This window comes from Rhodopirellula sp. MGV, from assembly GCF_002251265.1.
In the GTDB taxonomy this organism is placed as follows: domain Bacteria; phylum Planctomycetota; class Planctomycetia; order Pirellulales; family Pirellulaceae; genus Stieleria; species Stieleria baltica_A.
This window is the reverse complement of record NZ_NPDI01000028.1, coordinates 1-57,671: the sequence shown is the minus strand read 5'-3', so window position 1 is coordinate 57,671 and position 57,671 is coordinate 1. Positions and strand designations below refer to the sequence as shown.

Annotated in this window: 47 protein-coding genes (1 of these 47 running past the window's edge); 23 read left to right on the top strand and 24 right to left on the bottom strand. The window is 55.5% G+C overall.

Features of this window, described 5'->3' with window-relative positions:
* The 6 genes from CGZ80_RS09350 to CGZ80_RS09330 form a co-directional block, all read right to left on the bottom strand.
* Positions 1-1,163: the 5' end (the start) of an RHS repeat-associated core domain-containing protein gene (locus tag CGZ80_RS09350; protein WP_094413642.1), read on the bottom strand. The gene continues 4,639 nt to the left of window position 1, outside the view; only the first 1,163 of its 5,802 coding nucleotides appear in the window; the start codon lies at positions 1,161-1,163; its stop codon lies off the left edge, out of view.
* 504 nt (positions 1,164-1,667) lie between these two features.
* On the bottom strand, positions 1,668-1,886 hold the full coding sequence (locus CGZ80_RS27580) for a transposase (RefSeq protein WP_255407704.1): 219 nt from the start codon (positions 1,884-1,886) through the stop codon (positions 1,668-1,670).
* A gap of 316 nt (positions 1,887-2,202) precedes the next feature.
* Complete coding sequence (locus CGZ80_RS09345) at positions 2,203-2,742, bottom strand: RDD family protein (protein ID WP_158222630.1); 540 nt, start codon at positions 2,740-2,742, stop codon at positions 2,203-2,205.
* Positions 2,743-2,957: 215 nt separating this feature from the next.
* Positions 2,958-3,164: a hypothetical protein gene (locus tag CGZ80_RS27575; RefSeq protein WP_143543826.1), complete on the bottom strand. Its 207-nt coding sequence runs from the start codon at positions 3,162-3,164 to the stop codon at positions 2,958-2,960.
* Positions 3,165-3,288: 124 nt separating this feature from the next.
* On the bottom strand, positions 3,289-4,581 hold the full coding sequence (locus tag CGZ80_RS09335; protein ID WP_094413636.1) for a glucose-1-phosphate adenylyltransferase: 1,293 nt from the start codon (positions 4,579-4,581) through the stop codon (positions 3,289-3,291).
* Positions 4,582-4,628: 47 nt separating this feature from the next.
* Positions 4,629-5,582, bottom strand: a complete 954-nt coding sequence (locus tag CGZ80_RS09330; protein WP_094413634.1) for a ferredoxin--NADP reductase — start codon at positions 5,580-5,582, stop codon at positions 4,629-4,631.
* A gap of 322 nt (positions 5,583-5,904) precedes the next feature.
* Between CGZ80_RS09330 and CGZ80_RS09325 the strand changes: the two genes are divergently transcribed.
* The 5 genes from CGZ80_RS09325 to CGZ80_RS09305 are packed head-to-tail and all read left to right on the top strand — an operon-like array spanning position 5,905 to position 13,980.
* On the top strand, positions 5,905-7,260 hold the full coding sequence (locus CGZ80_RS09325) for a hypothetical protein (RefSeq protein WP_143543825.1): 1,356 nt from the start codon (positions 5,905-5,907) through the stop codon (positions 7,258-7,260).
* 12 nt (positions 7,261-7,272) lie between these two features.
* A complete protein-coding gene (hemG, locus tag CGZ80_RS09320) occupies positions 7,273-8,736 on the top strand; it encodes a protoporphyrinogen oxidase (protein ID WP_094413630.1) in 1,464 nt (487 codons plus the stop codon).
* Positions 8,737-8,772: 36 nt separating this feature from the next.
* Complete coding sequence (locus CGZ80_RS09315; RefSeq protein ID WP_094413628.1) at positions 8,773-9,816, top strand: ligase-associated DNA damage response exonuclease; 1,044 nt, start codon at positions 8,773-8,775, stop codon at positions 9,814-9,816.
* On the top strand, positions 9,813-11,465 hold the full coding sequence (locus CGZ80_RS09310; RefSeq protein WP_094413626.1) for an ATP-dependent DNA ligase: 1,653 nt from the start codon (positions 9,813-9,815) through the stop codon (positions 11,463-11,465). Before CGZ80_RS09315 ends, CGZ80_RS09310 begins: the two co-directional genes overlap by 4 nt.
* Positions 11,458-13,980 (top strand): ligase-associated DNA damage response DEXH box helicase, encoded by a 2,523-nt coding sequence (locus CGZ80_RS09305; RefSeq protein ID WP_233148329.1) that lies wholly within the window; start codon positions 11,458-11,460, stop codon positions 13,978-13,980. Before CGZ80_RS09310 ends, CGZ80_RS09305 begins: the two co-directional genes overlap by 8 nt.
* 89 nt (positions 13,981-14,069) lie before the next feature.
* Here the strand turns inward: CGZ80_RS09305 and CGZ80_RS09300 are convergent, their stop codons facing one another.
* Positions 14,070-14,303 (bottom strand): hypothetical protein, encoded by a 234-nt coding sequence (locus tag CGZ80_RS09300; RefSeq protein ID WP_233148328.1) that lies wholly within the window; start codon positions 14,301-14,303, stop codon positions 14,070-14,072.
* A gap of 567 nt (positions 14,304-14,870) precedes the next feature.
* On the opposite strand from CGZ80_RS09300, the gene CGZ80_RS09295 reads away from it, so the two are divergent.
* The 6 genes from CGZ80_RS09295 to CGZ80_RS09275 all read left to right on the top strand — a co-directional run bounded on the left by CGZ80_RS09295 (position 14,871) and on the right by CGZ80_RS09275 (position 19,011).
* Positions 14,871-15,287 (top strand): secondary thiamine-phosphate synthase enzyme YjbQ, encoded by a 417-nt coding sequence (locus CGZ80_RS09295; protein WP_094413982.1) that lies wholly within the window; start codon positions 14,871-14,873, stop codon positions 15,285-15,287.
* A gap of 51 nt (positions 15,288-15,338) precedes the next feature.
* Positions 15,339-15,662 (top strand): LysR family transcriptional regulator, encoded by a 324-nt coding sequence (locus CGZ80_RS28570; protein WP_233148327.1) that lies wholly within the window; start codon positions 15,339-15,341, stop codon positions 15,660-15,662.
* Positions 15,647-16,228, top strand: coding sequence for a LysR family transcriptional regulator substrate-binding protein (locus tag CGZ80_RS09290; protein WP_233148326.1), 582 nt, complete (start codon positions 15,647-15,649; stop codon positions 16,226-16,228). Before CGZ80_RS28570 ends, CGZ80_RS09290 begins: the two co-directional genes overlap by 16 nt.
* Before the next feature lie 200 nt (positions 16,229-16,428).
* Positions 16,429-16,662, top strand: coding sequence for a DUF4032 domain-containing protein (locus CGZ80_RS09285; RefSeq protein WP_094413624.1), 234 nt, complete (start codon positions 16,429-16,431; stop codon positions 16,660-16,662).
* 59 nt (positions 16,663-16,721) lie between these two features.
* Positions 16,722-17,936 (top strand): hypothetical protein, encoded by a 1,215-nt coding sequence (locus tag CGZ80_RS09280; protein ID WP_233148325.1) that lies wholly within the window; start codon positions 16,722-16,724, stop codon positions 17,934-17,936.
* 25 nt (positions 17,937-17,961) lie between these two features.
* The gene (locus CGZ80_RS09275) at positions 17,962-19,011 is read left to right on the top strand and encodes a potassium channel family protein (protein ID WP_158222629.1); all 1,050 of its coding nucleotides are present in this window, start codon (positions 17,962-17,964) and stop codon (positions 19,009-19,011) included.
* On the opposite strand, the gene CGZ80_RS09270 is transcribed toward CGZ80_RS09275, so the two are convergent.
* Positions 19,008-19,496, bottom strand: coding sequence for a response regulator (locus CGZ80_RS09270; protein WP_094413620.1), 489 nt, complete (start codon positions 19,494-19,496; stop codon positions 19,008-19,010). The genes CGZ80_RS09275 and CGZ80_RS09270 overlap by 4 nt on opposite strands.
* A 311-nt stretch (positions 19,497-19,807) precedes the next feature.
* Between CGZ80_RS09270 and CGZ80_RS09265 the strand changes: the two genes are divergently transcribed.
* Positions 19,808-21,028, top strand: a complete 1,221-nt coding sequence (locus tag CGZ80_RS09265) for an OmpP1/FadL family transporter (protein WP_158222628.1) — start codon at positions 19,808-19,810, stop codon at positions 21,026-21,028.
* 232 nt (positions 21,029-21,260) lie between these two features.
* A complete protein-coding gene (locus CGZ80_RS09260) occupies positions 21,261-22,061 on the top strand; it encodes a flagellar motor protein MotB (protein ID WP_094413616.1) in 801 nt (266 codons plus the stop codon).
* Between the two features lie 36 nt (positions 22,062-22,097).
* Here the strand turns inward: CGZ80_RS09260 and CGZ80_RS09255 are convergent, their stop codons facing one another.
* From CGZ80_RS09255 to CGZ80_RS09240, 4 genes are all read right to left on the bottom strand, one after another.
* Positions 22,098-23,771, bottom strand: a complete 1,674-nt coding sequence (locus tag CGZ80_RS09255) for a hypothetical protein (protein ID WP_094413614.1) — start codon at positions 23,769-23,771, stop codon at positions 22,098-22,100.
* Positions 23,768-24,502: an ABC transporter ATP-binding protein gene (locus CGZ80_RS09250; protein WP_094413978.1), complete on the bottom strand. Its 735-nt coding sequence runs from the start codon at positions 24,500-24,502 to the stop codon at positions 23,768-23,770. Before CGZ80_RS09250 ends, CGZ80_RS09255 begins: the two co-directional genes overlap by 4 nt.
* A 146-nt stretch (positions 24,503-24,648) precedes the next feature.
* Positions 24,649-28,524 (bottom strand): protein kinase domain-containing protein, encoded by a 3,876-nt coding sequence (locus tag CGZ80_RS09245; protein WP_094413612.1) that lies wholly within the window; start codon positions 28,522-28,524, stop codon positions 24,649-24,651.
* A 175-nt stretch (positions 28,525-28,699) separates the two neighbouring features.
* Entirely contained in the window at positions 28,700-30,502 is a 1,803-nt protein-coding gene (locus tag CGZ80_RS09240) for a PQQ-binding-like beta-propeller repeat protein (protein WP_143543823.1), read from the bottom strand.
* 212 nt (positions 30,503-30,714) lie between these two features.
* Here CGZ80_RS09240 and CGZ80_RS09235 point away from each other — a divergent pair, with 212 nt between their 5' ends.
* Positions 30,715-32,346, top strand: a complete 1,632-nt coding sequence (locus CGZ80_RS09235) for a protein adenylyltransferase SelO (protein ID WP_094413609.1) — start codon at positions 30,715-30,717, stop codon at positions 32,344-32,346.
* A gap of 21 nt (positions 32,347-32,367) precedes the next feature.
* Here CGZ80_RS09235 and CGZ80_RS09230 read toward each other — a convergent pair whose 3' ends face one another.
* The gene (locus CGZ80_RS09230) at positions 32,368-33,246 is read right to left on the bottom strand and encodes a DUF2092 domain-containing protein (protein ID WP_094413607.1); all 879 of its coding nucleotides are present in this window, start codon (positions 33,244-33,246) and stop codon (positions 32,368-32,370) included.
* Between the two features lie 159 nt (positions 33,247-33,405).
* Here CGZ80_RS09230 and lnt point away from each other — a divergent pair, with 159 nt between their 5' ends.
* Positions 33,406-35,154 (top strand): apolipoprotein N-acyltransferase, encoded by a 1,749-nt coding sequence (gene lnt, locus CGZ80_RS09225; protein WP_158222627.1) that lies wholly within the window; start codon positions 33,406-33,408, stop codon positions 35,152-35,154.
* 107 nt (positions 35,155-35,261) lie between these two features.
* A complete protein-coding gene (locus CGZ80_RS09220; RefSeq protein WP_094413976.1) occupies positions 35,262-36,689 on the top strand; it encodes a nicotinate-nucleotide adenylyltransferase in 1,428 nt (475 codons plus the stop codon).
* Here CGZ80_RS09220 and CGZ80_RS09215 read toward each other — a convergent pair.
* The 6 genes from CGZ80_RS09215 to CGZ80_RS09185 all read right to left on the bottom strand — a co-directional run bounded on the left by CGZ80_RS09215 (position 36,686) and on the right by CGZ80_RS09185 (position 44,701).
* A complete protein-coding gene (locus CGZ80_RS09215) occupies positions 36,686-38,677 on the bottom strand; it encodes a MutS-related protein (RefSeq protein ID WP_233148324.1) in 1,992 nt (663 codons plus the stop codon). The two genes, CGZ80_RS09220 and CGZ80_RS09215, sit on opposite strands and share 4 nt — an antisense overlap.
* A gap of 31 nt (positions 38,678-38,708) precedes the next feature.
* A complete protein-coding gene (locus CGZ80_RS09210) occupies positions 38,709-40,337 on the bottom strand; it encodes a DUF2029 domain-containing protein (protein WP_094413603.1) in 1,629 nt (542 codons plus the stop codon).
* A 270-nt stretch (positions 40,338-40,607) separates the two neighbouring features.
* Positions 40,608-41,579 (bottom strand): EamA family transporter, encoded by a 972-nt coding sequence (locus tag CGZ80_RS09200; RefSeq protein WP_233148323.1) that lies wholly within the window; start codon positions 41,577-41,579, stop codon positions 40,608-40,610.
* A gap of 144 nt (positions 41,580-41,723) precedes the next feature.
* Positions 41,724-42,287 (bottom strand): hypothetical protein, encoded by a 564-nt coding sequence (locus CGZ80_RS09195; RefSeq protein ID WP_094413599.1) that lies wholly within the window; start codon positions 42,285-42,287, stop codon positions 41,724-41,726.
* Positions 42,288-42,464: 177 nt separating this feature from the next.
* Complete coding sequence (locus CGZ80_RS09190; RefSeq protein ID WP_094413597.1) at positions 42,465-43,373, bottom strand: dockerin type I domain-containing protein; 909 nt, start codon at positions 43,371-43,373, stop codon at positions 42,465-42,467.
* 29 nt (positions 43,374-43,402) lie between these two features.
* The gene (locus CGZ80_RS09185; RefSeq protein WP_094413595.1) at positions 43,403-44,701 is read right to left on the bottom strand and encodes a hypothetical protein; all 1,299 of its coding nucleotides are present in this window, start codon (positions 44,699-44,701) and stop codon (positions 43,403-43,405) included.
* Positions 44,702-45,407: 706 nt separating this feature from the next.
* On the opposite strand from CGZ80_RS09185, the gene CGZ80_RS09175 reads away from it, so the two are divergent.
* The 3 genes from CGZ80_RS09175 to CGZ80_RS09165 all read left to right on the top strand — a co-directional run bounded on the left by CGZ80_RS09175 (position 45,408) and on the right by CGZ80_RS09165 (position 47,710).
* Positions 45,408-46,592 carry a peptidylprolyl isomerase gene (locus CGZ80_RS09175; RefSeq protein ID WP_158222626.1) on the top strand — a complete coding sequence of 395 codons (1,185 nt, stop codon included), beginning with the start codon at positions 45,408-45,410 and terminating at the stop codon, positions 46,590-46,592.
* Between the two features lie 15 nt (positions 46,593-46,607).
* Complete coding sequence (locus tag CGZ80_RS09170; RefSeq protein ID WP_233148322.1) at positions 46,608-47,279, top strand: hypothetical protein; 672 nt, start codon at positions 46,608-46,610, stop codon at positions 47,277-47,279.
* Positions 47,280-47,416: 137 nt separating this feature from the next.
* Positions 47,417-47,710 (top strand): hypothetical protein, encoded by a 294-nt coding sequence (locus CGZ80_RS09165; RefSeq protein ID WP_094413589.1) that lies wholly within the window; start codon positions 47,417-47,419, stop codon positions 47,708-47,710.
* Here the strand turns inward: CGZ80_RS09165 and tsaB are convergent.
* Entirely contained in the window at positions 47,676-48,458 is a 783-nt protein-coding gene (tsaB, locus tag CGZ80_RS09160; RefSeq protein WP_094413587.1) for a tRNA (adenosine(37)-N6)-threonylcarbamoyltransferase complex dimerization subunit type 1 TsaB, read from the bottom strand. The two genes, CGZ80_RS09165 and tsaB, sit on opposite strands and share 35 nt — an antisense overlap.
* Before the next feature lie 120 nt (positions 48,459-48,578).
* Here tsaB and CGZ80_RS09155 point away from each other — a divergent pair, with 120 nt between their 5' ends.
* Together CGZ80_RS09155 and CGZ80_RS09150 are read left to right on the top strand one after the other, a co-directional pair.
* Positions 48,579-49,346, top strand: a complete 768-nt coding sequence (locus tag CGZ80_RS09155) for a metallophosphoesterase family protein (RefSeq protein ID WP_094413585.1) — start codon at positions 48,579-48,581, stop codon at positions 49,344-49,346.
* 6 nt (positions 49,347-49,352) lie between these two features.
* The gene (locus tag CGZ80_RS09150; RefSeq protein WP_094413583.1) at positions 49,353-50,132 is read left to right on the top strand and encodes a metallophosphoesterase family protein; all 780 of its coding nucleotides are present in this window, start codon (positions 49,353-49,355) and stop codon (positions 50,130-50,132) included.
* Positions 50,133-50,315: 183 nt separating this feature from the next.
* Here the strand turns inward: CGZ80_RS09150 and gap are convergent, their stop codons facing one another.
* Positions 50,316-51,338, bottom strand: coding sequence for a type I glyceraldehyde-3-phosphate dehydrogenase (gap, locus tag CGZ80_RS09145; RefSeq protein WP_094413968.1), 1,023 nt, complete (start codon positions 51,336-51,338; stop codon positions 50,316-50,318).
* 388 nt (positions 51,339-51,726) lie between these two features.
* Here gap and CGZ80_RS09140 point away from each other — a divergent pair, with 388 nt between their 5' ends.
* On the top strand, positions 51,727-52,461 hold the full coding sequence (locus CGZ80_RS09140) for a class I SAM-dependent methyltransferase (protein ID WP_158222625.1): 735 nt from the start codon (positions 51,727-51,729) through the stop codon (positions 52,459-52,461).
* A gap of 29 nt (positions 52,462-52,490) precedes the next feature.
* Here CGZ80_RS09140 and CGZ80_RS09135 read toward each other — a convergent pair whose 3' ends face one another.
* The 3 genes from CGZ80_RS09135 to CGZ80_RS09125 form a co-directional block, all read right to left on the bottom strand.
* Positions 52,491-53,735, bottom strand: coding sequence for a DUF1559 domain-containing protein (locus CGZ80_RS09135; protein WP_094413579.1), 1,245 nt, complete (start codon positions 53,733-53,735; stop codon positions 52,491-52,493).
* A gap of 78 nt (positions 53,736-53,813) precedes the next feature.
* A complete protein-coding gene (locus tag CGZ80_RS09130) occupies positions 53,814-55,742 on the bottom strand; it encodes a helicase-related protein (protein WP_094413577.1) in 1,929 nt (642 codons plus the stop codon).
* A gap of 277 nt (positions 55,743-56,019) precedes the next feature.
* Positions 56,020-56,775: a DUF1080 domain-containing protein gene (locus CGZ80_RS09125; RefSeq protein ID WP_094413575.1), complete on the bottom strand. Its 756-nt coding sequence runs from the start codon at positions 56,773-56,775 to the stop codon at positions 56,020-56,022.
* Between the two features lie 239 nt (positions 56,776-57,014).
* On the opposite strand from CGZ80_RS09125, the gene CGZ80_RS09120 reads away from it, so the two are divergent.
* Positions 57,015-57,398, top strand: coding sequence for a DUF3127 domain-containing protein (locus tag CGZ80_RS09120; protein ID WP_094413573.1), 384 nt, complete (start codon positions 57,015-57,017; stop codon positions 57,396-57,398).
* Positions 57,399-57,671: the final 273 nt, after the last annotated feature.

The following is a 57,671-nucleotide window of genomic DNA, read 5'->3' as shown; positions in this document are numbered from 1 at the left end:
TCAAAAGTCAGCTGAGTCTTATCTCGCTGCACCCAGAGAAAGCTACCATCTGTATATTCCTGAAAGCCACCAAGCAAAGGCACGTACGTCTCTTCGCCAGTCGGTGACGGAGGCCCTGGCAGTGGTTCAATGGGGCCACCGCCTGATTCCCGGGGGAATCGTGATGTTGCCCCGTTTGATAGCAAAACCGTCGCCCAATTATCGGTTACGGCCAAACGATCGAGACCACCAATCTGCCAACCATCGCCGACGAAGCCACCACGTCTGTTGTAGTGGTCAAACACGCCATCCAGGATTCGCACACTCTCATTTAGCCCTATCGTTTCGGTGATTACTAGCTGCCAAGGGTATGTGCCACTCGCCAACGTCGAATCGCTGAAATCAAAGACAAACCGTTGGTCGTCACCTAGAGCGAGCCCCGCTGTGTCATAATAGATCGTTCGATCAATTGCCCCGTCGATATATAGATCAGCTTTGATTTGGGATGGGACGACACTGTCGGATGGCTGCTCAGTCCGAATGTCAAGTATTTCAGCACCATACGTTAGTGTACTGTATTCAAGCGACAGCCCGCTTGGCAACTCATACGAAAGACTGGCGGCGCCGCTATGCAAGACGTCGCCAGCACTACTAATAAAATTGTCCAGATCTCTCGTACGGCCAGCTGAATCGTTATCAACGATAACGATGCGTCCAGTGTCGTCTCCTATGGAATTTCCCGATGCGTTTGAAATAGTAACGTAGAAGGTCTCTCCGCTTTCCCTTAAGGTGTCTTCACTTATAGGAATTGACACGGTCAGAGAAACCGCCGTGCCACCACCACTCCCTGAGGGCGGACCTCCCATCCCGATTCCAGAAATACTCAACGTTCCCGAACTAGCGGTGTAGTCACTTCCAGAGCCTGCAGTTCCATCGCTGGTCACCCAGTCGATGCTCCCAGAGTTGAGAGTGCCAGTGTAAGAAAGGGAGACTTCGGCGGTACCCGCGTCTTCGTCGACATAAAGATCGTCAACGGATATGACAGCAAGCATTCTCCTTGATTCCAACTGCTCGGAAATCGCATTCCGACGACGAAATGTGCGATTGCGGCGTGACGAATTCGGACAGCGACGCTTTTTACGAAACCAAATTCCCTTACCCATTTCCGGCGATTCTTCCTTCAACGTCGTTCGTCACACTAAGCCAATCTCTCACGCACACTGCTTAGCTATCTCAACAGTGGCATAGATACTTGAGCTACCTTCTTCATCCCCGATGCTGGCGAGAGTTCGCAACTCATGTTCCAAAGTTCAGTTGAATCATGTCCAGACTGAAACTAATCGCACGCAAGTTGTTCACCAACCAAGCATTAGCGAAATCAACAAAAACGCGATTTACCAAAAACGGCTCAATTTCCCAAATGAGCATGCACACTGCGCGAGGATTGATGCCCAGAAGCTGCGCCTATATGGATTGGGCAACAGCGAAGCCTCAGTCAAACTGTTGCTGATCTGCAGATGCCCCTGAAGACCAAATTTCGCCGCGTCAATCTCTAGTTTTTGGCGAACAATAAAACAGGATTTGTGTTTGCTGGCGGCCTCGCAGACGGAAATGCAGGCCCCATACCCCAAATCGCTATCACCATGGCGAAAACTTCGACGGAATAGCATTGCGGCGCACGTCGGCTTTCATGCACCAATCAACGAGCGCACGATGAGACCTAAACGATGAGCCATTGGTACTGACATGTATCGTTTGCGTACCTTGCCAGTGCTGCTGAGCCGAGTCCGCCTCACTCCGCAAGTATCGCAGAGGTGGGCGAACGCTCGTTCAACACGTTCACTTCTCAATCGATGCAGTCGCCGACCGCGACGTTCTTTTGCATTTCTTCGGTTGCGGTGATACAGCGCGTCACATTGACGGCTTTTGCTCTTCCATGTCCGGTTCAGTTAGCGTTCAGGTTCTTCAATACAGGTTCGAACACCTAACTCGCTTTATAGTGAACAAAAGAGGGCCGTGGTCACGCGTTTTTTCCCTAGGACCATTCACCAGACATCGAGCGAGTGAATAACGATAGGGTGGCTAAACCCAATCACTAACGCACAAAGGCGGCTAAAACAACACAGACAGCCCGACACCCCAACCATCTACTACTGAGCAACAGAATCCACAGGTCGATCGCCACGGTTCCGCTACCCTAAAAATCCGAGACTCGCCACACCGTCATTCCGGCCGGATCACTCTTGGATAACCCAGTGTCATACCGCAAGCGTTGTATCGTGTTAGGTGAACTGGCCCTTGCCCTAACGGGACAGCTGACCGCTTCACCACATAGGTACTGAGATAGCAATCTCGCAGCGATTGCCGTTCTGAATCCGCCGCAAGCCAAACTAAATCGAGCAACACGTTGAAGGGGCCGAAAATCCATAGCATCATTCGCGCCGTCATCGCTAACAGAGTTGGCCGCCCGCCCTTTGCTCGCACGATTTTGAGGCCCAAAAGTCGATACCCCAGCGTACCGACGGAACGCTTCACCTGCCCCAGATAAACCCAAATCACGAAAAGCTGAACCACCCAAAACACTTCGGACGGATCAGTGCGAATGAGCCCCATCTGCATCGACAACAGAAACAGCAACCAAAGACCAATCGCAAGTCCGATCAACACACAAACGTCAATCAACTGAACAGCGATCCGTTGGCCAATCCCGGCGTAGTCATCCAACTGATAGTAATCGGCATAGCCAAGTGAGTTGTCATTCACCAATTCACAGTGCCTCAATGAGTTATCAGCCAAACGCGACCATCGCGCCGAGGATCGAAAGCAAGCACCATCACTCAATCAATGTCATCGACTTTCATTTCCACCGGCACGCTTGGTGCTTTCCAATACCATACCTAAAATCGAGCAACACGCTGAGCCGAGTCACCCAAGCTTTGGTAACGCAAAACTGGCATCCACTTTGTCTACAATGGTGGCTAATACGAAAACACTCCCAACGCCTTTCGCAATCGTTCCTGGGCGGTATGACATTGTTCTTGCTGAAGGACGCTGTATCCATTGTTCATCAGAGCCTGCATTCTCAGTAGAAGAGCATCAGGCGTGAAATGCCCATCGAGTGCGACACCGCTTTTCTGACGAGTCCATTTGAATTCCTTTTCTCCGTTTCCCGCCTTGCCGGTCATCTTGATCCCCCGCGACGTGAGGCAAATGGTGACCACATCGAACGATCGCGTTTGATCAACAAAAAAACCGCAGCCTCTTTTGCGGGAGACTGCGGCAAAGCCTGATTGGTTTAGCAGTGATTGACTAGAAGCTGAAGTCGTTGGGGATGCTTCCGTTCTTGATCACGATGCAGACGCCGTCACGAACTTGCAGGTCGTCGTCTTCGCCGTGGTGCACGACGTCTTTTTTGTTGACGATCGTTACGTTGGTTCCGACGCGGCTATTCTTATCCAGGATCGCGCCACTGATCGTGCTGCCAGCACCGATGCCCGTTGGCACTTGACCGGCGTCCAACTCACGTCCGTCGTCCGTGTAGTCAGCTCCCATCACAACGCTGTCTTTGATGGTGACGTTGTCGCCGATGACGGTTCGCAATCCGATCACGCTGTTTTCGATCGTCACGTTGCTGCCGATGTGGCAACCGTCCGCGATCAAGCTGCCGCGGATGGTGACGTTGTCACCCATTACCGTTGGTGGCAAAAATCGGGGGCGACTGTAGATCGGTGCCGATGCGCAGCCCAGCTTGAACGGCGGGGTCTTGCTGGCGAGCGATAGGTTGGCTTCGTAGAACGCGCGGATCGTTCCGATGTCTTCCCAATAGCCGTCGAACAGGTGCACATTGACTTTTCGCGAGTCGATCGCACCGGGGAAAACTTCTTTGCCGAAGTCTTCGTGGCTGTTCCCTTCGAGCAAGTCGACCATGACTTCTTTATTAAAGATATACAGGCCCATGCTGGCGATGCAGTCACGACCGTTGCTGGGGATGCCGCGGGCGTCGATCCAAGCGGGATCCATGCGGACTTTGGCGAGGTCTTCCTCGGTCTGTGGCTTTTCGACAAAACCGGTAACGCGGCCATCGTCGTTGATCTGCATGATGCCGAGCGCTTTGGCGTCTTTGCGGTCGACGGGGATCCCGGCGATGGTGGCGTCGGCGCCAGTGTCGATGTGAGTTTGCATCATGTCGCGGAAGTCCATCCGATAAAGCTGGTCACCGGACAGGATCAACACGTACTTGATGTCGGGCTGATCGATGTAACGCAAGTTTTTGCGGACAGCGTCGGCGGTTCCCTGGTACCAGTCTTCGGTCCCGGCGTCGACGGTTTGCTGTGCCGCCAACAGTTCGACAAAGCCGCCGGTGAAGTGGTCAAAGCGATACGTTTGACGGAGGTGGCGGTGAAGGCTGACCGAAAGAAACTGCGTGAGCACGAACACACGACGCAAGCCACTGTTGATGCAGTTGGAAATCGGGATATCGATCAGGCGATACTTCCCGGCCAATGGCACTGCGGGTTTTGCACGAATCTTGGTCAGTGGGAAGAGGCGTGTTCCACGACCGCCGCCAAGAATGAGAGCGATCGTGTTGTTTGAGAGATCCATGGTGTTTGCAGTTACGTGGTGAAAGGTCAAGAGAAGCCGGTGGTAGGCTACCAATATTTCTCGAACCGGATCCGTCCCGCACCTGATTCGTGATCATGGTCGACGGGCAAAAAACCGGCAGATTCCAATAGCGGCAGCATCCCAGGGGTTGGTGGTGGTTCGCTGCCCGGTGGGACATACCCGATCATGTCGGGGTTGCCGCACAAAAACACGTGCGTGTTATCGGGGCTCAGTGGATCATCGGCAGCAACGGCAAGTTTGCCGCTGGTAAACAAGTCTTGCAAGTATTGTTTGCCAACGTAGCCGGGCAGCGATGTGTTAATGTTGAACGGTTCACGAGTGGTGCAAGGCAAGTACCGATAATTAGAAAACTGGTTCATCACGGCAAAATGCCTGGCGTGATACCCCAAGTCGCCTAGGTACCGTACGCAGCAAGCATTCACAATTCGACCACGATGCCCCTTGGCCAGCAGCGATGCGGTCATCGCATTGTGCGGAGCTTCGCCAGTTCCGGTGCCGAGCATCAGCACGGTGTGATCGGGATCGATGTCACCGATGGTGTATTTGCCAACGATGCGTTTGCCGATTTCGACGCGGTCGCCGGCTTTCAACTCGAACAAACGCGGGGTCAAAGCTGGCGGCGGTTGGTCAGCCGAAGACGCGGCGCGGACAAGCGTGATGTAAAACTCTAGGTAATCGAGCGAATCAACCGGCGCGATGCGACCGTCTTGGTCCAGCAACGGGCACGAGATCGAGTACGCGCGTCGCACCAGCTTGGTCAGTTTCTTTTCGGGAACCGTTTCGACCTGAGTTCCATCGAGCCGCTTTTCCCAGTTTCCCAGCCCGAGAGTGACATACTGTCCCGCGTCGAAGTGGGGCACGCCGTTATCAGGACGAACCCGAAAGCGCGCCAAGTTCTCGTGGCAATCGATTCGCTCAATCACCGTGGCGTTATAGAACTTGTCCCGAAGCGGTTGAAATTCCGTATCCGATTGGCTCATGTGGGGGCTGTCCGAACTGAGCACGATTCACTCCGATCTAGCGGTTTAGGACTCGTCACAAGCGATGGGTCACGCTGAACAAACGATTTGGCCGAACGAATCTTTCCGCGTTCTATACATCGGGGCAGCGACGCTGCGACGACACCTATCGTGCGATTAAAAGGCCGAAAAGTCCGCATTCGCAGATCGGAACGCAAACTTCCCCGAAAAAGCGGCGGTAATTTTTGCGTCCACGCAATATACTGGACTCCGAAGCCTCCCGTTGGGACGAGCCCATGTGGCGCTGAAGAAATCCCCAGAACATTTGCCAGCCGAAATCGACATGACTTTTGGAACTCGTCGAATTGCGATCATTTCCCGAAACGCGATTTGCTTCGCTGTCGCCTGTGCGTCCTTGATGGGGCTGTGGTCTGATACCGCACAGGCTGGCGAGCGATGGACCGATCTGTACGGTAAGCACACCATCGAAGCCGACTTCATCGGTTTATGGGGGAACACCGTGGTCCTGCAAATGAACGATGGTCGGCGAGTGTCCGTCTCGATGGACAAGTTGATTGCCGAAAGCCGCATTCGCGCCCGACAGCTGGAAGAAACACAGAAGAAGCGTCGTGGCGAAATGCGTTCGCTGATCGAAAATGACGCGAAAGAGGCTTCTGCCCCCGCCCCCACGCCACTGCCCGAACCACCCAGCGTCGCGCCCTACCAACCATATTCAGGTGGTGGCGACGTTTTGTCGATGTTGGAATGGCAAAACACACAAACGCGTAATGGACATGTCTTGCTGGCCAGCTACGACATGATGCCTGCGTCGTATCAAGCTGATTTCGAGCGACTCACCAAAGCCTCGATCGAGAAACTTGACCCCGCCGGTTTGGACCAAGTTCTCAAGTCGGTTCACTCGATCGGCGAATTGATCGTGACCCGCCAGCGTTGGCTGTTCTCGTACCCGCGACTGTCGAACATCGATGAAGTGAATAAAGAAACGCTCAAGAAAGCGACTTTGGCCATCGGCGGAATCATTCGTGACGGACTCGATCCCGAAAAACTCGCCCTCACAGAGATCCCAAATCGCCCGCTACGTGACTGGGTCAAGGACCTTGATTCGCGAGTCGCTCCTTACATTGCCAACTTGGGAGACCTGAGCGAATCACTGGGGATGCCCGAAATCACCTACGACGTCACAAACGAAGCAGACGGCAAGGCAACCGTCGAAACCAAAATCGGTTCCACCGCAATTCCCGTCGATTATGTACAAGTCGAAGGCAAATGGATGCCCGCAGATAAAACCAAAGAGGGTTGGGCCGAACTCACGAAGTCCTGGGAAAACGGATTGACCAATACGCCTTCGGGATCGTTACTGGGTGCCGGACAAGCGACGATGGTGACGTTGATGATCGACGGCTTTGTACAATCGGCACTCAACGCCGCGTCACCGCGTGAACTGCACGCACAGATGGACACCATCGTCGAAGGCATGAAACCACTCCTCTCGCAGATCGCCGATGCACGCGCGGCTGGCCAACGAATGCGCGGCAACGGAAACAGTTCAAGCTCGAGTAATTACGATTACGGAAGCGGCTACGGTACCGACTATGGTTCCGGAATGGATTCGAGCTCCAGCAGTTCGAGCGCATACGAAGAAGCCATGCGACAACAATCAAGCGGATACGAGCCCTAAGTCGACCCTAGAATGCCGAAACGGATTGCAATTATCGGCGGCGGAATTTCCGGACTGACCGCCGCGTTCTACCTTCGTCAACAGACCCCCGAAACGGAAGTCCGACTGTTCGAAGCCTCGCCCCGCTTGGGAGGTGTCATCGGAACCGAAATCGTCGAAGCTCCGGAAGGTCGCTTTGTGATCGATTGCGGTGCTGACATGTTCGCCACCGATCCTCCTGCGGCGATGCAGCTGTGCAGTGACCTGGGTGTCGACGACAAGCTGATTACCCCCGACGCCACCCGCGCCGGGGCACTCGTCGTGCATCAAGGGAAAGCCATGCCGATTCCGGAAGGATTCGTGTTGATGCGAGCGACAAAGCCGTGGCAGATGTTGCTGACGCCAATCCTGACCCCCACGGCTAAACTGCGATTCCTGGCCGAACGATTCATCAAGCGTCAGCCGGAGCTCACCCCCGGATGCGACGATGACTTGAGCGTTGCCCAGTTCGTTCGGCAACGCCTGGGCAAGCAGACGCTCGACCGCCTCGTCGAACCGCTCGTCGCTGGCATTTACACCGCAGATGTGGAAAAGCTCAGCCTGAAAGCAACGATGGCCCCGATCGCATCCATGGTCCAGCAACACGGCTCCTTGGCCAAGGCAACTCTGTCGCGTCGACGTGACAATCAAGACACCACCGAACGAAACAGCGCCGGCGCGCGGTACCAGCGTTTTCGTGGGTTCCCCGGTGGCATGGGCGAGCTGATCGAAACCCTGGCCGATCGCGTCGGCCCCGAATCAATCTCGCTGAACACACCAGTCCAGCAGTTGCGATACGACGGCCAACATTGGCAGCTCACGATTGACGATCACGAGCAAGCGTTTGACGAAGTTGTCTTGGCGACACCCGCCGCAGTCGCGGCAAAGCTGCTGGGTGATGCCAGTACCGACTCGACTGCAGAGACGGCCATCGCGAACGCTTGCCAAGCGGCATCTGATGGCTTAGCCGAAATCGAATCGGCCTCGGCAGCAATCGTGGTGCTGTGTCTTGCCAAAAAACACTTGCGACGCCTGCCGAATAAGTTTGGCATCGTGGTACCGTCGATCGAAAATCGTCATGTGCTGGCGGTCAGCTTCGCCAGTCACAAGTACTCCAACCGTTGCCCCGATGATCACGTCATCGCTCGGGCATTCTTTGGCGGTGCGATGCGGTCGCAAGACCTGGCAAAATCGGATGACGAATTGATCGCGCTCGCACGCCAGGAACTGCGTGACTTGATCGGCTTGGAGGGCACCGAGACATTGGCTCGGGTGGTGCGTTGGAACAACGCGATGCCGCAATATCATGTTGGCCATGTGAAGCGAGCCGATGCGATCGAAGCCGCAATCGATGTGATCCCTCAGTTGCATCTGGCCACCAACGCCTTGCGCGGGGTCGGGATCGCGCCACTTGTCGGCACGGCAAAAAAGGCTGCTCTGGCGGCACTCGAAAATTGATTCGCGGTTGGTCTGGACGGATGAGTATGCTTCATCATGTCGATCATCCAGCACAGCAACCTTTTGCAAAACACCGAACGCGGGCTGTATTGCCCTGCGGGTGATTTTTATGTCGATCCCAAGCGGCCTGTGAAACGGGCCGTGATCACCCACGCCCACTCCGATCACGCGCGCTGGGGCTGTGAGCATTATTTGTCATCGACGGCAGGCGAACATCTGGTTCGGATGCGACTGTCGCCGGATGCCGAGTTCGACTTCTTGCGATACGGCGAAACGATCACGCACCATGGGGTGAAGGTCACGCTTTTTCCCGCAGGTCATATACTGGGATCGGCACAGGTGCGTCTGGAACACAACGGCCGAGTTGCCGTGGTGGCAGGGGATTACAAGCTGGGCCCGGATTCGACCTGCGCCAGCTGGGAACCGGTGCCTTGCGACCTGTTTGTCACCGAGTCGACGTTTGCGCTGCCAGTGTATCGCTGGCGTGACCAGACGGAGATTTTTGCGGAGGTCAACGCGTGGTGGAAAGCGAGTGCGGAAGAGGACAAGTGTTGTTTGCTTTACGGATATGCGGTTGGTAAAAGTCAGCGGCTGCTTGCCGGTTTGGACGCATCGATCGGTCCAATCTACACACACGGCGCGGTTGAAAAAGGCGTCGCGGCCTATCGCGCATCAGGCGTCGAGTTGCCTGAGACGATCTACGTTGGTGAAGTCGAACGCAAAGCAGACTTTCGCGGCGCGATGGTCGTTGCGGTTCCCAGCGCACACGGAACACCCTGGATGCGGCGGTTCGGTAAAGTCAGCGCTGCGATGGCAAGCGGATGGATGATGGTCCGCGGGACACGGCGCCGCCGTGCCGCCGACCGAGGCTTCGTACTGAGCGATCATGTGGATTGGGCGACGACACTGAAGGCAATCGAGCTTTGTGATCCCGAACAGGTTTGGGTGCACCATGGATACTCGGCAATCTTGGCACGTTACCTGCAATCGATCGGCCGCGATGCGGTGGCGCTGGATCAAGCCGAACGTCGCGACGAAAATGAGGATGATGAAATCGATCAGGCGGAGGCAAATGCATGAAACGATTTGCCGACATGTATTGGCGACTTGATTCGACAACGAAGACCAACGAAAAAGTCGCCGCGATGTGCGATTACTTCACACAAGCGCCGCCCCACGATGCCGCATGGGCGATTTCGATTTTATCCGGTCGCAAGATTCGGCAGCTTGTCCCGTCACGATTGCTGCGGCAATGGGCGGCCGAAGAAGCCGGCATTCCCGATTGGCTGTTCGAAGAATCGTATTCTTCAGTCGGTGATTTGGCGGAAACAATTTCACTGGTCGTGCCGCCCGGCGAAAGCGTTTCCGACACCAGCTTGGTGGGCTGGATTGAAAACAAATTGTTGCCGCTACGTCCTCTGACGCCCGAGCAACAGCATGACGCCGTGGTCGAGATCTGGCAGCAGACCGATCCGGCGATGCGGTTCGTCGTGATGAAGTTGATCACCGGTGGTTTGCGCGTCGGTGTCAGCAAAGCGCTCGTCACACGGGCACTCGCACAAGCATCCGGGATCAGCTCCGAAACGATCGCACACCGATTGATGGGCGACTGGGAACCCAATGCCGAGTTCTTTCATCGCGTTGTCGATCCGAACGAAGGTGACACTCAAATCAGTCGACCTTACCCGTTTTGCTTGGCGCATCCGATCGAGCAAGCGACATCGCCTGATCGCGATGGGGGTGCAAAACAAGCCGCCGAGATCGCAGCCGTCCTGGGGGAGACAACCGACTTCGCGGCCGAATGGAAGTGGGATGGAATCCGTGGACAGATCATTCGCCGCGAAGGTGAAACGTTTCTATGGTCGCGGGGCGAAGACCTGATGGAGAATCGCTGGCCAGAGATCGAAGACGCGGCAAGCTTGCTGCCGAACGGGACGGTGATCGACGGAGAAATCCTGGCCTGTGCGATCGACCAGGACGGAAACACAGCCGAGGTGCTGCCGTTTTCACAGTTGCAGCGTCGTATCGGTCGCAAACGCGTCGGCAAGAAACTGCTAAAAGAAGTCCCGGTGGTGTTCCACGCATTCGATTTAATGGAAGTCTCCGGAAATGACATCCGGCAGCAGCCATTCCGCGAACGACGACGGCAACTACAGCAAGTTCTCAACCCTATCCGCCACCCCAACCTCTGCGTGACCGAACTGATCGACGGAAACGACTGGTTGCAATGGGCGACCGTCCGTGAAACCAGTCGCGAGCGTCATAGCGAAGGTCTGATGCTCAAACGTTGGGACAGCGTGTACGACGTCGGCCGCGTCCGTGGGACGTGGTGGAAATGGAAGGTCCAACCCTACACGATCGACGCAGTGCTGATTTATGCCCAGCGGGGACATGGCAAACGGGCCAGCCTTTACACCGACTACACGTTTGCATTGTGGGACGAAGGAAACTTGGTACCTGTCGCGAAAGCGTATAGCGGTTTGGATGACGCAGAGATTCGCAAAGTCGATCGCTTCGTCCGGCAGAACACCAGCGAGTCATTCGGCCCGGTACGAAGCGTCACGCCGGAACTGGTCTTCGAAATCGCCTTCGAAGGGATCAGCCAAAGCACACGCCACAAGAGTGGCGTCGCAACGCGATTCCCACGGATCTTGCGATGGCGTCATGATAAGCGAGCTGAAGACGCCAATCAGCTAAGCGATTTGAAGGCGTTGCTGCCCGATGGCTAAGAAGCGTTCAACGGATTCCAAGTCGCCAAGCATGCCCGACCGAATCGCACCACGCAAAGCGGTCGATCAATTCTTTGACGTGCTCGGCTGGAAACCTTTTCGATTCCAAGCGAGTGTCTGGAACGCGTATGCCAAAGGACACAGTGGCTTGGTCCATTCGGCAACCGGGACTGGTAAAACGCTTGCCGTGTGGATGGCACCGATCCTGCAATGGCTAAAGGCCAATCGAGATCGTGCGCAGTGGAATCCAAAACAACCGCTACCGCTGAAAGTCATCTGGATCACTCCGCTTCGCGCGCTCGCTGGCGACACCGAAGCCGCACTTCGCCAGCCGATCGATGCGATGGGTTTGCCATGGACACTGGAAAGTCGCACCGGTGACACAAAGGCAAGTGTGAAAGCAAGGCTTCTAAAACGTTTGCCGACTGCGCTCGTGACAACGCCAGAAAGCCTGTCGTTGATGCTGACTCATGAAAAGCTGCTTGAACAACTCCGTCACTGTGAAGCGGTGATCGTCGATGAGTGGCACGAATTGCTGGGCAGCAAACGTGGAATCCAAACCGAGCTCGCGTTGGCCAGAATGCGATGCCTTTGTCCGCAGCTGCGCACTTGGGGATTAAGTGCGACACTGGGGAATCTGGACGAGGCATTAATGGCGCTGACCGGAGTTTCGGCCAGCCAGCCCGCAAAGATTGTCGAGGGCTATCGCCGCAAGAAGATGCAACTGCGTTCGATCATCCCTCGCAAGATCGAACGCTTCCCCTGGTCCGGCCACATCGGCACGCGGATGATTCCGCAGGTTGCTGAGGAACTTGAGCACACCGAGTCGGCGCTCGTGTTTGCCAACACGCGAAGCCAAACGGAGATCTGGTATCAGAATCTGCTTGCCAAACGCCCCGATTGGGCCGGCCAAATCGCGCTCCATCACGGATCGCTGGACGCCTCGGTCCGCCGATGGGTGGAAGCAGGACTAAAGGAAGGACGCCTGAAAGCCGTGGTGTGCACCAGCAGTTTGGACCTGGGTGTCGACTTCACCGCGGTCGATAGTGTTGTGCAGATCGGAAGCCCCAAAGGTGCCGCACGGTTGCTTCAACGAGCCGGCCGTAGTGGGCACCAACCAGACGCAGTCAGCCGGATGTCGTTTGTGCCAACGCATGCGATCGAGTTGATTGAGTTGGCTGCGGCAAAGGATGCGATCGCACGGGGCGAGCTTGAATCGAAGCAGACACACCATCAGCCGCTGGACGTGTTGGCGCAGCACTTGGTTACGATCGCGATCGGTGGCGGTTTTACATCCCAGGCCATGCTAGAAGAAGTCCGTGACTGTTACGCCTACCGCGAGCTGAGCGATCAAGAGTGGGACTGGGTGATTGACTTTGTCGTCCGTGGTGGCAGTTCACTGGAGCAGTATCCCGAGTTCAAACGGGTCGTCCAGGAATCCGGACAAGAAATCGATCGGTACATCGTTCATGACAAACGTACGATTCGAACGCATCGGATGAGTATCGGAACCATTGTCAGCGATGCGGCGATGAAGGTGAAGTATCTCAAAGGCACCACGCTGGGAACCGCGGAAGAGTATTTCTTGGCGAGGTTGAATCCGGGCGACAAGTTTCTGTTCGCGGGTCGGTTGGTCAGCTTGGTACGGATCCGCGACAACGCGGCCTACGTCAAGCGGGCGACGGGAACACCCGATGCGGTCCCGCGCTGGATGGGCGGTCGCTTGCCTTTGTCGTCGGAGCTCAGTGAAGCACTGCGGCGAAAACTGGAAGAGGCCGCCGATGGACAATTGGTTGGCCCCGAAATGAAAGCACTGAAGGAGCTGTTCGAGATCCAAAAACGCTGGAGCATCTTGCCGGCACGCGACGAGTTCCTGATCGAGAAGATCAAAACGCGTGGCGGTCACCAGGTGTTTCTCTTCCCTTTCGAAGGACGACTCGCGCACGAAGGCTTGGCGGCGGTGCTCGCCTACCGAATCAGCCAGCATCGCAAGCTGTCTCTATCGATGGCATGCAACGATTATGGGATCGTCTTGCAATCGCCGAGTGAGATACCGATTGAGTCAACGATCGCGAGCGGACTGCTGTCAGCAGAGAACCTGGACCGCGACATTGTTGCCAGCATGAATTCGACGGAGATGGCAAAGCGTCAGTTCCGCGAGATCGCCCGTGTAGCTGGTTTGGTACATAGCGGGTTTCCTGGGAAGGGGCAAACGAATCGCAATCTGCAAGCGAGCAGCAACCTGTTCTTTGACGTGTTTGAGAAGTACGACCCGAACAACTTGCTGCTCGTTCAGGCGCGCCGCGAAGTGTTGCAGTTTCAACTCGAAGCGGGCCGGATGCGAGCCGCGCTGGACCGTATCGGCGACTGCCGGGTGATGATCACCGAGCCGCCGAAAGTCACGCCGTTAGCATTCCCATTATTGGTCGACAAGTTGCGTGAGCGGGTCAGCAGCGAGACGCTGGCGGACCGTGTGGCGAGGCTACAGGCAAGCCTGGAGAAGGCTGCGGGCTAGGCAGCGATCTGGAGAGGGTGAGCGCAATAGAAAACCCCGCCGGCAGAACCGACGGGGTTTTCTGGGTCACTCATCTGCGTCGCGGATGTTTATTCGCGAGGGCGAATCGCTCCGGTCAATCCGGTGTAATCCACGCGGTCGGTGTTGTGCCACAAGGGCTGACCACGCTCGACGCGTTTACGCAATACTTCAATCTTCTCGGGGCTGCCTGCCGGCGCATCGGTGGGGTTGAAGTTGTCGTCTTCGTGTGGGACGAAATCTTCATCGTGTCCGTAACGAAGGATGGCTTCGAAAACGTTCTTGCAACGGCTCATTTCTTTCATTGACGTGAATCTACCTCTGGGAGTGCCAGGACCGAATTCTTCCAGTCGACTTGGCGTATTTGTGACTGCTTTCCTCATGGAAAGCCGCAATTGAGTTGGTTCATCGCTGTGCGGATCACCTACACGTCTCGGGATATAAAAAAGAGAGAGACGTCTCCGCAACAACAACTGTTGACGAGGGGATTATTGACGTCTAAATGCGTGAGTCAAGAAAAATTGTGGGTGGCTTGATGACCGTCAGATTGCAAGCCCCTGACTTGGCCCCAGAATCGTGGGCCCGAAGCTGCCAAATTGGGCACACAAGCAACGTGATCTGACAACCCCAAGGAACGGTCGTCTTGGCTGTCAAGGGGGCGAATACCAACGTTGCACCACACCGTTGGCGGATCATATCGCCTCGAGTTCGTCAAGCGGGGGTGATTATCGCATGTCACATTTCTTTTCCTGCCCTGTGCGGATTGCAGGCGAAACGCTAGGTTTCGGGTAAGACTGGGGGTGGAATTTTTTTTCATTTTTTTTGAAAACCTTCTCCGTTTGTTTGGGTCGTTTCGTCATTTTGGAGGGGTCATGTGGATCCAGAAAACAATTACGCTCCCGGCCCAGCGTCGTGGCTTTCACCTCATCACCTCCGCGGTGACTCGCGCACTGCCTGAAATCGACTCCATTTCGGTTGGCTTGTTGCACGTCTTTATCCTGCATACGAGCGCATCGTTAACCATTAACGAAAATGCCGATCCCGATGTTCGCGTTGACTTTGAGACCGCGATGAATCACGCCGTACCGGAGTCGTTGCCATACGTTCATACCCTTGAAGGCCCCGACGACATGCCCGCGCACGTGAAAGCCAGCATGATGGGCGCGAGCGTGCAAATCCCGGTAGGCGGTGGCGACCTGAAGCTAGGTACTTGGCAGGGGATTTACCTTTGTGAGCACCGTGACCATGCGGGACCACGGCGGTTGGTTTTGACATTGATGGGTGAATGACGCTCGCGAGATTGCGACGAGTCAGCAAACAAGGCGAGTGAGGCAGATCGCATGGAACTGGACCAACTACGCTATTTTTTGAAACTGGCCGAGATGGGAAACTTTACCCGTGCGGCCGAAGAACTGCTGATCTCGCAACCCGCACTCAGTCGCTCGATTCAAAAGCTTGAAGAAGAACTCGGTGTGCCGCTGCTGGTGCGAAAGAGCAAAGCGACAGACTTGACCGACGCCGGCGTGCTGATGAAATCACGTGCCGAACAGATCATGGCGATCATCGATGACACAAAAGCAGGATCACCGACGATGGAAAATCGGGGCGAATCCGACTGGGAGCGATCCCGACAATCGCGCCGTACTTTTTGCCCACCTTTTTGAAACGCTTTGCAAAACGCTTTCCCAAAGCCAACGTCGAACTGCACGAAGACACGACACAGAATTTGCTAGCCGGATGCTCACAAGGTGAAATCGATTTGCTCGTGGTCGCGCTGCCAATCGTCGGCAAACACCTCGCAGCGGAAACGCTGTTCGAAGAAGAACTGCTGCTGGTGCTAGCCGCCAATCATCCGCTGGGCAACAAAAAGCAAATCCGTGCATCAGACATCGAATCGCTTCCCTTCGTCGTCCTGAACGAAGCACACTGTTTGTCGGATACGATCTCGACGTACTGCCGCGGACGGTCGTTCCAGCCAGTAACCGTTGGCAGGACCAACCAGTTATCAATGGTACAGGAACTGGTGGCGATCTCAGACAGCGTGTCCTTTGTTCCAGAAATGGCGGCCAAGCTGGACAAGTCGAGAGCGCGAGTCTATCGCTCGATCGCTGGTTCCAAACCGACGCGTACCGTGGCGATGATCTGGGATCCCTATCGCTTCCAAAGCCGGTTGGTACAGTCGATGCGTGAGATGTTGCTTGATGAAGCAGAGGCCTTTTCCAAAGGCTAATTGCCATCATTACCTGCACCCATTGGGGGCATTGGATGTAAGAACTTGCCCCACAGATTCGGTGAGCGAACGGAACTCCGTTTTCTCGATTGACGAACATTTGGTCGCCCGAATAATCCCGATGACCGATGGGCCATCGTCACGGACGAGGCAACGATGTCAGCGACCAACACGCCAATTCATGATGGGATGCCTTCGCCATGCAAGATTTCGCTAACGAATTGTCCGAGCAGCAAATCGAAGAGATCGATCGCCATAAATACTTTCTCAGTGAACGTGCCGGGCATGATGTCGGTTGGGAATTTGCCCTGCAGGATTGGCGACAGAATGTTGCCGAACCGGAATTAGAAGGCGAAGATCAGACCTTGCAAACGCCGATGAGTCGAATCGGTGGCTTCTTGAAGCGATTGCTTTCAAAAGCAGCTATGATGTAGTCTCGGTCGGCCGCTCGGCGACGACCTGGAACAAAAGGAACTCTTGGTTACCAGTCGTCGTGAGTTTGGATTACCACCTGATTGAAATCGGCGTGATCGTCGCCGGAAAGTTGGACGCCGTTGATGCCCGCTCGACCAAGTTGGCGGTGGAGCAGACCGATGCACGCTTGAGTGAGCTCTTTCCCGGGTTCAAGTTCGATTTCTTCGAAATCAAACGCCCCGAGATGACCGCTTCGGTAACGGAAGGTTCCGGCCGTGTGGAACCAAGCCTGTTGTTGCAACAAGCGGTCGAGGAACGCGATGCCAAGCATTGGGATTTTGCGTTCGTTTTGACCGGTGCCGAATTGACCGGAAACTACTCGCCGTACTGCTTCGCGGCACTCAGCCGGCCGCTTGATGCAGCGGTTATTTCATTGTCACTGATTGACCCGCAAGCGCTCGGTGTAGAGGTCGACCACGGCGAACGTGTGGCGCGAATTGCCCGGCGGCTCAGTCGACTGATGTTGCATGCGCTCGGACACCTTGCCGGTTTACCACGCTCGGATCATCCCAACGATCTGCTGTATCATCCGCCCTCGGCGGCGGCGCTGGACATGATGGCAGGCATCGATGAAGAAGACCTACAACGGCAACGTTCGGCGTTGCTGGAAATCGCCGACCAGCGCCTGGAAGAACGCGTCGGGAAACGGATGGGGCGATTCTTATTCGGGGTGCGTGCGGCACTGATCAATCGTCGCGAGATTTTTCAAGCGATCCGTGCTGCGCGTCCTTGGCAATTCCCACAGCGATTGAGTCGTTTGACGATCGCATCTTTTTCGACGCTAGCCGTTTTATTCATGACGGCAGAGGCCTGGGATCTGGCACTCGCACAAAGCTTCCTTCGCGTGGCGCTGCTATTCGTCATCACGTTGTTGGCGACAACGTTCTACGTGGTCATCCGCCAACAGTTGCTGGTGCGTCGCCGCCATCGTCGCAGTGAGCAATCGGTCGTCACATCGGCGTCGGCGTTTGGGATCGTATTGACGGGGATGGCAACCACTTGGGCGACGCTCTTCATTTTGGGAACACTTGTCAGTGCGGTGCTGTTCCCGGGAGACTTGGTTGCGACATGGGCCAGTTCGACCGTCAACAGTGCGCGACAGCTTTCTTGGTGGGATTGGCCACAGATGGCGATGTTTGCCGCATCGCTGGGGTTGCTAATTGGCGCGTTGGGTGCCAGTTTCGAGTCCCAGCATTACTTCCGCCACATTATCTTTGTTGACGAAGAGATCTAGTTCGCCGTGCATGCTAGCTGACACCATGAACGTTCGACCGCTCCATCCGATCCGCCCGATCAATTCGCCCTTTGTCAAAATCCGTCGTGGTGCGACGGCGCTTGCGGCAATCGTCTTGTTCGCGGTCTTGGGATTTCGCTACCTCGCGAACTACGAATGGATCGAAGCGATGTGGATGGTCGTGATTACGATTTCCACCGTCGGCTATGGCGAACACAGCAATCACGATACGGCGGCACAATTGCTTTCGATGGCGGTGATCCTGCTCGGGACGACCGCCGGTGCGTACACGTTTACCGGCTTGATCCAACTGACGCTGCAAGGCGAATTGGACCGAGCCTTTGGGCTACGAAGAATGGAACGAGAGATCTCCCGGCTGAAGAACCACACGATCATTTGCGGGTTTGGTAAAAGCGGCCCGATCCTGGCATACGATTTGGCCCGCCTAAATCGTGGCTTTGTGATCGTTGAAATCGATCCGCACAATTATCAACAGGCGATCGATTTGGGTTACCTGGCGATCAACGCGGACGCAACCGACGAAGACGCGCTCAAGGAAGCAAACATCTCCGAAGCCGGTGCGATCGTCGTGGCTCTTCCGACCGATGCCGAAAACGTCTTTATCACGTTGTCGGCCCGCAACCTTTGTCCCACCATCCGCATCGTCGCACTCGCTGACCAAGAAAGCACGTCCAGAAAACTTCGCCAAGCCGGTGCTAACGAAGTGGTCATGGGACACCAAATGGTCGCTGAATACCTGTCACGCTTGGTGACACGACCGACCGCGGCACAGTTTTTCTCGTCGTTGACGCAGCCGGAGTTCCAAGACCTGATGCTAGACGAACTGGCAATCCCCGAGAGCAGCAAACTGGCAGACCGATCCATTGCCGAGATGCGAGTTCGTGATCAACACCAATTATTGGTCGTCGCTGTAAAGTCAAAATCGGAGGCACTGGATTTCAACCCGCCAGGCGACCGTACATTTCGAGCCGGCGAAACCGTTTTGGTGATGGGGAAACAAAAAGACGTCAACGCGTTTCGACAAGCCTATGGCTTGATCGACACGATTCACTAGCGATACCGACCGCGGAGTTCTCGATAGATTTCGTTAGCAGGTTTGCTGCGTTGCAAACGTTCAAGATGCGTGGTTTCGTCACGCCGAAACTTAGACTCCAACGCATGCTCCACACGTTTCAGCAATCGTCGCGGATCGACCGGCTTGGTCAAGACTTCGCGTGCACCTAGGTCGATTGCACGGCGGTGTATCTCGGGAGAGTCATTCCCGGTGACAACGATGATCGGGACATTTTTGAGCGAGGGTTCATCGCGGGCAACTTGCAACAGATAGTTCCCGCTCACGTCTGGCATCGAAATGTCAACGAGGACCAAATCTGGGCCTTCTTGTTTCATTCGCCCAGCGGCATCGATTGAATCACAGATCCCGACAACATTCCAATAGCCGGCAACGTTCAAGTGCGCAGTGATCACGTCGATGACGATTTGTTCGTCGTCGATCACTAGGATTTTGCTATTGGAAATGTTCTTGTCACGATCGAACATAAAATCGCTCCATGCGTTTTAGCCTCCGCGCTAACGCGTCTTCCGACGTGGTCTCATCCGAGTTTACGTCATCGACAAAGGCTACTTCAGGAATCTTGTCTGCCCCTCCAAACCGGGCGCGGGTGTTCCCTCACATTCGCTCTTTGTCCACATCGTGCAAAGTATGACGCGACTGCGTAACGATGGTTCGAAAGCCCCAGTTTGAGATCATTGGGAAGTTATTCGGCACGTGAAGGAGCGAGTGGGCGATGAGAGTTAGGAAATGCAGTGCATCAGTCAGAATGATTATGGCAATCACCAGTCTTGCGCTGGTGTCAGATCTTTTCGCTGACGGCACGATTCGTGACGGCGTCGGTGCGAGAAGCATCGGTCGTGGCGGAACCAACATCGCACACCACGACAACGCGCACGTCATGCTGGATAACCCCGCAGGTCTTGTTGGGTTTGAGGGGGATTCGATGATCGAAATCGGCGGTCACTTGCTGATGACGGACCTGTCGTATTCCGATCCGGATAACCCACGAACCGGCGATATCGACAACCCGTTTCCGATTGGCGAAGTTGCTTTCGCGAAACGGTTAAGCGACGACGTGATGGTCGGCCTCGGAATGTTTTCCCAAGCGGGCTTCGCGGCGGAATACATTCTCAACGGACAAGGCGCGTTGGCTGGTCCACAGCACATGAAATCCATCGGTGCGATGGCCCGTGTACTGCCAACACTTTCGATCAATCTGACAGACCGTCTTTCGTTTGGTGCAACCGTCGGGGCTTCGATCAGTCACGTCGAATTCGAAGGCCCCTACACCTTGCAGGGACCCAATGCACTCGCCGGTACAGGTCTACGGGTCGACGCCCAAGGCACCGGGATCGCCCCGCATTGGTCGCTTGGCTTTCAATATGACCTCAGCGATGCGACGACAATCGGGGTGAGCTACCTCGAAGAAGCGGACATGGAACTTGACGGCACCACCACCGCCGCTATCCCCGGCGTCGGAACCGCGCGCTACGATTCACAGATCGATATCGTTTGGCCACGCATGATGGGCGTCGGGATCGCTCACCAAACACCCGCCAACCGCACCTTCTCATTCGACGCGATTTGGATGGACTGGTCGAATGCTTACCGACAAATCGACTTGCAACTGACCAACCCGAACGACCCGACGTTCCAGATCGTGGCACCGACACTCAACGAGTCGATCCCGATGAATTGGCGTGACTCCGTGTCGTTGCGTTTTGGTGTCGAGCAACAATTGGCAAACTGCAATGTCTTGCGATTGGGATACATCTATCACCGAAACCCCATCCCCGCCGAAACGCTGACGCCCTTCATTCAAACCACGATCGAACATGCGTTGTCGGTCGGATACGGATGGAACTGGCGTGGGTTGGAAATGGACTTCGCCTACCAATGGATGTTCGGCCCCGATGTGACGGTTGGCACCAGTGACTTGACCGGCGGTGACTACGACAACGCGATCAGCACCGCGAGTGCACATCAATTCTCACTCAGCTTCCGTCGCCGACGCTAAGCTCGCCATGAAGTAATCCCGACCCAGCCAATCGTGATTGTTTGATAGCAATTCACGATTGGCTTTTCTGGTAACTGATCTTGATTTTGCTGGCGTGGCGATCTATTCCTTGCCGATACTTGTCGGTTTGGATGCCGCCAAGGCATAGACTTCAGGGACGGTGATTCCAGTGATCAGTCGGATTAATCAATACTCATTCACGCTGTGGTGCGTCGCGTTGCTGGCGTGTTCCATGCTCGGATGCAGTCAGAATCCGTACCTCGCGGTTCCCGGTGCTGGTGCTTACCCGGCACAGAACGGTGCGCTCAGCCCAACGTTTGGACAAGCGGCTGCTCCTGGTGATGCCCGGTTGGCAGAATTGACTCGCCGCGTCCAATTGCTTGACGACAACAATCGTCAGCTTCACACGCAGCTTGCTCAAAGCGAACAACAAGCCCAAGTCTATCGCGAAGAACTCTCGTTGGTTCGTCAGCAGTTGGCTGATACCAACCAGCAGCTTGACGACGCCCGTCTGGCCGCCAACGACGCACAAAACCAAGTACGCGGTTTCCAAGCTTCCGCACAACGTCGCGGTGGTGCTTCGATCGTTCCCAACACGAACCTTGGACAACTCGCTTCGAACTTGAATCTCGGTGGTCTGCCCGTTGAACGGGATGGCGAGCGAATTCGAATCGGAATTCCCAGCGATCAACTGTTCGTACCAGGATCGGCTCAGCTCATTCCACAAGCCAGCCAAGTGATCTATCCAATTGCTGCACAGATTCGCAGTCTGTTTCCGCGACAAAAGATCGGCATCGAAGGCTACACCGATAACGCGAACGGGATGCCGGGATCGGCTACCGCACATCAACTGGCGTCGGCACAAGCGTCAGCCGTTTTAGACGTGCTGACGCGACAAGCCGGAATGCCGGTGTCTCAATTCTTTATCGTCGCCCAAGGTGCCAACCGCCCCTTGGGGTCGAATGCTTCGGCGATGGGACGGGCCGCGAATCGCCGGATCGAGCTGGTAATCTATCCGGACACGTTTCAATAACCGAAACGTGTCCGTTCGATTGATGCCGTGATCGAACTATTCCGGCGGCAAATCGGCAGCGATATCAAACCGGCGCCAGCACCAGGACGTCACGACGACGGCTGCGATCGCGAGACTCCATGTCCCCGCAATTGCCCCCGTGATGTAAATCGGCGCGATGTAGGATTCGCTAAATAGCGACCTGCACACGCTGACCCACAACAAGAGCGCACCGACCGCGGCAGCGATCAGTGTGGCTTTGCCAAGGAACATCACATTGGCGCGAACGACCATCCCCAAACCCTGTGCGTGTTCATGGTGTGGGTATGCCAAAAACAGTGCATTCTCGGTGGCGAAGGTAAACACTGCCAACGCAGACAACATCCCGGACCAACCCAGGATCTGTGACCAGCCCGGATGGACAACCGAAGCGGCGATTGCGAGCGTCGTCAGTTGAAAACCCATCGTGATCAGAATCGGTAACAGCATTTGTCCTAACACCGCATTGATCGGATTGAGCGGCAAGCCACGCAGCAACAGCATGCGTTTCAAATCACGCCGAAAATCAATCCGCAGCGCGGGCGGCGCCAGCAGCATCGTGCACAACGCGATCCCGGCAACGACAAAGGCCCATTGATTGGACACGCGGCCGGTCAGCAAAGGTGAAAGGCAGAGCAATGTTGGCAGGCAAAAGCTGAATGCGATCGTGCCAAAGTACCGACGTACGGACAGTGTTTGACGCCAAACCAAAGCGAGAGCGTCATGTGTCCGCGAAGGCAGTCTCTGTTCGAACAAATCCAATGCCGAGCGCCGTGCGTAGCGCGTCGCCAAACTGGCCTCTTTGACTTGACGGTACTGACCGGTCTCCAACGCATCGCGTTCTCGATCGAGTCGGCTTCGGTTGGCCCATCTGTCAACCCGGACCATCATCACGATCCCGGCAGGAATTAACGAGATCGATGCGATCAACTGCGAGAACGTTTGCGTGGACAGTTCGCTCGTCGTCGCCAACAGTGCTGCGGGTTGCCATGGCAACGCCAACCACTGGACACAGCTGCTTGACGCGACATGACCAACCGCCGTGAAGCTCTGCATCATGTACACACCAGGTCCTGAACCGGGCGGCGTGATCCGCACCAATTCAGCGAATAGCTGCACGACGGCTGCCGCGGCGACAATCGACAATGACACTCGCCAGAACACCAGGTCCCGTTGCGAGATCCCGGTGACGAAACGTTGCCAGGACATACGCACCGTTTCGAGCATCATCAGCGCAGCAAACACGCCGACGGCGAGCAACCAAAAGTGCTGGACATCAGGTGCGAGTGCGATCGCAAGAAAAAACGTCTTCAGGAGTGCCGAGAACAACACGCTGAAAACCTTGTATCCGGCGAATAGCGATCGACTGATCGGTGCGCCGCCAAGCCAGAGGTTTTCGGCCGCGGTGTATTCCATATCCACTTGTCGATCGGTCCAGACACAGCGGACGGAGTGATAGATGAGGTACAGAACCATCCCGCCGGAAAGCCACAGGCGGAGTGATTCGGGATCAGCGGTTCGCCGAGACGCGAGGATCAGCACCCCGTTCAGGACGTAAACGCTGAGAAACACAACAGCGATCGCGGACGCGACGATTCGTCGTGGCGAGCGCAGGCGGGTGAATCCACGGTGAAGACGAAACATCGCTCGACGCGCGGTCAACCAAAGCAGGTGTCGCAATGGAGTAGTCATGTCGTGACTGGGGATGTTGCCTCAAAGTATGCTTGTTCAAGAGACTTCGCCGCAGGGAACTGCTGACGCAGCTGCCCGACGTCGCCAAAAAACTGTAGGCGTCCGTGTTGCATCACGATTAGGTGGCTGCAAACGTCTTCGATCATCGCCAGCAGGTGACTGGAAATGATGATGGTCGCACCTGCCTTGGCGCGTTCGCGGGTCGACTCGAGTAGTCGACGGATCCCCGGAGGGTCCAATCCGGTCATCGGTTCGTCCAGCAGAATCACGCTGGGTTCAAACAAATACGCACAGGCGATTGCCAGTTTCTGTCGCATCCCACGCGACAAGGTCGTAGCCCCGGCATTGATTTTTTCGGTCAGCTGAAAGTAATCCAGCAGTTCTTCGCTCTTCGCTTGGCGATCCGGGACGTCATAAATCCGTCCGATAAACTCCATGTGTTCGCCCACCGTCAAATCGTCAAAGAGCGGCGGGTCGTCAGGCACATAAGCCAGCCGTCGCTTCAAATCGATCAGCGATGACGAGTTGTAGTCTGTCAGTTCACACCCGGCGACGTTCAGTTTGCCGCTCGTCGCGGGGATCAATCCGGCCAGACAACGCATTGTTGTCGTCTTGCCCGCTCCGTTTGGTCCGACTAGTCCGCCGATGCTCCCCGGTTCGAGGGAAAAGCTAACACCGTCAACAGCGAGATGGGTGTCGTACAGTTTGCGGAGCTCTTCGCAGCGGAGCATGAGCTGGGCCAAGTTATGCGGTTTGAGTAGTCGGGGCTGCGTGAAGAGTAGGTTACAGTTTTGGCGCTCGCCGCAAAAACGCCAACGATTGATCACTGGAGGATGTCATCACCCACACACCAGGGGGCCAACACAAATGATTGGCACTAGTTGGCGTCGGTATACAGCAACCGATAGACATCGCTTTCCGCTTGGCAAGCATGCTCCAAGATTTCGCTGATCGCGTCGTCTTGATGGTCGAACGTTCGCCGATTGCGAAGCGACACGGCGAAGGTACGTCCCCGTGAGGTGCGTCCCAAGATCGAGTCATTGGTGTGGTCAAACGCTAGCGTCGTAATCTGTGAACTCGATTGACGTAGTGACGCGATGGGATGAATGACAACTTGGTCTTCGTCATCGAGCACAATTTGATAAAAATCCAATTGTCCATTGTCGGTCGCCGCGACCAGACGAGTGCGATCCGAGGAGACGGCGATCGAAGTGATTTCCCGATGATCAGCAGCTGTTTTGGCCAACAGTTCCCCACTGGCCGGATTCCACAGCGAAAGCGAACCGTCACGTCCCGCGGTAGCGATCACGTTGGCTTTGACATTGTGGGTGGCGGAAAGGATCTGGTCACGATACAGCGCCAGGGACGTGACCGGCCAACGACGATTCGCCGCCCAGTGAACGACATCGCCGTTTCTCAAACCCGCATAAAGCCGATCGCCTTCTGCCGAAAGCGCCATCGACCAAGCCTTCGCATCTGCCAACCGGATCGACTCAAGTTCTCGCGTCGATTCGAGATCCCAAATTCGAATCGTTCCATCGTCGCTACAACTGATCAAACGTTGGTCCAGCGGATGAACCAAGATTGACCGAATCGCGCGGTCGTGACCTTCGAATTGCCGCTCAATCTGCAGCGATTGCAGGTTCCAAATCGCGATCGAATTATCAACCGTTTCGGACATAATCCGCTGGTCGCCATCGACGAATTGCAAGCACTGCACCCGATCGGTTTTGGTGTCGATCGTGTGGTGTAATTGTCCAGATTTGACATCCCACAATCGGATTTGGCCATCGGTCCCGCCACTGGCGAATGTCTGTCCGTCCTCACTGAACGCGAGCGATTTAATTTTGTCGTTGGACCGAAAACTGCGAATCAGCGTTCCCGTTGACGCCTCCCAAAATCGAACGATACCGTTGTGCGTCCCGGTCGAAACGATCTCGCCATCAACCGTGTATGCGATCGCAGAAACCCAACTGCCATGATCGAGGACGATCGGTTGCTGACCGCGTTCGGATAAATCCCAAAGCCGAACGGTACGGTCGATACTTGCACTCGCCAGTTGGTCGCCACCGGGGCGAATTGCGATCGACAATATCCCGTCATCATGACCGTCGAGACGCTTGATCGGTTGGTGGGTCACCGCATGAAGCAAATGGATCGACGAATCCATCGGGCGCGTCGCGTCGGTCCGGTTGCGAAGTAAGTCGCCGCCTGCAAAGGCGACATAGCGACCTTGAGGATCGATCGCCATCGCGCCAACGATTCCGTCGAGCGACGCAAGCCGTTCGGGTGCGTCCCCGGATCGGTGTAGGGAATCATCGACAGCCCATAGTTTGACCGATTTATCTACACTCGCCGAAAGCAGTCGTCCGTTGTCACGGTGAAAATGCAAGTCTGTGATCGAGCGTGTATGCCCACAAAGCAAGGCAGATGAATGGTGAGTGTCAGTTCGCCAAATCTGAATTGCACCGTCGGTGCGACCGACGGCGAACAAATTTCCGTCAGCAGAACAGCTGATCGTTGCGGGTGCTTGACTACAGCGGGCAAAATATCGCTCTGTCTCGCCAGACATCGAGTCGATCCATCGAATTTTTCCATCAGAGTCACCGATGAGAATGCCGTTTCCATCAGCGGTGAAGGCGAAACAACGAACCGGGGTTTCGTCGCTATCGCTCTGCCAAAGCAAGACACCATCGCGATCGTACAAATACAAATGTCCGTCGGTGACGCCTCCCCAGGGAATCCGACTCATCACCGCGATGTAGTCACCGTGGGGCGAACAGGACAGATCCAAGATTTCGCCACTGGGGTGCTGGATTTCACCAACCGTTTCTCGGTTTTCCAAATCGATCACTCGTACCAAACCGCCGGTGTGCGAGACCACGAGTGTGCGAGAGGCTAAGTCCTCATCCTCTTCCACAAGCCAACTCATGCCGTTGATGCGTTCGTCTTGCGGATCCAGACGCTGCGTAATGTCGCCCGTTACGGTGTCGATCAGATGAACACCGTTGTCTCGTGTCGCCGTCGCAAGCCATCGTCCAGAACTGTCAAGACACGCCGGTCCAGAGGATTCCAGGTAGAATCGCGACCGAGACGAAGGCGTCGAATCAATGAACGAATGCCGAAGCATCTGCCCATCGTCCGTCATCGCAACCAAGCAATCGTTTTCATAATCAAAGGCAATCGTTTGCGTGGGTTTCGCCGTACCGGCAAAAGTTCGCAAGCTGGAATCCAACCGGCTTCGGGCAAGAAACCATTCGAACTGTCGCGCCGATGCCGGGACACGCTGCAACAGTTGCAACGACTCACGCGTGCGTCCTTGTTCGCCGCGGTCGCGGGCAAGCAAATAATGCGTTTGAGCGGCCATTATTTCGGCAGCTTGCCGCGCCGAAACCGCGGCATCACGTTGCAGTTGATACTTTTCAGAAACATGGATCGCATGCCCAGCCGCTTCGCGTGCATAACGCTCGGCAATGATCGCCCGCTGACGTTGAATTTCACTTTGCGACCACATGTACATCGACCCTGCCAATCCGATTCCCAAGGCAAGCATCACGACACTTGCCATCATGGCCATATAGCGATGGCGAACCAGCGAGCGTTGCAGTTGGTAGATGAGCGGTCGTGGGTTGGCGACGATACTTTCGCCGGCCAAGTGACGCTGTACATCGTCGGCCACCGCTGCGGCTGTCGGATAGCGATGCCAAGGGTACTTCTCGAGTGCCTTGAGCGCCATGCAGTCCAAGTCGCCTTCGAGGTCGGAGGCCAGCTTTTCTGGTGTAAGTCGCCGACAATGCGCAAAGCCAAACACATCGTCACCGGCGGTGCGGACGTGATAACTAGGCTTGCGAACGTCTTCTTCACGCAGCGTCCGTAACAAGCTTTCCAAGTTATCGGTCAACGATCGCAAGCGACCGATCGGCGATTGCCCAGTCAGCAATTGATAGAGGATCACACCCAACGAATAGACATCCGTCCGAGAGTCAATGTCAGCATCGGTGACACGAGCTTGCTCGGGACTCATGTATTCGATCGTTCCGATCAAATCTCCATTTTGCGTCTGATCGAACGAATCCAAAATCGTGTCGTTGTGTGACGACTTCGACAAACCGAAGTCAATCACTTTGACGATCGCTTCGCCTCGTGAAGGACTGTGACCTGGAGTTTCAGGCGTCTGCACGTCTGAGGGGACGCGTTGTTCAGGGGCCTGTACCAGCAGATTCGACGGTTTGATGTCGCGGTGAATGATGCCTTTTTGATGAGCATGTTGAATCGCGTTGCAGACCTGCTGGAACAGACGCAGCCTTTCACTGATCGTCAGCCGGTTCTTGTCACAGTAGACATCGATCGGAGTCCCATGAACCAGTTCCATGACGACGAAAGGCCGACCCGCTTCGTCGAACCCAGAGTCCAAGACCTTCGAAATATTGGGATGATCCATCATCTCCAAAGCGATCCGCTCGCATTCGAATCGCGCCAACATCCGTGTGGAAGGCAGATCGCGGGCGATGACCTTGAGTGCGACGTCTTGTTTTTGACCGCTACGTCGGGCGCGATAGACCCGCCCCATTCCGCCACTAGCGATCAGCGCCAAGATCGCATAGTCGCCGATTTGTGCCGGAATCTCCGAATGCAGATGAAAGTCGATATCTTCATCACCCGACGCGCTTTCACGCTGGTCGATGGTTTCCGCCTCGGATCCGGCAGAGTCCAAGGAGAGGCCTATGTCCCGCACATATTCTGCATCATGCATGTCATCCACCTCGATTCATCAGGTTCACCAAACTTCACCACTGATGATAACGAACACGAACCAAAAGTGGGGAACCGAATTTCGACGGCTAGACAATTGTTACCTGTAGGCCTATCACTTGGGGGCGCAGGGCACCCCACGACGGGCTTTCCGATCAACCTCCGCTCGATCGATGCTACTGTAGGGTCAGTGAGTAACAGGCAATCTCTTTGGCGTTTCGGACAAACAGTCGGTCACCGACAACGACGGGATGGTTCCATGTTTTGCCGTCCAGAACCGGTAACTTCGCGATCTCGACGAGTTTGTCCGGCGAGGCTTTGGCAAGCACGATTTCACCTTTCTCGGTTGTGATCAATAGCTGCCCGGCGTCTGCCAACAGTAAAACTTGTCCGTTGCCGTAGCGTCCACGCTTCCATTGCCGGTCGCCAGTTTCGGCGTCGATACATGCAAACACACTGCCATCAAAACCATAGACATTGCCTTCATAAAATACGAAGTCATTAAAGTCCGGCTTCATTTGCATCGTGGTCCATTCTTCAGACGTTTCCCATGGTCCGTCGTCGGTTGGTTTCGTCACGTTGACCTTCCGAGTTCCGTCCTGCAATGCGGTGGCAATGTAGACCGAGTTACCGACGACCAGTGGTTGCAACGCGCGATAGTTTTCGACGGGCCACGCGTGCTGCCAAATCACCTCCCCATTGGCCGGGTCTAGAAAATCCAACCCTGTGTTGGTCATCATCAAAACCCCTGCTGTGCCTTCGATTGTCGCGAGTTGAGGCGAGCTATAGCTGTGGTCACCCGATGGTGCTGACCACGCGATTTTTCCGTCGGTCGTCTGGTAGGCAATCACTCCCAGGTCGCCCTCGCCGCCGGCATGAACGATCACATTTCCATCAGCGATCAACGGAGAGGATGAAAAGCCCCACTGTGGTGCGCTGCGTTTAGCGTCATCTTTCAAGTCGCGTCGCCAGATTTCGCGACCGTCCAACGGATCCAGGCACAGCAAGATCCCATCGGCACCAAGTGAAAACAGAGCGTTTTCGGTGAGCGTTGGGGTGGCCCGTGGTCCAGCTCCGCCAATCGCTTCCCAAAATCGGCTCGGATACGTCACGTCCCAGATTTGCTTTCCCGTTTCGGCATCCAAACAGATCACCGCTTCGTTATCGCCACGCTGTTCTTGGGTGAACAGGCGGCCGCCGCCGATTGCAAAGGACGACCATCCAGGTCCGATCTTTTGTCGCCAGACTTCGACGGGCGGCGTCTCCTTCCAATTCTCTGACACGCGAACACCATGCAGGATTCCGTCGCGTTCAGCCCCACGAAAGGCTGGCCAAGGTGCCGACGCAAATGAAATCGATTCAGCGGCAACTGACGGTTCGGCGGCGTCGTCACGTTTGGCCAATTCAGCCAAGTAACGTTCTTCGGCGGTTGGTTCCCAACGCCACAGCAACTCCGCTTCGAAGCGGCCGGTCAGACCTTCTAACTTTTGCGTTTCCCAATAACTGACAAGCAATGCCGTCACGACCAGAGCCAGTGGCAGGCGTCGTTTCGGTTGGGCGGCAAAGAAGATCAGCGTCAACAAAAACGCCAACACTGCCGTCGGCACGACCATCACGATGGTCGCCATGTCCTGCATCGAACTGTCAAGCAAGGCGACCGCAATCACAACCACTGCGATGAAGCCAATCGTGCCCAGAATTTTTTCCTTCACACTTGCTCGGCTGAAGAAGCACCACCACAGCAGCATCAATCCGCCAGCCGCGGCAGGCCCCATGAATGCGGCCATCATCAAATTCAACGAAACGGTCGGATACCAGCGTGCCGCGATCAAGCCGACCGCAAGCAACGCGATGATCCATGCCGGCCATGTCCGCAGCTTACGCCCCGTGTCGGCGGCAACTTCCGTTTCGACCGTTTGTGGGGATTCTTGTTCCGGACTCGTAGATGAATCGAGAGACGTCGGTTGCTCGGTAGACATATCGGTTGAATTTGGATCAGCTGTGTTTGACGGGGTTCGAACCGTGTTCGTCCGCCGCCGACTCGCCTTGGCAAAGTTGCCATAATTTGGCGTCGAAAATCGCCTTTCAAAATAACGAACCACTTGCAACTACCGCCATAGCGGAATCGACGACCAGTGTTCGTAAGGGGGGACACTCTGCACCGAAATGACGTACCTGTTAAACTTCATTGATGAAGACAGACCAACGGAATACAGCCTGGGAATCACTCACCTTTGACAATCGTTTCACACGAAGTTTGCCAGGTGACCCCGAAACCGAGAACTCGACGCGACAAGTCTACGAAGCTTGTTTCTCACGCGTCCGCCCGATGAATTTCAAGCGGCCACAACTGGTCGCGTATTCCAAAGAAGTTGTCCAGCAATTGGGCCTAACGGAATCTTTAGCCCGATCCCAGCAGTTTGCCAGCGTGTTTGGCGGCGGAGATTTGCTGCCGGGAATGGACCCGTTCGCGATGTGCTACGGCGGGCACCAATTTGGAAATTGGGCCGGTCAACTGGGCGACGGTCGGGCGATCAACCTGGGCGAAGTTGTTGACGTAAATGGCAAACATCAGACCTTGCAATTGAAAGGTTCGGGGCCGACGCCATACTCGCGGTTCGCCGATGGCCTGGCGGTACTGCGTAGTAGCGTCCGAGAATTCCTTTGCAGTGAAGCGATGCATCACTTAGGCGTACCCACCACACGCGCCTTGAGTCTGGTTTTAACCGGCGAGTCAGTGACCCGTGACATGTTTTACGACGGCAACCCCAAGGACGAACCGGGTGCGATCGTCTGCCGCGTCGCACCATCCTTCGTCCGCTTGGGCAATTTCCAATTGTTTGCCAGCCGGGGTGACATCACCACGCTTAAACGCCTGACCGACTTTACAATCCGGAACGACTTTCCGCATCTCGGCGAACCATCCCCCGATGTCTATCCCGAATTCTTCGCCGAGGTTTGCCAGCGGACGGCGGAGTTGATGGTGCATTGGATGCGGGTCGGATTCGTCCACGGAGTGATGAATACGGACAACTTGTCAGTCTTAGGTTTAACGATTGACTATGGACCGTATGGCTGGCTGGAGGACTACGATCCCAACTGGACTCCGAACACCACGGACGCTCAAGGGCGACGGTATCGGTATGGGCATCAACCACAGGTTGCACAATGGAATCTCGCCCAATTCGCCGGAGCGTTATTGCCACTGGTCGACAACAACGTCGAAGCCCTGCAATCGGGATTGAAATTGTACGTAGAAAGCTTCGAAGACGCTTGGCATTCGATGATGGTCGCGAAGTTGGGACTTGAATCGTTTCGTGGTGAAGACGATCAAGAGTTGTTTGGCGATCTACTCGACGTTCTCGTTCTCGCCGAAACCGACATGACGCTGTTCTATCGTTCGTTGGCAGAGCTGCCTTGCGAATCGGTTGATGAAACGGCGTCTGCCGATGAGCAATGGAATCGGTGGATCGAAACGATGGGCCAAGCGTACTATGCGGCCGATAAGATTACTGACGAGACGAAATCCAAGTCGCTCGAGTGGTGGTCCCGGTATCGCAATCGATTGCAACTTGGCGGAGTGAGCGACCAACAGCGGCAGCAACGAATGAATCGCGTGAACCCGCTGTATGTGCTGCGAAATTACTTGGCACAGCTAGCGATCGACCGTAGCGAGCAAGGTGATCATCAAGGCGTGTGGGAGCTGCTGGACGTGCTTCGCAATCCATACGAACAACAACAAGGCCGCGAAGCGTTTGCCGAAAAACGGCCGGAATGGGCACGGCATCGCGCCGGGTGTTCGATGTTGTCATGCAGTTCTTAACGAACGGAACTCATCGCGAAATCAAGGATCGGTTTGCTTCTGAGCGTCAAAGTACGCATGCAGCGAATCGTATTGGCGAGCGTTCTTCAAGTTCGGGTAGACGAACAGTTTCTCGCTGTTGTCCAAGTCAATTGCCCAAGACTTGAAATCGAAACGTAAAACGAACTGGTAGTCATCAGCCAGTTCGATGCTGCCGTTGACACGTAGCATTTCCGTTAAGTCGACTAACAAACGCAGCGGCGCCGGCTTGTCGCCTGCGGAGACCCAGAGGTCCCAACTGACCGCGTCATCTTGAACGCCTTTGAAATGAATTGCCGGAGTTTCGCCCCGAAACTTACTACGGTCCACGATCTCAACCGTTTCCATCCCGTTGAGAAGCGACAACGCTGGATCAACACCGGCAAGAGTCAGCGCGAGTACGGGTTCAGGATAAGGCCCCATGGGAAACGGCAATCCAAACACAGCGTCTTGCATTCCGTTCGGTTTTGCTAAATGACAGAACGCTTCGGGCGAAATCGCGATCGTCGCTTGGTCGTTATTGTTGTAAACACGCGAACGCTGTTGATCGCTTTTGTAATAAACCGTAAAGCTTTGGGGAGCGGTGGAAGCGATTTGATAGGTCGCCGTTTTTGAACCGATCACCGCGCCCCCAACGATCGTTTCTTCGGTGATCTCGACAGCAGCACGCGTCGATTTGGCTTGCCGAATCCGGTCGAACATTGGACCGATCGCGGAGATCGTTTCGGCAGGGATCTCAGCGTCTTTTTTCGCCGTCGCAGCAGTCTTTTCCGAAGACGCCGTTTCCTGAGCAACCGCTCGTGGGACGTTCACAGACCCCATGGCGGCGAAAATCAGCAGTGCTCCTGCCAACAAATGGGCGATCGGTAGGGTGGATTTCACGAAACTTTGCTCAATCGTTCATGTAGTTGATAAGGGACGATCGTCGTTCACTCACGGCGGGGAAAATCGAGTGAGACCGCGATTCGGAATACTTTAAATGCGTTGGCGGTGCACGTGACCGGCATGGCGGCCAAACGGTGGATTTCTTACGATTCGCGCATGGCCGACCACGAATCCTCCGCAAATCATACGACCAATTCCCAGAGCGACGTCAAATCGTCAGCGATCGGGCGAAACTGTTGGTTCATGATCATTGCCGCGATGGCACTTCGTTGGACCGCGCAGCCTCCTGTCGGACTCTGGCCGTGCGTTTTTGTCGCAATCGTTCCACTGTTGATCCTTGCCAAGTCGCCTGCAAATTCCGGCACCGGTCGCCTGACCCGCCGACACTATCTGGCGATTCTTTTAGCCGCGACAGTGTACTGGGCGCTCTCTCTGCAAGGACTGCGGCATGCCAATCCGCTGATCTATCCGTGCTGGCTCGCACTGGCCGGATATTTGGCCAGCTTTTCGGTGATGTTTGTTTGGGTGCTGCAGCGGATCAATCGCGGGAACGATCTGCTGGTGGTGCCAATCGTTTGGGTCGGGCTGGAATGCGTACGGAACTATTTCCTGACCGGCATCTCAGTCTTGATGTTAGGCCATAGCTTAGCGGATGTCCCACAGTTGATTCAGATCGCCGACTTGGGCGGAACCTACGCGGTCTCGTTTTTGATCGTTGTCGTTAATGTTGCTGTGTTTCAATGGACGACATGGTTCTGCGGCAAACCGCGTCCGAGCCTGGTCACTCCGCTGGTCAGTACGGCGATCGCAAGCGTGCTCCTCGTCGCTGCGGTTGGCTATGGACGCTGGCGACTTGCTTATCCACTCGCCACAGGTCCGGCGACAATCGCGTTGATCGGCAGGAATGAGCCGATCGAGTATGTCCAAACGAAGGAACGCGAGCTTGAGATTTTCCAGGCTTACCTCGAAGAATCCGTCGCCGCGATCAAAAAAAATGAAGAAAAAATAGATGCGGTTGTGTGGCCCGAATCCATGATGACGGGCACCCTGCCATGGATCATTGGTGACGGCAATCCGGACGACGCCAAACGTAACGGCGTGACGATGGACGAGGTCACTGACTGGCTGAACGAACAGCGTCAACGCTTCCTTTTTCGAGCCTCAAATGTGCTGCAAGTCCTTGCAGACGGCAACGGCCCTGCCAACCAACCGCCACACTTCATCGGCGGTTGCGCGGTCGTCGAATATAGCGACACGACGAAAGCCTATAGCAGTCTGGTCCATGTGACGCCGAACGCCGAAGTCGCTGACTGGTATGGAAAAATGCACCTGGTGATGTTCGGGGAATACATACCATTCATCAAATCGATCCCCTGGGTCAAAGACTTTGTGCCGCCGGGACTTGGTATCGATACCGGGGACGGTCCTCGCGTCTTCGATGTGAATGGAGTTGGCTTGAGTGCAAACATTTGCATCGAAACCGCTGTCGAGCGTGTCTCTGTCAACCATTTCCGTGTCCTTCGAAACCAGAACCGACCGCTTCCTGATGCGATCGTGACGGCAACAAATGATGGCTGGTTTGATGACTCGAGCGTGATCGAACATCACAAACGCTGTGCCCAGTTGCTTGCCGTCGTGTGCCGGCGTCCCGTGCTGTCGGCAGCCAATAATGGCCCGACCGTGTGGATTGACAGTTACGGGCGTGTCGTCGATCAATTGACACAGGGCACCAACGGCCATCTAGTGGCCAAACCACAAATCGACGATCGATTGAGCTTGGCAGTGCGAATTGGCGATTGGCCGGCGCGGTTGTGTGTGCTGCTTTCGCTCGCCCTGTTATGGGCAAGCCGCCAACATCGCGAACCGACAACTTCGCCAACAGATACCGCCACAAAGGCGATGTAACGGCAGCGTGTCTGCCGCACATGGGGTCCACCCATTGCGTGTAGGTCGATCGTGTAAATTCAGCGATTCACCGGCAACGACGACTTCTCCCCTCTTAAGAATTGGTCATGCAAGCGAGACTTTTAAGCCAGCAGCCCAGCGAACAACTCAACACAAGGCAAAAGGCGCTCGAGGTCAATTTGGACTCTCGCCGCTATGGAACCTTTGCCGAAATCGGTGCCGGCCAGGAGGTCGTCCGTTGGTTCTTCCGCGTCGGCGGCGCATCGGGGACGATCGCCAAAAGCATGTCGGCCTATGACATGAAAGTCAGCGACGCGATCTATGGCCGAGCATCCCGGTATGTCTGCCGCGAACGTCTTGAATCGATGCTGGACTATGAGCACAAATTGAACCTGGATCGCCTTCGCGAAGCTCGCGGTGACACGACCGCGTTTTTCGCGTTTGCCGACACCGTCTCGGCACGCAATTACTCCGGCACCAATCAATGCCACGGGTGGATGGGGATTAAGTTCCAAGCCCATCCACGTGACGATGACAGCCAAATCATCATCCATGTGCGGATGCTCGACGACGATGCCGCCCTGCAACAAGAAGCACTGGGCATCGTTGGCGTCAACTTGGTTTACGGCGCAACGATGCTGAACCACGAACCAGAAATGCTGGTCGATTCATTGCTGGACGGTTTGACGACGTCACGCATCGAAATCGACATGATCGAGTTTTCCGGGATCGCGTTTCGGCATGTCGACAACCGACTGATGAGCTTGAAACTGGTCGAACTGGGCTTGAGCGGGGCCGCGATGTTTGCCGCAGACGGCGAAGTTTTGCAACCATCGGAATTCTTTTATCGCAAACCAATCCTAGTCGAACGGGGAAGCTTCCGTCCGGTTTGTAATGTCAACCTCGACATGTTGCGATGCGCCCACGAAAAGTTTTCCGAACAGCCACACGTCAAAGGCAAAGAGATTGCCCAGGTGATGGAAATCACCATGAACAATCTCAAGGCCGAGGGGCAAATCGATCTGCGTGACTTTCTCGCAAGGGCCGACGTGATCGCAGCTTGTGGGATGCCCGTGCTGATCTCCGATTACTTCCAGTACTACCGACTGGCTGCTTACCTGAACGATCTGACAAAGGAATCGATCGCGATCGTGATGGGGGCAACCAGCATGAAGGATCTCTTCGACGAACAGTACTACACCGGCCTGCAAGGTGGTGTGTTGGAATCGTTCGGAAGGTTGTTCAAAAACGACCTAAAGGTGTTCTGTTATCCCTTCCAAAACACCGAAACCGGCGAATTGGAAACAAGCGAGAACCTAGAAATCAAGCCGGAAACTCAACACCTCTACGACTACCTGCGTGGGCGTGGCGACATCGTAGCGCTCGATAACTTTGACGCCAACTGCCTGGGAGTCTTTTCTCGCGATGTGCTCAAACGGATCAAGAACGGTGACGAGAGCTGGCAATTGATGGTGCCTCCAGCGGTTGCCGAAGTGATCAAGTCCAAGCACTACTTCGACTACCAACCGATCTAGCCTTCGGCCTTTCCAAGGCCAACGATTTCGAGCAAACGCAGCGCGTTGGTCGTCGGACTGACGCCCGCGTGCATCTGATAGTCAAACGTCATCTGCTCGTTGCCCTTGGCGTCGGGCGTAATCGTCTCGCGAAAGTGCACGATCTCCGAAACGGCGACCAGTTCCGGCTCATCAGCAAGCTCCAAGTCATGAGTGCTGATCGCGCCAATCGCACCGCACTCAAGCAAGTGACGCAGCACCTGTGTGACCGCGATTTGCCGTTCTCGCGAGTTTGTCCCCTGCAGGATTTCGTCTAGCAGAAACATCGACACGATACCTTTCTGGTCAGCAAGGTGACGTGCACGATCGACGACTCCCTTCAGACGCTTCAATTCGGCCATGTAAAACGAAACGCCTTCGGCCAAGTTGTCACGGACGCGAATGCTGGTCGAAAGTTCGATCGACGGCAGAGCGAGCTCTGTGGCGCACACCGGACATCCGGCACCAGCCAGTGCGATATTCAATCCGGCACTCCGCAGCATCGTGCTTTTGCCCGACATATTACTGCCGGTGACGAGCAACACTTTTCCCGGTGGGCCGATCGTTACATCGTTGCATACCCGACTGGAATCGGGCAGTAACGGGTGCCCAAGTCCGGCCGACCGGAAACAATGCCGATCGTTATCCGCAGTTTCGGCATCAACCCACTGCGGAAATACCCACGTCGGATTCTCATCACAAACGGCGGCGAGCGACATCAACGCTTCGACTTCACCGAAGGCATCAAACCAACTCGGAACGTGGTCGCGGTATTTTGCCTGCCATACTTCGAGCTTTGCGAAGACGCGAACATCCCATAGCGAGAACGCTTGCAGTGGCAAATAAAACAGGAACGTTGCCGCCGAAGTGCGCAGCGAACCGAGCCATGCGATACGGCTCAGCTCGCCCATCCCTTGCTTCGCCGACTGCTGACTGTCTTCAAGCAAGACGCGATGCAGATGTTCCAAACGATCGTCACCCGATCCCTCTTTTGATTGTTCATTCAACCAAGCGGCCGCAGAAAACAACTCGCGGTACTCGTCGACGCTCTGACGACTTGCCATCGCGATCGAAAAGATCTGATGCACAGGACCAAGCATGACGGTCGTGATCAGCATGTTGATGACCAAGATCACGGTTAATGCGATCAAGGCTGGCTTGGCAAGCGACGCATCTACCAGACCCATTCGATTCCCGAGCAACAGTGCGATCAAGACAATCGAGACGAGTGCTGTGAGATTGCCCCACACCGGTAACCATCGCCGTCGGTCCAGCCATGGTTCGTCTTGAGACCATCGGATGAATTCATCCGGATCCCCGGTGCCTTGGCCAACGTCATCGGCGAGCGAGTAAAAACGCAATCGCTCGCTTCGCTTTTCTGCGAGAGAACGGATTGCTTGGCTGCGCCGTTTGGCCGTTTCCGCTACGGCGGGGCTGGTCAGCCAGTTTGCGAGGGTCCGCACTCCGACAGTCGTGCCGGCCATCGATACCCACTGAAACAACGACGTTTTCCCCAGCAGGTCCAAATCGTCGGCAACGTCTTTTTGGTGCTCTTGCAGCTTTAACGTTTGCAGACGCTTGCGATTCGCTTTCCAGTTCAGCTCGTCCCACTTGCGGTCCATGCGAGCGAGTAGGCGACGAATGATTTGACTCTCACGTTCCTTTGCCGCCAACGCATCACGCACCGGTTCATTCAGGATCGCGACCACAAAAAAACAAGCCAACAATCCCCAGCCGATGTACAGCACGGCCCAGCCGACATCGGCGAAGTAACCGAGCAAAACCATCACCAGGGCGGCCGCGAACACGACCAAGCGTGTCGTTGCAAACAACGAATCCTTGCGATTCAAAGCTTGAATGTCAGCGTCAGCTGCATCCAACATCCTTGTGTAGTACGCGCGTGCTGTCTCGTTTGTGGCCACAGGTGCGTGATTGGCCACACCGGGCGCGGACGGTTCGGTCGATTCCATACTTGTTCGATTGAGTCTTAAGATCGGTCGATCATTCCAGTTCAAGTCGACCAGAAGTGTTCGCCGGGATCGATCGGTCCCAGCTTCGCCCTTTGACAACTTTGACGGCAACGCGGTCTTCCAAGTTGGGGCGGAAGATTGTCAAAAGCAACAACGGCAAGAACCAGGCGATAAACAAACCACCGCCGTAGCCGTGCCAAAACTGAACCGCGACCATCACTGCGGCCGAACAGCCGATGAGCGTGCCAAGGTTCTTCGACGATGGCCAAGCCGCGAATAGCGAACTGAGAATTCCGAACGCGACAATGACCGGCAATCGCCAGCGCGGATCCCAGCCCAACCCCCAGATACCGCGTGGCTCCTTGGTCGGCGCGAACAGGCCGAACATCCGACGAAGTTGCTCGACCAACGAATCGGTTCCACTGAAGGTCAACACCGCAACCAAGATTGCCAGCGTGACAATGACGCCCACCGAAAACGAACGAACGCCCTTTCGCCAATAAAAGCTGTACCACAGCGGCAATAGGAACAATGGGTAATACACCAGTCCTGCGGCGAGCCCCAAAAACATTCCCGCAATCATCGGCCGGCGGTACGAAAGGATCGCCCACAGCAGTAGCGCAGCCGGTAGGGCATGATCGACACGGCCGGTGTACTGTGCCGTGTACGGAACAATCAGATAAAGCAACGCACACCCCACGCCGCTGCGTAGGTTTCCGAAATGACGGTTCCCGATCAAAATCAGGCCGACCACAATCGCCAGATGTGCCGAGATCGCCAATACCTTGGCCAAGATCGCCGACGACCCTTTGCCGAGATTGACCTCGTCCTCGGTCGGTGCCCGTTCGCCACCAAGTGCGGAGCTGACCGGACGCGTCGTGATCGTTGGTAACTGGTGCATCAAGACATAGCCGGGGCCGAGTTCCGGTCCCTGCCAAACTCGCGCTCGCGGCGTGCTGGTCGCGACGTTGACCATCATAAAGATGAACAACGAGATACTGATAAAGTACGACCCGCCAACGGTCAGGTTTGGATCCAGCATCGGCCGGCGATTCATCACGGGATCAATCATCAGCCGCCCCAAGATCAGCAACTCGACCAAAAACAGCCAGATAAAACCCGCGCGCTGGAGACGCTTCGCAGACTGCTCCGTGTCCGTTTCAATCTGTTCGGGGTGCAGCGTCGTGGACTCCAAACGCTCATCGAGCGCTTCGGGTTCGGTGCGAAGCGGAATGCGTGTTTCGTCTTGGATACGTGGCGGTGCTGTGTCAGCAGGCGGCGTCTCGGGGACACCGTCGATGCCAAACGAATCGCCCTCTTCGGCCAATTCAGGGTCGTCAGGATTGCCAGCAGCGTCTTGTCCGACTTGCGGCGACGGGTAGGCCGACACCAATTCGGATGCGTCGTTGGGTTGGCGCCAATTCGGGTCGGCGACGTCGTAAAACGCGATATCACCAGACTCCATTTCACGAAGATGTCGCCGACGGCCTTCTTGAACCATCAGCAACCCCGGCGCGAGCAGCAACACGAGCAGGATGTCCAGGTTCCGAACGCTCCAAAAGCGATGAAACACAAAGTACAGCCCGATGGTCAAAAACGACGACAGGTAAACCCAGGTCGTGGGGTTTGGCCGTTCGTAAAAAAGCAGAAACTCGCTCATGTAACGCCGTTGGCGGTGTCCTACCGCCCGCCTCGGTCAAACCAAATGAGATGAATTGCGTCAAAACTACCCGGGCGCAGCCACGCTAAATGGCGTTCTAACATACGGGCCATGTCCGCGGGTGAAAACCAGGATCCGATGCTCTGGAAAGGCACCAGTTTAACTCGCACAATGTCCGCCTCGAAGAAGTGTTGGTCGAAGTTCGCTGGTACGAAGCCCGTTTTTGCCAATGAATTCCTTCATCATGAAGGAAAATTGGCACCCGTTTGTCTAATTCTTCCAAGTTAAAACGACAACGCCAATCAGAATCAGCCCCACACACAGCGCTTTAGAGCGGAAATTTGCTTCACTAAGGGCAGAAGCCCCGAATGCGAGGGCAACCACGACGCTGGAGCGACGGATCACACTAACGACCGAAACCATCGCCTCCGGGTCCGATAACGCGATGAAATAAAACGCGTCTGCGGCAATCAACAGTGGACTGACCAAAGCGATGCTATTTCGCCACTGAAAAATGGCTTTCGCACCTTCCGCAGCTAGAACTTCCCCTCGCTGACCTGCCCGGTCGCGACTTCCCCCGTACGAATTGGCTCGGTGCGAATTGACTCGGTACCACCAAATCGCCATGGGCATCATCACCGGAACCAAGTAAACGGTAAACCAAGCCTGTAACGTGATCGGCTCCAATCGTTGCAGCAGCCATTTGTCATAGATGCTGCTACATGACCCCAGCAACGTCGCCAACACCATCAGCAACACATACCGGTCACGCAGAAAGCGGATCCCTTCGCGTCGACCGACCAGGGTAAAACACCAAAATCCGATCAGCACGATCAGCATCCCGATCCATTGGGACAGCAAAGGTCGCTCACCAAGAAAACTGATCGCGATCAAGATCGTCCAGAACGGACTGGTCGCTCGAATCGGGGCACCGATCGAAAGTGGCAGGTGCTTGAGTGCGCTGAACGCCAGTGTCCAAGACGCGCCCACCAAGATGCTCTTCATCATGATCAGTCCGTGACTGGACCACGATAATGATTTAACCCGAATCCAATCGGCAGCGATCCAGTCCGGGGCGATCACCGAGAGAACCATCAATGGTAGATACAAAGTCGCGCCGATCGACACGCTACAAAGCAACACGATCGGAACCGCGTTCTTATTGACGGCCATTTTTTTGGCGCTGTCATAAAAGCCCAACAACAGGGCCGAAATCACGCTCAGGACGATCCAGGAAAACACGGCAATCAACGCTTCAGATAAAAAAACAGCCGCCGTGTGAACCATGGCGTTCACACGGCGGCCGGTGGATGCTTGGTGAGCAAAGAGACCGATTCACACCAAGCCTTCACGCATGGAATCAACTAGCGTGACGGTCGGCTTGATCTAGTTCAGTGCCTTCTTAACTTCGCCCATGATGGCCGCCACGTCAACTTGATCGGCTGTCTTGAACGAGTGCGATGCGACAACTTCGCTGTTAGCTGCAACCACAACTGTTACTGCTGCGTCTTCAGCAATCTTGTAAGAACTAGGTCCGGCTTCGTGATCGGTCGCGACAACAAACGGGATGTTCTTAGCGCCAGTTTTCGAAGCGAACTTGTTCGCCGATGATTTCAGTTTCGATTCGTCTTTCCCCAACATCGTGACCAAGCCCTTCAGTTGAGCTTCTTCATTGGCGGCAACGGCCGCGTCGATTTCCTGAACCAACTTGCCAACATTGCCCTCAGTCTCACGAGCGAAAACCATCACCATCGGACGTTGGCCATAGCGGCAGCGGTAGCACAGCTTTTCGCCTTTTTCGACTTGGTCGTCTTCCGCACCAGCGACTTTGACAACGTAGAACGCGCCGATCGAATCACCCGATTTCAGGCAGGTGTCGCTCTCTTCGGCGTGAACAGCTGAAACGGTGAACAATGCAAGTGCACAGACAGAAGCAAGAATTCGGGACATGCGTGGAGTCTCCATCAAAAGGTGGGGAGGACAATTTTGGGATGGATCGATCTACTCTCAGATCGACTTCGAGCGAAATGGTCGTTGGCGGCCCACACCCGCCACCAACTTCAAATATTATCGCGAGCGGCAAACCCCCAGAACACCCCCGCCAACCAAGGACGGGGCATAATTTCTTTAGCTTTCAAAAAGCTGTGAAATTGCCGCATCAGCCAAACGATTGTCGAATACGCCGGCCTTCTCACGCGATGTGATCGATGAAATGAAACCCGATCGCTCCGGCAAGAACTCACCTTCGCCATTCGATTCTCCACCGGCCAGCGACACATTGGCTGCAGAGCTACCGGCCTGTCTCGCCAATTGATTGATAACGAACAGTGCATCACGTGGCGTGATTTCCCCGTCACGATTCACGTCATACCGCCAGTCAAGATTATTGGACATGCCTAACGCAAGCCGGTTAATGACCTGCAACGCGTCCAGCGGCGAAACCCTCGCGTCGCCACTAACATCCAGCGCATTCACAATCGAATGGTTCGCTCGCGTCAATTCATCCAGTCGCAAGTATTCACCAACGCGCGGGTTGGGCTGACCGGGTAGATCAACGAACAATGTGAAGTTGTCATTGAACTGCGACACGTCGCCTTGATCGATCATGCCTGACCCGTCCAAATCGACATACGCCGGGGCGACCGCCGTCGTTTGGCCGTACCAATAAGCAAGTGTGGCGTAATCACGAATATCGACGACACGGTTACCGTCGAAGTCTCCGTCGATACTAAAGAATCGGTTGACCGAGTCACCGACCATCGTGAAATGTGGCCCCGTGGTTAACGTCGAGGCAACATCCAGTTGGTACCGACCGTCAGGCAGCTGCTCGTGATCCAACAGAATCTCAATCGTTTTTCCATCGCCACTCAATTGAAGCTGTTGCTGCGACAGCGGAATATTGATCGGGGGCGCCGCGTCAGACAGGCCCAAGCTCGTCAACGCCAACTCACTGGTGCTGACACTGGTGACGGGCGCACCGAGCTTGATGCGGATCCGACGCAAGTCCGATCGCTGGATCAGCCATGTCGTTGGCATGATTCCGTGCGGCAAACTCGGCGCATCAATTAAGCTACATTCAAGCTGACCTGTGGCGGCGTGACTGGGTCACCGACGATGGTCCCGACAGCGACAATCTCCGCACCGAGTTCATAGGGGCGGCCGAGCATTTCGACTTCACGAACCGTTTTCAGACTAAATTGGTTGACCGTCAACATTGTGTGGGCGGCGAACGCGAATTTGTCTCTATCGCCGAACGACAGTCCATACACGTCCATGAAGATCTCGCTCTGGCTGCCGGCCGCAACCGGCGCGGTTTGAATCACACCAACATCGCCAGGCGTTTCAAAGCGGATCAACGAATCGAACGGGTCACCTGCCCCTTGTGCCGATAAGACTAAATCGCCATCGGACAGATAATCCAAGTCACCGCTCGATGCATAACTGCTCCGGTAGCCTTTCACAGCCAACGCGTTAGCAATATCAAACACTGGCGTTGTCGCTTCATAAGTCCACGTCTCGTCGATGAGGTTCATGTCGATGCGTTGCACCTGCAAACGATTGAAGCCGACCACCAATAGATCGCCGATCTCTGACCCAAAGTCTCCGTGGCGAGCATCCACCAACGCGTTGCCTTGATCGACATGATGAGCTGCAATATGACGAACCGGAATTACACCGTTCTCAACCGCAGTGAACTGGAGCTCGAAAAGATCGTTGTTCGAGATCCCAAACAGCGTGCCGTCTTCTAAAAACGCAATGTCATTTAATGTTTGTGAGACATCAACCGTACCGAGCACATCGATGACACCAGTTTCGATATCGACAATTCCTAACCGGTTCGCTTCATCAAGCAAATAGTGTTGCGGGTCCGAGTCGTCGGTGATGAAAGTCGCCGCGCCATGGACGGCGTCAAATTCTGTCGCCTCCAGAATCGAAACCGCAACGATTTCGTCACGCTCGATCGCCGAATCACGCTGCGGAATGACTTTCATCCGCACGGTCGACTCGCCGGGAAAGAATGTCGCTGTTCCGACAACAGGACCTGCCATCGCTTCATCAGGCAGATGAATGGTACCGCTGTCATATTCGTCGACCCGATAGTCGACATCGAACTGGGCATCGCCGGCGAGCTGAAACTTGATGACTAAAAAATCATCGTTCGTTGCGCGCTCAAAGGAGTAGATGAGCGGTTTCGTGGGCAGCTCCGGCACCGAAGCCTGTGAAGTCAACGTCACGCTGACTTCGGCCGCCATTAGATCTCTCGACTCCAAGTGTTGCAGCGACAGCGGTGGGGCTGGCTTTCGCGAAAGTCGATGTCGGCGGCCCTGCCAGAATGATGAAACTGCGTTTCGAAGTCGCTTCATGAGACGCTGAAGGTGGCGGAGATCGATTGGCCGCAATCTTAGTTGAAGCTTGCTCCCACCGGACTTTTCATCAGCATGAATCCAAAGAAAACCGTCCTAACCATACGAAATCTTGCTTGATGCCAATGCAGTCGGGGGCAAAGGTGCTGTCCGGCGAAGATTTAGATGCGGCGGCGAACGAAAAGTTACAGTCTTTTTCGGTTTCGTTCACCAACTGCCCGCAGAAATGGCAAGGGTGGTTCGGGCACCGGGGCACTACCAACGGCAGTGCCCCGGTGCGAGCGAATTCGATGTGGAGCGGCTTTCGGAAGACGATTGACCCAGAAACCGTCTTCACATCACCTTTTTGCTCCGACTTCACCTCATAAAAAGGTTCCGTCAGGAAACGATTCCCGCAAAACGTTTGCCTACATCCGAATTCGCTGCTGTGTCTGTTGGCCGTATTTTTTGGGCGATGGGAGGATCAATAGTCCGTACCTGGAGCGGGTGTCAAGTGCATTCAAGAGAAGGAGTATTTGAAAGCAAATGGCTCAATCTCCAGGTATCGGAATGGGCTTGTCGCAGGAGTGTAAATCGGACTACAAGCCCAAGAGCGACTTGCCGCTTGATAGCCGACACCTATTTTCTCGCAGAACGGAAGATGCGACGACAACGCCCTTTTAACACGGCCCTGAATCATCCTTGCTCCCGACCGATCGCGGTCGTGATGATGATTTCGTTGTACGCCTCATTGGTGATTGCGCAGGGGTTCCCAACGACGGACGAACCATTGCCCGAAGACCCCGCGGCAATAGTGGCGGTTGTCGGACAATCTCCGATCCTCTGGGGTGACATTCAGCCCAAAGTTGAAACGCGCATCAAACAAGCGATCGAACAAACGAAGCAAAATATCCCTGAGGAACAACTCGCGATGGCGCGAACGCAACTCGCGCGTTCCGCCTTGCGCTCGGCGATCCAGAACAAGGTGATGAGCGAGTGCTTTTTACTTGAACAAGTCGGGACGCAATCTGCGGAGAAACGCGCCGAGGTGAGCGCGATGATGGCTCAGCGCGCACGACAACTGTTCTACGAAAACGAGCTGAAAGCACTCAAAGAGAAATATGGAACGGAAAGCTTGACCGAAATCGATGCCAAGCTTCGCGAGACCGGGGTTTCGCTGCAGGCACGTCAGCGCGAATTTGGCGACATGATGCTCGGCCACATGTTCATGAAAGACAAAGTCAATCAGAACCCCGACGTCCCGATCGCGGAAATCAAAAACCACTACGACCGAAACATCGACGACTATCGATATGGTGCGAAGGCGAAGTGGGAGCAGCTATCGGTGCTCTTCGCGAATCATCCGACCCGCAAAGCGGCACACGACAAGCTGACCGCGATGGGACGAGATATCTACCATTGGGAAAAATTAAACCTGCAGACTGAAGATGACGCTTCTCGTGTAGAAGCGGCGAATCGCTTGACTGCCCGTGGCGGAATCAACTTCAACAAAAGCTGGGCTCAGACCGCACGCGAAGGCAGCGAAGAATCGTATGCGTCAGACGGCGGCCAACACGATTGGACGTCGCAAGGCGCGCTGGCGTCCAAGGAACTCGACAAGCAAATTTTCAGCATGCCGCTGAATACGATGAGCGAAGTGATCGAAGATTCCCAGGGGCTACATATCATTCGCGTCCAGCAACGTATGCCCGCTGGCGTGCAGCAACTCAAGGAAGTCCAAGAAGAGATTCGCGAGCAAATCAAACAAGCCAAGGTGATGAAAGCACAAGAGAAAATGCTCGCGCAGATGCAAAAGAAGGTCCCCGTGTGGTCGATGTTTCCCGACGATGTTCCGGGAGCGAAACAATTGCGAATCAACGTTGCAGCTCGCAACACCAACACACTGCGATAAGCGATTGGGAAATCGATGAAATCCGTTATGGCAATTGCGACCTCACGGCCAGCGCGAACGACCAGTCCGTTAGGCCTGATCGTGATCATCGCGTTACTGTCCGGGTGTGGGCAATTGGCCTATCGATTGGATCGTCGTGCCCCAGCACAGTACATCCCCAACCCACTGGAACTGCCGCCGGCGAACGATGCCTTCGTATGGTCACAAGTGATCGATACGGTTGACGATTACTTTCGTATTGCCCGCGAACAACCTGTGCAAAACTCGCCGACAATGGTGCTCGATGGACGCGTCGAAACGCCCTATCAGGTCGGTGCTTCAATGAGCGAATTCTGGCGCAAAGACAGCACCGCCGGATTTGAAGCCATGCACAGTACCCTGCAGTCCATCCGCCGCAAAGCAACCGTGACCGTGCGGCCACGTGGCGCCGGATACACCGTCGAAGTCATCGTCCTCAAAGACTTGGAAGACACCAACGCGACGCAGTTCGCGACTGAAACCACCTCGTCGCGACGTCATGATGGGACAATCGTTCGGCAATCCGATGTGCCTGTCGGCGGACAGGGAAGCGTCCCACAAACGCTCGGCTGGATTTCTCAAGGCCGCGATACTTCACTGGAACAGCGGATTTTGAGGGATATTTTTCAGCGTGTGACGGAAAAAGACGGTCGACGTTCCCACCTATAGCTTTTTTCGGAAACTAATCTTCGGTCCCGATCGCGCCGATACCTACGCTGCCCCAAGGCGGGCACGCATTGCCGTCGGAGGAAAGGCCCCGGCGGAAGAGGTGCGTTACTCGATCGATTCCTTCTAGATTTGACCGCATGATTGGGTTTTCCACACAAGCCGTCTCATTCGATCAGTTCTGCCGACACGTCGAAAACACGTTGTGTCGCATCGGCGGACTGGAACCAGGACAATTTCCGATGACACGGCGAAACGTGTCACGCGGTGGCGAATCCTGCGGTTTTTACTTTTGTGTGCACGGTCCGCGGAGCGTGAAATTAACCGCGGTCTACGATCACCAGAAAAAAATGACCATCTACTACGGCACCGACGGCGTTCGCCACACCAACGAACCGATCAGCGTTCGGCTGCCTTCTCCTCCGCAGCGCTAAGCTTGATGTAGCGAGGCGCCAGGGCAAACGCTGACTCATATGGCACGTTGTCCGAGCGATGCCCCGCATTCGGCAATTCGGCCCCTCGCAACCGATTCGCGGCGATCCCAACGCCAACAGCCAGATTGACGCCACCATCGAGCGCGACCAGGTGGCCAGAATCGGGTCCGTCGGATTCACGGGGCGTAATCGCGGGTTCGCAAATCACCTGACCACCCGCTGCCAGGGCCGCAGCGGCCTCGCTGTCCCATGTCGATCGCTCGATCAAGTCAGCCCGACCGTTCCAATCGGAACTCGCCCCGGACTGAAGTTCGTCGTCCGAAAACGCTGCGGAAAAAACTTGCCCCCGGTAGGCATTCAGCCCCACCAGGGTACGGTGTGCTTTGGCGGGCCTAGGCAAAGCGACCGCGATCGCTGCCAAAGCCCCAACCGGTATGATTGGCAAATCGAGCGCGTAGGCGAGCGTTTTTGCCGTAGTGACTGCAATTCGAAGGCCAGTGAATGATCCCGGACCGATGGCTACCGACAGGCAACCGAGATGCAATTCTTGTTGGTGCAAAAATCGCATCGCCTCGTCGAGTTGGACTGCCAAGTCGGCCGCAGCGCGACGATCGGTCCCAACGGCGCGTGACCAAATTGGACTTTCGCCCGAAAGGATTGCGATTGAGCCGCCTTTGCCAATCGTTTCCAATGCCAAATGACAGATCGAAGTCGCGTCGGAATTCTGAAAGTTTGTGGGATTCGTCATGCTGTAGTGGCCTACGGCGTGGGATTGCCGTGAATTTTTGATTACCTTTACAATCTTCGATCCCGATACTTTTTCAAAGCCCCCGACAATCCGCCTGCTCTCGTTCGGAAATCAATCAAAGTGAAGCGAGCACTGATCAGCGATATTCACGGAAATCTTGAAGCGCTGCTCGCGGTTCTTGAGGACATCGGCAAAAATTCCGTCGACGAAATTTTTTGCCTCGGCGACATCATCGGTTATGGCCCCAATCCATGCGAGTGCCTTGACCAAGTGATGCGTCGCGCTCGTGTAACGATCCTTGGCAACCATGACCAAGCGGCGTTATTCGATCCCGATGGGTTCAACCCGATGGCGTTGCAGGCGATTTACTGGACCCGCGACCAATTGGACAATGGGCCCGGAACCAACGCCCAAATCAATGGACGCTGGGACTTTCTCGGTGAATTACCGCGCTATCACGACGACGAACAGTACAAGTTCGTGCACGGGTCACCACGCGACCCGACCAACGAGTACGTGTTCCCCGAATACATCTTCGATCAACGCAAGATGGAAATTTTGTTTGGGAAAGTCACTCAGTACTGCTTCATGGGACACACTCACCTGCCGGGCGTGTTCACCACCGATTGCGAATTCATCCAGCCCGACGAGTGCGATTACCAGTACCAACTCGGTGCCGAAAAGGCGATGATCAACGTCGGCAGCGTCGGACAACCGCGTGACGAAGACTGCCGTGCGTGTTACGTGATCCTCGATAAAGACGCACCGGGGGGGCCCCTGGTGACTTTCCGCAGGGTCGAGTACGACATTGAGACCACCGCGAACAAGATCTATGCCGAACCGGACCTGTCCGATCAACTCGGTGACCGAATCAAATACGGCCGTTAAGACTCAGTGACACGCACCGCTATTCTCAGTGACATTCACGGCAATTTGACCGCGCTCTTGGCAGTGCTGGACCACATTGAGTCACAAAATGTGGACCGCATCATCTGCCTGGGCGACGTCGTCGGCTACGGGCCCAAGCCCTGCGAATGCCTTGACCTGGTGATGAAGTTCGACTTCTGCATCCTGGGCAACCACGACAGCAGCGCGATGTTTGACCCCGAGGGCTTCAACGCGGCAGCCGAGCAAGCGATCTTCTGGACACGCACACAACTGGAAAGCACTTCGGGCGACGAGCAGGCAGACGAGAACGGAATCACCCCGTCACGCCGCCGCATGAATTTCCTCTGCGGCCTGCCTCGAACCGTTCGCGAAGACAACAACCTGTTCGTCCACGGATCGCCACGTGGGCCGACAAACGAATACGTCATGCCGGAAGACGTCCAGAACAGCAAAAAAATGGAAAAGCTGTTCTCCCTGGTGCCCAAACTGTGCTTCCAAGGACACACCCACGTCCCCGGCGTGTTCACGATGAACTCGCGATTCGTCCGACCAGACGAGATCGAAGACAAGTTCGACCTCACCACCGCCGGCGATCGCCTGATGATCAACGTCGGCAGCGTCGGCCAGCCACGCGACCTCGACCCACGCAGTTGCTATGTCGTGATGGACGAGCAATCGATTCAGTACCACCGAATCGAATACGATATCGAGAAAACGGTCTCGCAGATCGAAGCCGAACCCGAGCTCGACAACTTCCTAGGCTACCGCCTCCGCGAAGGCCGCTAAGCCCAAGCTGGAACCTAGGTTTTAGCCGATCTTTCGCACGCCTAAGCTGGAGTCTAGGCTTCAGCCGATCCTCCTCTCCGTGCTCCCCTCTCTCTCTTCTCCCCCGACCCAACAAAAAAACCGAGCTTGCAAACAAATGCAAACTCGGCTTCATGACTTCGCTTCGCGAAAAAGCTTCGCGGCTTACAGGAACTTGCCGATGCGAGCGACAAGGTCTGCGGTGCGGCAGCTGTAACCCCATTCGTTGTCGTACCAGCTGACGATCTTCACCATCTTCGTTCCCAGAACTTGGGTGAAGTCAGCGGCGAAGATACTGCTGTGCGAATCGTGAACGATGTCGCTGCTAACGATCGGGTCAGTGGTGAACTTCAGGATGCCTTTCAGCGGGCCTTCAGCGGCAGCTTTGATTGCTGCGTTGATCGACTCGGCAGTGGCGTCTTTGGTCAGGTTGACGGTCAAGTCGACGACGCTTCCGGTTGGTACTGGAACTCGCATCGCGATACCGGTCAGCTTGCCTTGCAGAGCTGGAATCACCAAACCGACAGCCTTTGCAGCACCGGTCGAGGTTGGGATGATGTTCAACGCTGCGGCACGAGCACGGTACAGGTCCTTGTGAGGTTGATCCTGAACGTTTTGGTCGTTGGTGTAAGCGTGAACGGTGGTCATCAATCCGGACTCGATGCCGAATTGTTCGTGCAGAACCTTGGCAACAGGAGCCAAGCAGTTGGTGGTGCACGAAGCGTTGCTGACGCACAGTTGCTCGGCGGTCAGCTGGTCGTCGTTGACACCCAAAACGCAGGTCAGGTCAGCGCCGTCTTTCGCAGGGGCGCTCAAGATGACTCGCTTGCAACCGGCTTCCAAGTGGCTGTCGTAGCCGGGCTTGTCGCCTTCTGCGCGGCCGGTGAAGAAACCGGTCGACTCGATCACGATGTCGATGTTGTTTTCGCCCCAAGGCAATTTGCGTGGGTCACGCTCAGCCAGAGCAAGGATTTTTTTGCCGTTGACGGTCAGCGAGCTGTCGTCGTACTCGACGTCGCCGTCGTAGCGGCCGTGCACGCTGTCGTACTTCAGCAGGGTCGCGAGGGTCTTGTTGTCGGTCAAGTCGTTGATGGCGACAACTTCGAACTCGCCGCTGCGTTCCATCAGATTGCGGAAGGTCAGTCGACCGATTCGACCGAAACCGTTGATTGCAACTCGAATAGCCACTTTGTTGATGACTCCTGGCGTTGCGGGCATCGTCACTTTCGCTTGCTCGCCGATCGGCAAGCCCCAGCGAAATCACCGACGCCCGATGAAGGGGACGGGAAGATATGTGTTGTTAAGCAGTGGTAATTCAACAGTGGTTGTTAAGATTTCCGACCACGATGACAACGAGTGATGCCTGGCACCACATTTGTCCGCATGTCTTCGACACCCAGTTTGTTATCAATCGTCCTCGGGCCTGCTTGGGACGACGCGATTATAGAAACACGCCCCCATTTACACCATGACCCAAGAATCGATGCCTCCGGAGTGGCGACGCCCCGATGGGGTAGCCCCCGGAACCTGGCGATATCTGCACCAGCGGTCGATCGCACGCCACTACGACCAGTTTGTGGCAGACACGCCGCTCTGTACTCTCGACCGCGATTTCCTGCTCGATCACCTCCGCCAGCAGCGGGGCGAGACCGCATCGCAAACAAAATCTGAAACACACTCCCCGCTCGTGCTCGATTTGGGCTGCGGCACCGGACGGCTTGCCTTCCCCGCAAGTGAACTAGGCTTCGAAGTTGTCGGGGTCGACCTCAGCCAGCACATGCTCGAAGAACTCGCGGCGCGATCGGAACGCGAGCCTCAAGCATGTGTCGTTCCGGTTCGGGCCAGCTTGGTGGAGCTCGATTGTTTTGCCGACGGAATCGCTGACCATGCGTTTTGCATGTTCAGCACCTTGGGGATGATCGCAGGAGAGGCAAATCGACTTCGATTCCTGCGTCACGTGCACAGGATTTTGCGTGATGGCGGCACGTTCGTTTTTCATGTGCATCGTCGCTGGGCGGCGCTGACGGAACCCGGCGGGGCCAAGCAGCTGCTACAAAGCTGGCTACGCAGCCGCCGATCCCCCACGGACGACTTCGGCGATTGGACGTACGCCTATCGCGGCCTGCCGGATATGTTCATGCACCGCTTCGACACCCGCGAACTCCGCCGCCTGATCACCGCCAGCGGCCTGAAGCTCCAACGAATCGACCGCATCAACCTCACCGGCACCGCCACCACCCACTCCCCCTTCCAAACCGGCGGCTACTTCCTCACCACCCAAAAGGTGTCAGGTACCTTTTTGGAGGAATAGGCAATTTCCCATCCAAGCTGAGGCTCTCATCACTGTGGCTGAATCGATTCCTCGCCACTGCGTGTTCCCATCGCTCCCCAGACACCAAAGGGGCTTTCGGTGGGCAATTCGTGTGGCAGGACGTTCGATGCCGAACGGCCTGCGGCCCCAGTGTCGATCGAATTGCTGATTGCCTTGACGGAACCATCCGCCATCAGGACTTGCGCGATGTCGCGGTGGAGACTGGCGGTGCTGAAGATGCCGTCGAAGTGGTGTTTTGATTCGCGGTCGCAGCTTGGCGAGTTGGGTGGAAGAACGGTATTGAAGCCGGTCCAGGTGATCGCCCCGTCCGCCCAATTCCCTCCACGGGACGCGACCCCGTCAGGCGTCATCCGCAATACGATGCCATCGGAGTAATTGCCGCGACTGGCAACCTTTAGACAGAGCGAGGGTGTTTCTGCGATCCCCGCAATGTTGGCAGCAACACTCCGGCGAACATCTCGGTTGCCGTTGAAGGTCACTGTTTCACCAACCATCGCTGTATTCGCTAAGCCATCGGTAACATCATCGAAGCGTACATTGACGCCGTTGGCAAAGATGCCCCGTTGATTGCCGGAACTCGCGTTTCGCCCACGAAAGGACAGCGGTTCGCCGGGAACGTAGCCAACATCAACAATACCGTCGCCATAGCAAAGCACATAATTCGAAAACGCCGCGCGACCATTGGGACTGGGGTTTTGATCGGCTGGGCAGTGATAAGTAGGTTGTCCATATTGCCACGGCGGATAGTCCTTGGCCCGCCAAGGTGCTGGCCCCATCGCCGGAAAGTAACGTTGATTTGACGAATCAACGAGTGGACCAGCAGCCCCCGATCGCTCCGCCATGAACGCATCAAAATAAGGCGACCGCTTGACCGCTTCTGAAGGGCCAATCGGCAGGCTTGCCCACTCCTCGGGATAGTACGGATTTGAAACGCAACCCCAGAACGGACTCGATTCTATAAAGCACGAGATCGCCACAAGGGCAGACAATCGGCATTGGTTCGAACAGCTGTCTTTCGACGTCGGCCCCGTTCCGCCACATGCCGGCGGCAACTGCTTATAAGCACTGTGGTAGTTGTGAAAACCAAGTCCAATCTGCCTCAAGTTATTGCCGCAAGACATCAGGCGAGCTGCTTCTCGCGTGGTGGTGATCGCTGGCAATAGCAATGCCAACAACACGCCAACCGCCGTCAAAACGACAAGTAGCTGCAAGATCGAAAACCGATATTTCGAAGACCGTTCAGACATAGGCATGAAAAAGGTACCAGGTACCGTTTTTAGATTCACCAAGGACTGAGACTACCCAAACTGCCTAAAAGGTACCTGACACCTTTAGAGGGAGGTTTGGATGGATTCGTGCCAGCGGTCGTGAGCGAGGAGCTGTTCGCGGTGCAGGACGGCTGCGCGTTCGCAGTGCTGCTGGAGCTTGCGGATCGCGGTGGTGAAGTCCGTTTCGCATTCACCCATTTTACTCGTGGCACCGCGCATCTGCTTGGAAAGCTCGGGTGCCTGCGCCACGATCAAGTCGTCATCGGCGGCAATGTAAAACTGACAGCTACCGGGATCGCCTTGCCGTGCCGCTCGCCCGATCAGCTGACGATCCACACGCGAACTGGTGCTGATCGTGGTCGCGATCACATGCAACCCGCCAGCCGCGATTGCACGTTCATCAGGTTTAATGTCAGTCCCGCGGCCTGCCATGTTCGTCGCAACGGTGACCGCCCCACATTGCCCCGCCTTCGCGATCACATCGGCTTCGTGCTGATCTTGCAAACCGTTGAGCACCTGATGTGCGATGCCTGCTTGCGTCAAACGCTGCGATAAACGCTGGCTTTCATCAATCGTCTGCGTTCCGATCAGCACCGGCTGCCCCTTCGCGAGACAACCGGAAACTGCCGTCGCGATCGCAATCGCCTTGGATTCAAAGTCAGCGAAAAATCGCATCGCATGATGCACACGGCGACACTCGCGATGCGTGCCAATCTTCACCACAGGCAAACGATAAAACTCTCGCAGTTCGTCTTCACTTCCCGTGACCGTTCCACTGAGACCAGCCACACGTTCGTAAAGCCGCATGTAGCGCTGACGCGTGATCCGTGCTTGGGTTTCGTTCTCATCGGTGATCGCGACGCGTTCCTTCGCCTCGACCGCTTGGTGCAAACCGTTGCTCCATTTCCGTTCGTCGTGAATCCGCCCAGTGTTTGAATCAACCAACAAGACCTGCTGCCCTTGGACGACATAATCGACATCACGCTCGAACAGGAACTGAGCCCGCAGAGCATTTTCGACGAGGTCAGCGAGCGGGCGTGAAAGCATGCCGGCGGGACGATGCTCGAACGCCAAGTGGACTTTCGCGATCCCCTGCTCCGTCAGACCAAGTCGACGCTGCGAACGATCAACTTGGTAGTCAACGTTCGGCGAAAGTTCCTGTGCAACAGCCAAAGCAAACTGATAGATCACCGGCGATGTCGAGACTGTTGACTTGCCGCCGCTAAGCACCAGCGGCGTGCTGGCTTCGTCAATCAGCACACTGTCCGCTTCGTCGATGATCGCGACGAAGTGGCCGCGTTGCATCGGACGCAAGTCGGTATCAGCAAGCCCCTGCAGCACGCGTAGCATCTCAGTGCCAAGACGCTGTTGTTTTCGCGAGCGAAGCAGCAATCGGTCACGCAAGAAATCAAAACCAAACTCATAGCCCGGCCCATAAGTGATCGCGCACGCGTATGCCGCTGACTTTTGTTCGTGCGGCGACTGCGGAACAAGCAAGCCAGCAGAAAGCCCGAGTTGTTCAAAGACCGGACGTAGCGTTTCAAAGTCTCGACCAGACAGATAATCGTTCGTGGTCGCAACATGCACGCCTTTGCCAGTCCACCCATACAGCACCGCAGGCAATGCCGTCGTGATCGTCTTGCCCTCGCCAGTCTGGATCTCCGCGACCGTACCGGCGGCGAGTGCGAAACCGGCAGCCAGTTGCACGTCGTAATATGTCATGCCAGTCACTCGGCGCAGCGCCTCATTCGTCAGCGCAAACGACTCGACCACATTCGCGGCAAGCGTACACTCGGGCAAACCGCTCAAGCGTTGCCGGAGCGTGCTGCATGCTTCACTAAAACCGTCCGACGACAGCGATTGCAACTCGCCACAGCGTTTACGGATCTTGTCGATTTGTCGCTGCGTTGCCGCACTGACTTTGCATGCACCGCGTTTCGGCTGGCCAACGACCGTTCGATAGTTTGCGATGCGAGCTTGCGAAAGGAGCATGCGACGGTGAGCGTTGGCGTTTAAATGACGAAGGCAACGCGAGCGAAAGAGAACGCGTCACTTCAACATTTCGACCAGCGGATGAAATTCACTCCAGTGGCTTCGACCTGCTTAGCAAAGTCCACACAACCGCGTCGTGAACGGGCCGGCCAACCGATTCAATCGATAGTTTTTACCAACAAAAAAGCCTCGACAAGCGAGTGGATTCGCAAGTCGAGGCGTCAAAATTTTGGCGGATGCCGTGTTCGACTGGAAGCAAACTTCGAAGGGCGAACGACTACAGCGAGCGAACGCGGATGTTTTTAAACTCGGTCCACATCGGCTTTCCGGCGTGCAGTTGCAGACCGATGAAGCCTTTGGAAAAGGACTTTTCCTTCAGGTTATCGGTGAAATCCAAAACCAAACGTCCGTTAAGGAAATGCTGCAGGTGGTTGCCCTTTGCGATGATGACGACGTCGTTCCAATCGTCGACTTTCATCAACTCCTTGAACTCTTCTTTTGTGATCAGCGGTTCGCCGACGACTTCTTTTCCGTCTTCGTTCCATACCGCTTTTTCGCCGGCCAAACAGATACGCCCTCGCGAACCACGTTCATCGTAGATAAACGAAGGCACGTTGGGCATGTTTTCTTCGTTGCGGATCTCGTGTTGATAACCGCGCAAAACCCATTGGTTTGGCGAAGACGGCTTGGTGTCAACGCGTTGCGAACGGTACTGGATACCGGAGTTGTTGGTCGCGTTGCAGCGGAAGGACAAACGCAGTTCAAAATCAGCGAGTTCGTTTTGATGGATCAGGAAGGTGTTGCCTTTGGCGACCTTTTCATCAGTCGTTTCGCCGTGGACTACACCATCACGGACTTCCCAAAGTTGTGGATCACCATCCCAGCCTTCCAGGGTTTCGCCGTCAAACAGGACCGTCATACCGTCTTGCTCGGCTGGTGCGGCCGTGAAGGGCTCGTCAGCGGGAGCAAATTGAGGGGCGACAATTGCGACGATTGCAAAGGCGAATGAGTAAAGAAACTGAACGCGCGGCATGAAGGGGTCTCCGGATGGGGGCTTGGTAGGTGGGGATTCTACGGCGAATCGTGCCGTTGGCAATGAATCTCATGGAGGTGAGAAACACAATCTAATCAGAAAACGCCATTTCCACCACGTTTCGTCTCTTCACATCTTTCGGTAAACTGGCTTCAGTCGACGGGAGGGCTTCCGTCGACTGGGCTCGCCCTAAATGCCGCGAGTCGCTAGTCAGATTGCCACCCGAATTGAGCCGAACTATGAGCGATCCGTCTGTCACGGGCGTCGTCCATCTAATTGAAGAAACGAAAACGTACGGAGCCAAAGGGTTCCGCAAGCGATTGGTCGTCCTGGAACAGGACAAAGGCAGCTTCACGAATTTTGTCCCCGTCGAATTCACCCGCGATTCTTGCGATGCGGTTGACGAGATGAACGAAGGCGATGAAGTCGAAATCACCTATCGCTTGAACGGACGGCGATGGCAACGTGACGCGAATAGCGAAGTCAAGTTCTTCGTCAATGTCGAAGCGACCTCGTTCCGCATCACCGGCAATGGTGCTGGCGGCGGCGAACCGATGGTCGAACGCGTGACCGACGCAAACAGTGCGTTCGACGAAGCGAGCGAAGAAGACGCGCCGTTCTAAACGGCAAGCGAATCACCTCGAGTGAGCACCCCGTCAACGATGGCGGGGTTTTTTAATGCGCCGATAACAAACGTTTTCCGCGGCTGGAAATCCAAACGCTTCGCGGCAACTAGTGCCACGGATTGGATTTCCGGTGCCACGAGGGAAAAGTTCTGCGTATCTTTCCCAGCTACCCTAGTTCATGATGCAAAAAATTCCCTTCCCCTGCCTGATGTTAGTTTGCTGAAGACGAACTCAAACAAAGGAAGGGAATATGTCGGGTCGAGCAGTGAA

Coding starts and splice junctions, on each gene's coding strand:
- CGZ80_RS09190 (WP_094413597.1), bottom strand. CDS start 43,373: ATGCCAACGACATGGCTGATCCAGCGATCGGACTTGCGTCGGATCCGC.
- CGZ80_RS09170 (WP_233148322.1), top strand. CDS start 46,608: ATGAAATCCGTTATGGCAATTGCGACCTCACGGCCAGCGCGAACGACC.
- CGZ80_RS09215 (WP_233148324.1), bottom strand. CDS start 38,677: ATGGAATCGACCGAACCGTCCGCGCCCGGTGTGGCCAATCACGCACCT.
- CGZ80_RS09260 (WP_094413616.1), top strand. CDS start 21,261: ATGCTCGGATGCAGTCAGAATCCGTACCTCGCGGTTCCCGGTGCTGGT.
- CGZ80_RS09285 (WP_094413624.1), top strand. CDS start 16,429: ATGCAAGATTTCGCTAACGAATTGTCCGAGCAGCAAATCGAAGAGATC.
- CGZ80_RS09325 (WP_143543825.1), top strand. CDS start 5,905: ATGACTTTTGGAACTCGTCGAATTGCGATCATTTCCCGAAACGCGATT.
- CGZ80_RS09195 (WP_094413599.1), bottom strand. CDS start 42,287: ATGTCCCGAATTCTTGCTTCTGTCTGTGCACTTGCATTGTTCACCGTT.
- CGZ80_RS09300 (WP_233148328.1), bottom strand. CDS start 14,303: ATGAAAGAAATGAGCCGTTGCAAGAACGTTTTCGAAGCCATCCTTCGT.
- CGZ80_RS09245 (WP_094413612.1), bottom strand. CDS start 28,524: ATGCATGATGCAGAATATGTGCGGGACATAGGCCTCTCCTTGGACTCT.
- CGZ80_RS09255 (WP_094413614.1), bottom strand. CDS start 23,771: ATGACTACTCCATTGCGACACCTGCTTTGGTTGACCGCGCGTCGAGCG.
- CGZ80_RS09185 (WP_094413595.1), bottom strand. CDS start 44,701: ATGAAGCGACTTCGAAACGCAGTTTCATCATTCTGGCAGGGCCGCCGA.
- CGZ80_RS09220 (WP_094413976.1), top strand. CDS start 35,262: ATGCAAGCGAGACTTTTAAGCCAGCAGCCCAGCGAACAACTCAACACA.
- CGZ80_RS09240 (WP_143543823.1), bottom strand. CDS start 30,502: ATGTCTACCGAGCAACCGACGTCTCTCGATTCATCTACGAGTCCGGAA.
- CGZ80_RS09310 (WP_094413626.1), top strand. CDS start 9,813: ATGAAACGATTTGCCGACATGTATTGGCGACTTGATTCGACAACGAAG.
- CGZ80_RS28570 (WP_233148327.1), top strand. CDS start 15,339: ATGGAACTGGACCAACTACGCTATTTTTTGAAACTGGCCGAGATGGGA.
- CGZ80_RS09175 (WP_158222626.1), top strand. CDS start 45,408: ATGATGATTTCGTTGTACGCCTCATTGGTGATTGCGCAGGGGTTCCCA.
- CGZ80_RS09295 (WP_094413982.1), top strand. CDS start 14,871: ATGTGGATCCAGAAAACAATTACGCTCCCGGCCCAGCGTCGTGGCTTT.
- CGZ80_RS27575 (WP_143543826.1), bottom strand. CDS start 3,164: ATGACCGGCAAGGCGGGAAACGGAGAAAAGGAATTCAAATGGACTCGT.
- CGZ80_RS09305 (WP_233148329.1), top strand. CDS start 11,458: ATGGCTAAGAAGCGTTCAACGGATTCCAAGTCGCCAAGCATGCCCGAC.
- CGZ80_RS09315 (WP_094413628.1), top strand. CDS start 8,773: ATGTCGATCATCCAGCACAGCAACCTTTTGCAAAACACCGAACGCGGG.
- CGZ80_RS09125 (WP_094413575.1), bottom strand. CDS start 56,775: ATGCCGCGCGTTCAGTTTCTTTACTCATTCGCCTTTGCAATCGTCGCA.
- CGZ80_RS09135 (WP_094413579.1), bottom strand. CDS start 53,735: ATGCCTATGTCTGAACGGTCTTCGAAATATCGGTTTTCGATCTTGCAG.
- lnt (WP_158222627.1), top strand. CDS start 33,406: ATGGCCGACCACGAATCCTCCGCAAATCATACGACCAATTCCCAGAGC.
- tsaB (WP_094413587.1), bottom strand. CDS start 48,458: ATGACGAATCCCACAAACTTTCAGAATTCCGACGCGACTTCGATCTGT.
- CGZ80_RS09235 (WP_094413609.1), top strand. CDS start 30,715: ATGAAGACAGACCAACGGAATACAGCCTGGGAATCACTCACCTTTGAC.
- CGZ80_RS09130 (WP_094413577.1), bottom strand. CDS start 55,742: ATGCTCCTTTCGCAAGCTCGCATCGCAAACTATCGAACGGTCGTTGGC.
- CGZ80_RS09335 (WP_094413636.1), bottom strand. CDS start 4,581: ATGGATCTCTCAAACAACACGATCGCTCTCATTCTTGGCGGCGGTCGT.
- CGZ80_RS09250 (WP_094413978.1), bottom strand. CDS start 24,502: ATGCTCCGCTGCGAAGAGCTCCGCAAACTGTACGACACCCATCTCGCT.
- CGZ80_RS09270 (WP_094413620.1), bottom strand. CDS start 19,496: ATGTTCGATCGTGACAAGAACATTTCCAATAGCAAAATCCTAGTGATC.
- CGZ80_RS09120 (WP_094413573.1), top strand. CDS start 57,015: ATGAGCGATCCGTCTGTCACGGGCGTCGTCCATCTAATTGAAGAAACG.
- hemG (WP_094413630.1), top strand. CDS start 7,273: ATGCCGAAACGGATTGCAATTATCGGCGGCGGAATTTCCGGACTGACC.
- CGZ80_RS09275 (WP_158222629.1), top strand. CDS start 17,962: ATGAACGTTCGACCGCTCCATCCGATCCGCCCGATCAATTCGCCCTTT.
- CGZ80_RS09165 (WP_094413589.1), top strand. CDS start 47,417: ATGATTGGGTTTTCCACACAAGCCGTCTCATTCGATCAGTTCTGCCGA.
- CGZ80_RS09210 (WP_094413603.1), bottom strand. CDS start 40,337: ATGAGCGAGTTTCTGCTTTTTTACGAACGGCCAAACCCCACGACCTGG.
- CGZ80_RS09330 (WP_094413634.1), bottom strand. CDS start 5,582: ATGAGCCAATCGGATACGGAATTTCAACCGCTTCGGGACAAGTTCTAT.